The 57,671-nt window shown below is 71.1% G+C and carries 46 protein-coding genes (1 of these 46 running past the window's edge); 16 read left to right on the top strand and 30 right to left on the bottom strand.

Annotated elements, in window-relative coordinates; all coding sequences use genetic code 11:
* The 3 genes from ACWFRJ_RS41705 to ACWFRJ_RS41695 form a co-directional block, all read left to right on the top strand.
* A protein-coding gene (locus ACWFRJ_RS41705) for a type I polyketide synthase (RefSeq protein WP_453543797.1) crosses the window boundary here: on the top strand, positions 1-6,621 show its end. It extends 13,521 nt beyond the left edge of the window; the window shows 6,621 of its 20,142 coding nt (coding positions 13,522-20,142); the start codon falls outside the window, past its left edge; the stop codon is at positions 6,619-6,621.
* 56 nt (positions 6,622-6,677) lie between these two features.
* Positions 6,678-18,026, top strand: coding sequence for an SDR family NAD(P)-dependent oxidoreductase (locus ACWFRJ_RS41700; protein ID WP_453543795.1), 11,349 nt, complete (start codon positions 6,678-6,680; stop codon positions 18,024-18,026).
* A gap of 61 nt (positions 18,027-18,087) precedes the next feature.
* Positions 18,088-18,846, top strand: a complete 759-nt coding sequence (locus ACWFRJ_RS41695) for a thioesterase II family protein (RefSeq protein ID WP_453543793.1) — start codon at positions 18,088-18,090, stop codon at positions 18,844-18,846.
* Positions 18,847-18,921: 75 nt separating this feature from the next.
* Here ACWFRJ_RS41695 and ACWFRJ_RS41690 read toward each other — a convergent pair whose 3' ends face one another.
* On the bottom strand, positions 18,922-19,575 hold the full coding sequence (locus ACWFRJ_RS41690) for a response regulator transcription factor (RefSeq protein WP_453543791.1): 654 nt from the start codon (positions 19,573-19,575) through the stop codon (positions 18,922-18,924).
* A 240-nt stretch (positions 19,576-19,815) separates the two neighbouring features.
* Positions 19,816-20,310: a hypothetical protein gene (locus tag ACWFRJ_RS41685; RefSeq protein WP_453543789.1), complete on the bottom strand. Its 495-nt coding sequence runs from the start codon at positions 20,308-20,310 to the stop codon at positions 19,816-19,818.
* 334 nt (positions 20,311-20,644) lie between these two features.
* Here ACWFRJ_RS41685 and ACWFRJ_RS41680 point away from each other — a divergent pair, with 334 nt between their 5' ends.
* Positions 20,645-21,391, top strand: coding sequence for a DUF1838 family protein (locus ACWFRJ_RS41680; RefSeq protein WP_453543787.1), 747 nt, complete (start codon positions 20,645-20,647; stop codon positions 21,389-21,391).
* A 50-nt stretch (positions 21,392-21,441) separates the two neighbouring features.
* Here the strand turns inward: ACWFRJ_RS41680 and ACWFRJ_RS41675 are convergent, their stop codons facing one another.
* The 10 genes from ACWFRJ_RS41675 to ACWFRJ_RS41630 form a co-directional block, all read right to left on the bottom strand.
* A complete protein-coding gene (locus ACWFRJ_RS41675; RefSeq protein ID WP_453543785.1) occupies positions 21,442-21,810 on the bottom strand; it encodes a hypothetical protein in 369 nt (122 codons plus the stop codon).
* Positions 21,807-22,922: a DNA alkylation repair protein gene (locus ACWFRJ_RS41670; protein ID WP_453543783.1), complete on the bottom strand. Its 1,116-nt coding sequence runs from the start codon at positions 22,920-22,922 to the stop codon at positions 21,807-21,809. The genes ACWFRJ_RS41675 and ACWFRJ_RS41670 overlap by 4 nt, the downstream gene beginning before the upstream one ends.
* Positions 22,923-22,937: 15 nt before the next feature.
* Entirely contained in the window at positions 22,938-23,240 is a 303-nt protein-coding gene (locus tag ACWFRJ_RS41665; RefSeq protein WP_453543781.1) for a hypothetical protein, read from the bottom strand.
* Positions 23,241-23,268: 28 nt separating this feature from the next.
* Positions 23,269-24,324, bottom strand: coding sequence for an aldo/keto reductase (locus tag ACWFRJ_RS41660; RefSeq protein WP_453543779.1), 1,056 nt, complete (start codon positions 24,322-24,324; stop codon positions 23,269-23,271).
* Between the two features lie 148 nt (positions 24,325-24,472).
* Positions 24,473-25,432 (bottom strand): helix-turn-helix transcriptional regulator, encoded by a 960-nt coding sequence (locus ACWFRJ_RS41655; RefSeq protein WP_453543777.1) that lies wholly within the window; start codon positions 25,430-25,432, stop codon positions 24,473-24,475.
* Positions 25,433-25,503: 71 nt separating this feature from the next.
* Positions 25,504-25,968, bottom strand: a complete 465-nt coding sequence (locus tag ACWFRJ_RS41650; protein ID WP_453543775.1) for a nuclear transport factor 2 family protein — start codon at positions 25,966-25,968, stop codon at positions 25,504-25,506.
* A gap of 126 nt (positions 25,969-26,094) precedes the next feature.
* Positions 26,095-27,123: a saccharopine dehydrogenase family protein gene (locus ACWFRJ_RS41645; protein ID WP_453543773.1), complete on the bottom strand. Its 1,029-nt coding sequence runs from the start codon at positions 27,121-27,123 to the stop codon at positions 26,095-26,097.
* Positions 27,124-27,280: 157 nt separating this feature from the next.
* The gene (locus tag ACWFRJ_RS41640) at positions 27,281-28,249 is read right to left on the bottom strand and encodes a helix-turn-helix transcriptional regulator (protein ID WP_453543771.1); all 969 of its coding nucleotides are present in this window, start codon (positions 28,247-28,249) and stop codon (positions 27,281-27,283) included.
* Positions 28,250-28,289: 40 nt separating this feature from the next.
* Positions 28,290-29,189, bottom strand: a complete 900-nt coding sequence (locus ACWFRJ_RS41635; RefSeq protein WP_453543769.1) for a helix-turn-helix transcriptional regulator — start codon at positions 29,187-29,189, stop codon at positions 28,290-28,292.
* Between the two features lie 28 nt (positions 29,190-29,217).
* Positions 29,218-29,694 carry a nuclear transport factor 2 family protein gene (locus tag ACWFRJ_RS41630; protein WP_453543767.1) on the bottom strand — a complete coding sequence of 159 codons (477 nt, stop codon included), beginning with the start codon at positions 29,692-29,694 and terminating at the stop codon, positions 29,218-29,220.
* Between the two features lie 116 nt (positions 29,695-29,810).
* Between ACWFRJ_RS41630 and ACWFRJ_RS41625 the strand changes: the two genes are divergently transcribed.
* On the top strand, positions 29,811-30,422 hold the full coding sequence (locus ACWFRJ_RS41625) for a TetR/AcrR family transcriptional regulator (protein WP_453543765.1): 612 nt from the start codon (positions 29,811-29,813) through the stop codon (positions 30,420-30,422).
* A gap of 95 nt (positions 30,423-30,517) precedes the next feature.
* On the opposite strand, the gene ACWFRJ_RS41620 is transcribed toward ACWFRJ_RS41625, so the two are convergent.
* Complete coding sequence (locus ACWFRJ_RS41620; RefSeq protein ID WP_453543763.1) at positions 30,518-30,856, bottom strand: hypothetical protein; 339 nt, start codon at positions 30,854-30,856, stop codon at positions 30,518-30,520.
* Positions 30,857-31,012: 156 nt separating this feature from the next.
* On the opposite strand from ACWFRJ_RS41620, the gene ACWFRJ_RS41615 reads away from it, so the two are divergent.
* From ACWFRJ_RS41615 to ACWFRJ_RS41590, 6 genes are all read left to right on the top strand, one after another.
* Positions 31,013-31,630, top strand: a complete 618-nt coding sequence (locus tag ACWFRJ_RS41615) for a hypothetical protein (protein ID WP_453543761.1) — start codon at positions 31,013-31,015, stop codon at positions 31,628-31,630.
* Positions 31,627-32,832, top strand: a complete 1,206-nt coding sequence (locus ACWFRJ_RS41610) for a sensor histidine kinase (RefSeq protein WP_453543759.1) — start codon at positions 31,627-31,629, stop codon at positions 32,830-32,832. Before ACWFRJ_RS41615 ends, ACWFRJ_RS41610 begins: the two co-directional genes overlap by 4 nt.
* A gap of 4 nt (positions 32,833-32,836) precedes the next feature.
* The gene (locus tag ACWFRJ_RS41605; protein WP_453543757.1) at positions 32,837-33,523 is read left to right on the top strand and encodes a response regulator; all 687 of its coding nucleotides are present in this window, start codon (positions 32,837-32,839) and stop codon (positions 33,521-33,523) included.
* Positions 33,524-33,991: 468 nt separating this feature from the next.
* Positions 33,992-34,198, top strand: a complete 207-nt coding sequence (locus tag ACWFRJ_RS41600; RefSeq protein ID WP_453543755.1) for a hypothetical protein — start codon at positions 33,992-33,994, stop codon at positions 34,196-34,198.
* Positions 34,195-34,833 (top strand): RNA polymerase sigma factor, encoded by a 639-nt coding sequence (locus ACWFRJ_RS41595; protein ID WP_453543753.1) that lies wholly within the window; start codon positions 34,195-34,197, stop codon positions 34,831-34,833. Before ACWFRJ_RS41600 ends, ACWFRJ_RS41595 begins: the two co-directional genes overlap by 4 nt.
* 4 nt (positions 34,834-34,837) lie before the next feature.
* Positions 34,838-35,566: a hypothetical protein gene (locus tag ACWFRJ_RS41590; protein ID WP_453543751.1), complete on the top strand. Its 729-nt coding sequence runs from the start codon at positions 34,838-34,840 to the stop codon at positions 35,564-35,566.
* A 201-nt stretch (positions 35,567-35,767) separates the two neighbouring features.
* Here ACWFRJ_RS41590 and ACWFRJ_RS41585 read toward each other — a convergent pair whose 3' ends face one another.
* The 8 genes from ACWFRJ_RS41585 to ACWFRJ_RS41550 all read right to left on the bottom strand — a co-directional run bounded on the left by ACWFRJ_RS41585 (position 35,768) and on the right by ACWFRJ_RS41550 (position 44,128).
* Positions 35,768-37,087, bottom strand: a complete 1,320-nt coding sequence (locus ACWFRJ_RS41585; protein ID WP_453543749.1) for an NADase-type glycan-binding domain-containing protein — start codon at positions 37,085-37,087, stop codon at positions 35,768-35,770.
* Positions 37,084-37,641: a phage tail protein gene (locus ACWFRJ_RS41580; RefSeq protein ID WP_453543747.1), complete on the bottom strand. Its 558-nt coding sequence runs from the start codon at positions 37,639-37,641 to the stop codon at positions 37,084-37,086. The genes ACWFRJ_RS41585 and ACWFRJ_RS41580 overlap by 4 nt, the downstream gene beginning before the upstream one ends.
* The gene (locus ACWFRJ_RS41575) at positions 37,638-39,596 is read right to left on the bottom strand and encodes a putative baseplate assembly protein (protein ID WP_453543745.1); all 1,959 of its coding nucleotides are present in this window, start codon (positions 39,594-39,596) and stop codon (positions 37,638-37,640) included. The genes ACWFRJ_RS41580 and ACWFRJ_RS41575 overlap by 4 nt, the downstream gene beginning before the upstream one ends.
* Positions 39,596-40,048 carry a GPW/gp25 family protein gene (locus tag ACWFRJ_RS41570; RefSeq protein WP_453543743.1) on the bottom strand — a complete coding sequence of 151 codons (453 nt, stop codon included), beginning with the start codon at positions 40,046-40,048 and terminating at the stop codon, positions 39,596-39,598. Before ACWFRJ_RS41570 ends, ACWFRJ_RS41575 begins: the two co-directional genes overlap by 1 nt.
* 55 nt (positions 40,049-40,103) lie before the next feature.
* Complete coding sequence (locus ACWFRJ_RS41565; protein WP_453543741.1) at positions 40,104-42,020, bottom strand: VgrG-related protein; 1,917 nt, start codon at positions 42,018-42,020, stop codon at positions 40,104-40,106.
* A complete protein-coding gene (locus ACWFRJ_RS41560; protein ID WP_453543739.1) occupies positions 42,020-42,739 on the bottom strand; it encodes a CIS tube protein in 720 nt (239 codons plus the stop codon). Before ACWFRJ_RS41560 ends, ACWFRJ_RS41565 begins: the two co-directional genes overlap by 1 nt.
* Before the next feature lie 73 nt (positions 42,740-42,812).
* On the bottom strand, positions 42,813-43,235 hold the full coding sequence (locus ACWFRJ_RS41555) for a phage tail protein (protein ID WP_453543737.1): 423 nt from the start codon (positions 43,233-43,235) through the stop codon (positions 42,813-42,815).
* Positions 43,236-43,297: 62 nt separating this feature from the next.
* Positions 43,298-44,128, bottom strand: a complete 831-nt coding sequence (locus ACWFRJ_RS41550) for a hypothetical protein (protein ID WP_453543735.1) — start codon at positions 44,126-44,128, stop codon at positions 43,298-43,300.
* A 130-nt stretch (positions 44,129-44,258) separates the two neighbouring features.
* On the opposite strand from ACWFRJ_RS41550, the gene ACWFRJ_RS41545 reads away from it, so the two are divergent.
* The 3 genes from ACWFRJ_RS41545 (at position 44,259) to ACWFRJ_RS41535 (ending at position 46,907) form a co-directional block, all read left to right on the top strand.
* Positions 44,259-44,408 (top strand): hypothetical protein, encoded by a 150-nt coding sequence (locus tag ACWFRJ_RS41545; protein ID WP_453543733.1) that lies wholly within the window; start codon positions 44,259-44,261, stop codon positions 44,406-44,408.
* Between the two features lie 1,021 nt (positions 44,409-45,429).
* Positions 45,430-45,603 (top strand): hypothetical protein, encoded by a 174-nt coding sequence (locus ACWFRJ_RS41540; protein ID WP_453543731.1) that lies wholly within the window; start codon positions 45,430-45,432, stop codon positions 45,601-45,603.
* A gap of 851 nt (positions 45,604-46,454) precedes the next feature.
* Complete coding sequence (locus ACWFRJ_RS41535) at positions 46,455-46,907, top strand: hypothetical protein (protein ID WP_453543729.1); 453 nt, start codon at positions 46,455-46,457, stop codon at positions 46,905-46,907.
* Here the strand turns inward: ACWFRJ_RS41535 and ACWFRJ_RS41530 are convergent.
* The 4 genes from ACWFRJ_RS41530 to ACWFRJ_RS41515 all read right to left on the bottom strand — a co-directional run bounded on the left by ACWFRJ_RS41530 (position 46,856) and on the right by ACWFRJ_RS41515 (position 49,647).
* Entirely contained in the window at positions 46,856-47,014 is a 159-nt protein-coding gene (locus ACWFRJ_RS41530; RefSeq protein ID WP_389912212.1) for a DUF6760 family protein, read from the bottom strand. The two genes, ACWFRJ_RS41535 and ACWFRJ_RS41530, sit on opposite strands and share 52 nt — an antisense overlap.
* A complete protein-coding gene (locus tag ACWFRJ_RS41525; protein ID WP_453543727.1) occupies positions 47,011-47,517 on the bottom strand; it encodes a hypothetical protein in 507 nt (168 codons plus the stop codon). The genes ACWFRJ_RS41530 and ACWFRJ_RS41525 overlap by 4 nt, the downstream gene beginning before the upstream one ends.
* Entirely contained in the window at positions 47,517-47,960 is a 444-nt protein-coding gene (locus ACWFRJ_RS41520) for a phage tail protein (protein WP_383279946.1), read from the bottom strand. Before ACWFRJ_RS41520 ends, ACWFRJ_RS41525 begins: the two co-directional genes overlap by 1 nt.
* Before the next feature lie 91 nt (positions 47,961-48,051).
* Positions 48,052-49,647 carry a phage tail sheath subtilisin-like domain-containing protein gene (locus ACWFRJ_RS41515; protein WP_453543725.1) on the bottom strand — a complete coding sequence of 532 codons (1,596 nt, stop codon included), beginning with the start codon at positions 49,645-49,647 and terminating at the stop codon, positions 48,052-48,054.
* A 425-nt stretch (positions 49,648-50,072) separates the two neighbouring features.
* Here ACWFRJ_RS41515 and ACWFRJ_RS41510 point away from each other — a divergent pair, with 425 nt between their 5' ends.
* Complete coding sequence (locus ACWFRJ_RS41510) at positions 50,073-51,476, top strand: hydrolase (RefSeq protein ID WP_453543723.1); 1,404 nt, start codon at positions 50,073-50,075, stop codon at positions 51,474-51,476.
* Positions 51,477-51,530: 54 nt separating this feature from the next.
* Here the strand turns inward: ACWFRJ_RS41510 and ACWFRJ_RS41505 are convergent, their stop codons facing one another.
* From ACWFRJ_RS41505 to ACWFRJ_RS41485, 5 genes are all read right to left on the bottom strand, one after another.
* Positions 51,531-53,633, bottom strand: a complete 2,103-nt coding sequence (locus ACWFRJ_RS41505; RefSeq protein ID WP_453543721.1) for an ATP-binding protein — start codon at positions 53,631-53,633, stop codon at positions 51,531-51,533.
* On the bottom strand, positions 53,630-54,307 hold the full coding sequence (locus ACWFRJ_RS41500; RefSeq protein ID WP_453543719.1) for a DUF4255 domain-containing protein: 678 nt from the start codon (positions 54,305-54,307) through the stop codon (positions 53,630-53,632). Before ACWFRJ_RS41500 ends, ACWFRJ_RS41505 begins: the two co-directional genes overlap by 4 nt.
* Positions 54,308-54,509: 202 nt before the next feature.
* Positions 54,510-55,127, bottom strand: a complete 618-nt coding sequence (locus ACWFRJ_RS41495; RefSeq protein WP_453543807.1) for a helix-turn-helix transcriptional regulator — start codon at positions 55,125-55,127, stop codon at positions 54,510-54,512.
* 123 nt (positions 55,128-55,250) lie between these two features.
* Positions 55,251-55,997: an FG-GAP repeat domain-containing protein gene (locus tag ACWFRJ_RS41490; RefSeq protein WP_453543717.1), complete on the bottom strand. Its 747-nt coding sequence runs from the start codon at positions 55,995-55,997 to the stop codon at positions 55,251-55,253.
* Between the two features lie 380 nt (positions 55,998-56,377).
* Positions 56,378-57,031 (bottom strand): GOLPH3/VPS74 family protein, encoded by a 654-nt coding sequence (locus ACWFRJ_RS41485; protein ID WP_453543715.1) that lies wholly within the window; start codon positions 57,029-57,031, stop codon positions 56,378-56,380.
* Positions 57,032-57,246: 215 nt separating this feature from the next.
* On the opposite strand from ACWFRJ_RS41485, the gene ACWFRJ_RS41480 reads away from it, so the two are divergent.
* Positions 57,247-57,671: DUF3159 domain-containing protein (locus ACWFRJ_RS41480; protein ID WP_453543713.1), on the top strand; the 425-nt coding region annotated here is incomplete at its 3' end.

Below are 57,671 nucleotides of genomic sequence, written 5' to 3'. Positions count from 1 at the left end.
TGCCTGGCGTCGCGACTGGTCCTCGTGACACGTGGCGCTGTCGCCGTGGGTGCCGAGGACGACGTGGCGGACCTGGCGTCGGCCGCGGTGTGGGGTCTGGTGCGGTCCGCCCAGTTGGAGGACCCGGATCGCTTCGTCCTCGTAGATGTCGACGACGAGGACGGCTGGCGGCCGGCGCTCGCGACCGGCGAACCCCAGGCCGTCGTGCGGGACGGGCGGGTGTTCGTGGCCCGTCTGGCGCGGGTGCGACCGGAAGTGGCCGAGACCGAACCGGCGTTCGGCCCCGACAGCTCGGTCCTGGTGACCGGCGCGTCGGGCGCGCTCGGCAGTCTCGTCGCCCGGCACCTCGTCGGCAGCCACGGCGTCGGACGTCTGGTACTGGCGAGCAGGCGCGGGGCGACGGCGGAAGGCGCCGATGAACTGCGTGCCGAACTGCTCGCGCAGGGCGCCGACGTGACGTTCGCGGCGTGCGACGTCGCGGACCGGGACGCGCTGGCCGCGCTCCTCGCCGAGCACCCCGTGACCGCCGTCGTGCACACCGCCGGTGTGCTCGACGACGCCACCATCGGCTCGCTGACCCCGGACCAGGTCGACACCGTGTTCCGGCCCAAGGTCGACGCGGCGAACCACCTGCACGAACTGACCCGCGACCTGAACCTGGACCTGACGGCGTTCGTGCTGTTCTCCTCGGTGGCGGGCACCCTGGGCGCGACCGGTCAGGGCAACTACTCGGCGGCCAACGCGTTCCTCGACGGCCTTGCCCGGCGCAGGCGCGCCCAGGGCCTGCCCGCGACCTCCCTCGCCTGGGGCCTGTGGGCCGACGGCATGGGCGCCAAGGTGGCACAGTCCGCCTCGACCGGCCTGTCCGCCGAGGAGGGCGTCGCGCTGTTCGACGCCGCGGTCTTCGGGACCGACCCGGTCGTCGTACCGATGCGGCTCGACCTGCGGGCCGTACGGGAACTACCGGCGATACCACCGGTGTTCAGCGGCCTGGTGCGCACGACGACCCGCAGGGCGGCGGAGAGCGGAGGCGACCCCGCAGCGGCGCTCCGCGACCGCCTCGCGTCGCTGGCCGACGACGAACGCGAGCGGGTGCTCCTCGACCTCGTCCGCACCCAGGCCTCCGCGGTGCTCGGCCACGCCGGTCCCGAGGCGGTCTCGCTCGGCCAGGCATTCACCGAGCTGGGCTTCGACTCGCTGACCGCCGTCGACCTGCGCAACCGGCTCAACCTGGCCACGGGCCTGCGACTGCCCGCCACGCTGGTCTTCGACTACCCGACCCCGGCGGCACTCGCCGGGTTCATCGGCACGGAGTTCGCGGGCGCCCCCGTAGCCGCGGCACCCACCACCATGGTGGTCGCCCCGACCGACGAGCCGATCGCGATCGTCGGAATGAGCTGCCGCTACCCCGGTGGAGTCCGCACGCCGGAAGACCTGTGGCGACTGGTCTTCGACGGCGCCGACGGCATCACGCCTTTCCCGACCGAGCGCGGCTGGGACATGGAGGCCCTCTACGATCCGTCCGGCGAAAGGGACGGCAGCTCCTACACGCGTGAGGGCGGCTTCCTGCACGACGCCGACCTGTTCGACCCGACGTTCTTCGGGATCTCGCCCCGCGAGGCGCTTGCCATGGACCCGCAGCAGCGGTTGCTCCTGGAGACCTCCTGGGAGGCCTTCGAGCGCGCCGGCATCGACCCCAGGTCGCTGCGTGGCAGCTCGACCGGCGTGTTCGCGGGCATCATGTACCACGACTACGCCTCCCAGCTGCACGGCGTGTCGAAGAGCAGCGAGGGCTTCCTCGGTACGGGCAACGCGGGCAGCGTGGCATCCGGCCGCGTGTCCTACACGTTCGGCCTCGAAGGCCCCGCGATGACCGTGGACACGGCGTGCTCGTCGTCGCTCGTCGCGCTGCACCTGGCGGCGCAGGCACTGCGGTCGGGGGAGTGCTCGCTCGCGCTCGCGGGCGGCGCCACCGTCATGGCGACGCCCGGCGCGTTCGTCGACTTCAGCCGCCAGCAGGGCCTGTCCGCCGACGGCCGGTGCAAGTCGTTCTCCGCCGATGCCGACGGCACCGGCTGGGGCGAGGGCGTCGGCATGCTCGTACTGGAACGTCTCTCGGACGCCCGGAGCAACGGCCACCCGGTGCTCGCGGTGGTCAGTGGCTCGGCGATCAACCAGGACGGCGCGTCCAACGGACTCACCGCTCCGAACGGTCCTTCGCAGCAGCGGGTCATCCGCCAGGCGCTTGCGAGCGCGGGCCTGAACCCGTCCGACGTGGACGCGGTCGAGGCACACGGCACCGGCACCACCCTCGGCGACCCGATCGAGGCACAGGCGCTGCTCGCCACCTACGGGCGGGACCGTGTCGGTGAGCCCCTCCGGCTGGGCTCGCTGAAGTCCAACATCGGCCACACCCAGGCCGCCGCGGGCGTGGGCGGCGTCATCAAGACGGTGATGTCGCTGCGGCACGGCGTACTGCCGAAGACGCTGCACGTCGGCGAGCCCTCGCCGCACATCGACTGGTCCGCGGGCGCCGTGGAACTGCTGACCGAGGCCATGCCGTGGCCTGAGGCGGACAGGCCCCGACGGGCGGGAGTGTCCTCCTTCGGCTTCAGCGGCACCAACGCGCACGTCATCATCGAGTCCCCGTCGGACGTCGACATGCCGCAGGCCTCCGAGACCCCCGAGGCACCGGCCGGTCCGTGGCTCCTTTCAGGCCGCACCGAGAGCGCCCTGCGCGACCAAGTGGCCCGACTGCGCGACCACTTGACCGCGAGGCCCGACGCCGACCCGACGGAGGTCGCCCGCGCGCTCGCGACCTCGCGGTCCGGGTTCGAGCACCGACTCGCCGTCGTCGGCCGTGACGTGGCCGACCTGACGGCCGGGCTCACCGACGCCGTCGAGGGGCGGCCTGGCAGCGGAGTCGTACAGGGTGTCACCGATGAGCACCGGGTCGGTTTCCTGTTCTCGGGTCAGGGTTCGCAGCGGCTCGGCATGGGGCGCGAACTCGCTGCCCGTTTCCCGGTGTTCGCCGCGGCCCTGGACGAGGTCCTTGGCGCGTTTGACCCGCGGGTGCGTGAGGTGTTGTTCGGTGAGGATGCCGACGCACTGAACGAGACCGGGGTGACCCAGCCCGCGCTGTTCGCGGTCGAGGTCGCGCTGTTCCGCCTCCTCGAGTCGTGGAACATCCGGCCGGACGTGCTGGCAGGCCACTCGATCGGCGAGTTGGCCGCCGCGCACCTCTCCGGTGTCTGGTCGCTGGCCGACGCCGTGAAGGTGGTGTCGGCGCGCGGTGCGCTGATGCAGGCGCTCCCCGAGGGCGGCGCCATGGTGGCGATCCAGGCGACCGAAGACGAGGTCGCCGCGGATCTCCCGGAGAGCGTCGGTGTCGCCGCGGTCAACGGCCCCACCTCGGTGGTCGTCTCAGGGATCACCGCTGATGTCGAGGCGGTCGCCGAGCGGTGGCGCGAGGCGGGCCGGAAGGTGTCTCGCCTGAAGGTCAGCCACGCGTTCCACTCGCCGCTCATGGAGCCGATGCTCGACGACTTCCGCCGGGTACTGGACGAGGTGTCCTACGCGGCACCCACCATCCCGATCGTGTCCACACTGACGGGCAGTTCCGCCTCCGCCCAGGAGCTGGGTTCGGCCGAGTACTGGGTGCGGCACGTGCGCGAGTCCGTGCGGTTCGCCGACGCCGTGGCCGACATGGGCGCGGACGTCCTCGTCGAGATCGGCCCCGGTGGCGTCCTTTCGGCCCTCGGGCAGGAGTCCCTGCCGGACGCGGCCTTCGTACCGGTGCTGCGCGGCGACCGTGCGGAGGGCGGCGCCGTCATGACGGCGCTCGCCGAACTCCACGTGCGAGGCGTGCACGTCGACTGGGCCGCGTACTTCGAGGGCAGCGGCTACGGCGTCGAGCTGCCGACGTACGCCTTCCAGTACCAGCGGTTCTGGCCCGACACGAGCGTGCGGCCCGCCACCGACGCGAGCGGCCTCGGGCTCGGATCCGCCGACCACCCGCTGCTCGGCACCGCGGTCGCGCTGGCGGACGAGGACACCGTCCTGTTCACGGGCAGGCTGTCGCTGCGGACGCATCCGTGGCTCGCCGAGCACGAGATCATGGGGTCGGTCCTGCTGCCCGGCACGGCGTTCGTCGAGCTTGCGGTACGCGCTGGTGACCAGGTCGGTTGCACCTCGGTGGAGGAGCTGACCCTTGAGACGCCGCTGGTGCTTCCCGAGCACGGCGGTGTGCAGGTCCAGGTACGGGTCGGCGCGCCGGACGCGTCAGGACGGCGCCCGGTCGCGGTCCACGCCAGGGACGAGCGCGGCGACCTGCCGTGGGCCCGGCACGCGAGCGGTTTCCTCGCCGGTGACGGCGGTGCTCCCGCCGACCTCGGCGAATGGCCGCCGACGGGCGCGGAGACCGTGGACCTCGACGGTTTCTACGACGGAATGGCTGACGGCGGCTTCGCCTACGGTCCGGTGTTCCAGGGCCTGAGGTCGGTGTGGCGCAAGGGCGACGAGGTGTTCGCCGAGGTCGCACTGCCGCAGGACACCGCTGTCGCCGGGTTCGGCGTGCACCCGGCACTCCTCGACGCGGTGCTGCACACGGTGGCGTTCGGCGTGCTGCCCCCGGTCGAGCACGGACGGCTGCCGTTCGCGTGGACGGGGGTACGTCTGCACGCCGAGGGCGCGACGACGCTGCGGGTGCGGGTGAGCGCGGTCGGACCTGACGCGGTGGCCCTGGCCGTCGCCGACGGCTCCGGCGCCCCGGTCGCGACCGTGGACTCGCTGGTCCTTCGCGCGGTGTCGCCGGGTTCGCTGGAGACGGCACGCGGGCACGAGTCGCTGTTCCGGCTCGACTGGGTGGCCGCTGCGGTGGCGTCCGGAAGTGCCGGTTCGGTGGCGGAGTTCGCGGACTGGGGCGCCGTGCGATCGGCGCTCGACGCGGGCGAGTCGCTGCCGGAGAACGTGGTGGTGAGGTGCGCGCGGTCCGGTGACGCGGACACGGACGCGGGCGTGGTGCGCCGTCAGGTGCACACCGCGCTCGAACTGGTGCAGGGCTGGCTGGCCGACGACCGCTGCGAGGCGTCGCGTCTCGTGCTCGTGACCAGCGGCGCCGTGGCGGTGGGCGCCGAGGGCGATGTCGAGGACCTGGCATCGGCCGCGGTGTGGGGTCTGCTGCGGACGGCGCAGGCGGAGAACCCGGACCGCTTCGTCCTGGTGGACGTCGACGACGAGGACAGCTGGAAGCCGGCTGTCGTGGGCGCGGAACCCGAGCTGGCCGTACGCGCCGGCGAGACGTTCGTGCCGAGGCTCGTACGGGCCCGTCCCGCAGTGGAGGAGGGGGCGGGCTTCGGTTCTGGTCCTGTCCTCGTGACCGGTGCGAGCGGGATGCTCGGCGGCCTCGTGGCGCGGCAACTGGTCGTACGACACGGGGTGCGACAGCTGGTGCTCGCCAGCAGGCGCGGGCAAGTAGGCTCATTGCGCGGTGAGTTGGAGGCGCTGGGCGCTGAAGTCGTCCCCGCCGCTTGTGACGTGGCGGACCGCGACGCGGTGGCGGCGCTGCTCGCCGAGCACCCCGTGACGGCCGTCGTGCACGTGGCGGGTGTCCTGGACGACGGTGTGATCGGGTCGCAGACGCCTGAGCGGATCGACACGGTGTTCCGGCCGAAGGTCGACGCTGCGCTGAATCTGCACGAGCTCACCCGGGACCTGGACCTCTCCGCGTTCGTGCTGTTCTCGTCCGCGGCGGGCACGCTGGGCAACCCCGGCCAGGCCAACTACTCCGCGGCCAACGCGTTCCTCGACGCGCTCGCCCAGCACCGGCGAGCGCAGGGCCTGCCCGCGACCTCGCTGGCGTGGGGCCTGTGGGCCGGGGACGACGGCATGGGCGCCCGGATGGCCGAGGGCGGCGCCGCGGGCCTGTCCGCCGATGAGGGCATGGAGCTGTTCGACGCGGCGGCACTGGGCGATGCCCCCGTCGTCGTACCGATGCGGCTCGACCTGCGGGCCGTACGGGAACTCCCGGTGATACCGCCGGTGTTCAGCGGCCTTGTGCGCACGACGGCTCGCAGGGCGGCGGACACCGGGGTCGACCCCGCCGCCGCGCTGCGGGACCGGCTCGCGGCGCTGCCGCCGTCCGAGCGGACGTCCGCCCTGATGGACGTGGTGTGCACGCACGTCGCGGCCGTCCTCGCGCTCCCCGGCGCCGGAGCGGTCGACGAGCGGCGCGCGTTCACCGAGCTCGGCTTCGACTCGCTGACCGCGGTCGAGCTGCGCAACCGCCTCGGCGCCGCCACCGGCCTGCGCCTGCCCGCCACCGCGATCTTCGACTACCCGACCGCGCTCGACCTGGTCGGCCACATCGAGGACGCGCTCGTCATCGACGAACCCGACGGGGTGGCACCGCTGCTCGCCGAGCTGAGCCGCATCGAGGCGGGCCTCGCCTCGATCAAGCCCGGCGACGACGAGGGCGACCGGGTCGGCGCCCGTCTTTCGGCGCTCCTCGCCGTGTGGCGCGACAGCCGTGCCGACGCCGCCGCGCAGGAGTCCGACGACCTGGAAGCCGCAACGGACGACGAGGTGTTCGACCTGCTCGGCAAGGAGTTCGGCATCTCCTGACCCGCCCGCTCCCCCCGGCCACCGACTTGCACGAACACTCCCTGGAGTTGAGAACGATGGACAACGAGGACAAGCTCCGCTATTTCCTGAAGCGGGTCACCGCCGACCTGCGTGACACCCGCAGGCGCCTGCGCGAGGTCGAGGAGGGCGAGCAGGAGCCGGTCGCGATCATCGGTATGAGCTGCCGCTACCCCGGTGACGTACGTTCCCCCGAGGATCTGTGGGAGCTGGTCTCGAACGGCCGCGACGGCGTGACGGCGTTCCCCGCCGACCGTGGCTGGGGCGACGTCGAGCTTTCCGACCCCGAGGACCCCGACCGCGCGTTCCTCACCGAGGGCGGGTTCCTGCACGACGCGGCCGAGTTCGACCCCGGCCTGTTCGGGATATCGCCGCGCGAGGCCCTTGCGATGGACCCGCAGCAGCGACTGCTCCTCGAAACCTCCTGGGAGGCGTTCGAGCGGGCCGGGATCGACGCGTCCTCGCTGCGCGGCAGCAGGACGGGCGTGTTCGCCGGGTTGATGTACCACGACTACACGTCGCGGCTGCGGTCGGTTCCGGAGGGAGTCGAAGGCTTCCTCGGCACCGGCAGCTTCGGCAGCGTCGCCTCCGGCCGTGTGTCGTACACGTTCGCGCTCGAGGGGCCCGCCGTCACGGTGGACACCGCCTGCTCGTCCTCCCTGGTCACGCTGCACCTGGCGGCCCAGGCGCTGCGCTCCGGCGAGTGCACGCTCGCCCTCGCGGGCGGTGTCACCGTGATGGCGACCCCGGACACGTTCATCGGCTTCAGCAAGCAGCGGGGCCTCGCCGCGGACGGCAGGTGCAAGTCCTTCTCCGAGGACGCCGACGGCACCGGCTGGGGCGAGGGCGCCGGCATGCTGCTCCTCGAGCGGCTCTCCGACGCCCGGCGCAACGGCCACACCGTCCTCGGGGTCGTGCGCGGTTCGGCGGTGAACCAGGACGGTGCGTCGAACGGCCTCACCGCGCCCAACGGTCCCTCGCAGCAGCGGGTGATCCGGCAGGCGCTCGACAGCGCCGGACTGACCGCCGACCAGGTCGACGCGGTCGAGGCGCACGGCACCGGCACCACGCTCGGTGACCCGATCGAGGCCCAGGCGCTCCTGGCCACCTACGGCCGGGACCGCCGCGCCGACCGGCCGCTGTGGCTCGGCTCGGTGAAGTCCAACATCGGTCACACACAGGCCGCCGCAGGCGTCGCGGGCGTGATCAAGACGGTCATGGCGATGCGGCACGGCGTACTGCCGCAGACCCTGCACGTCGGCGAGCGCTCCCGGCACGTCGACTGGTCGGCGGGCGCCGTGGAACTGCTCACCGAGGCGCGACCGTGGCCTCAGACGGGCCAGCCGCGCAGAACGGCGGTGTCGTCCTTCGGCATCAGCGGAACCAACGCCCATGTCGTCCTCGAACAGGCCCCGGCCGAGGACGCCGAGCAGGACGACGAGCAGGACGACCAGCTCGGCGGGCCCGCCGAGCTTGCCGACCCCGTCCTCGCCGACGCCGTGCCGTGGGTACTCTCCGGCAACGACCCCGCCGCCCTGCGCGAGCGTGCCGCCACCCTCATCTCCCACCTGGAGGGCCTGGACCGCCGGGACGAGACGCCGGTGGACATCGGCTACTCGCTCGCCGTGAGCAGGACCGCCCTCGAACACCGGGCGGCCGTCGTCGGCGCGGACCGCGCGGAACTCCTGCGCGGCCTCGAGGCCCTGGCCGACGGAGGCGAGGCACCGAACCTGGTGCGCGGCACGGTCGGTACGCGCGGCAAGCTCGCGTTCCTGTTCAGTGGGCAGGGCAGTCAACGGGTGGGCATGGGCCGCGAGTTGTACGCGGAATTCCCCCTGTTCGCGCAGGCCCTCGACGAGGTCTGCGCGGGCCTGGACCCGCACCTGGACCGGCCGTTGCGGGAGGTGCTCTTCGCCGAACCCGGCACCGAGGCCGCCGCCCTGCTCGACCTGACCACCTACACGCAGCCCGCGCTGTTCGCGATCGAGGTGGCGCTGTTCCGCCTCGTCACCGCGTGGGGCCTGACCCCCCAGTTCCTCGCGGGCCACTCCATCGGGGAACTCGCGGCGGCGCACGTCTCGGGCGTGTTCTCCCTCGCCGACGCGTGCAAGCTCGTCGCCGCGCGCGGCAGGCTGATGGGGGCGCTGCCCGAGGGCGGGGCCATGCTGTCGCTGCGCGCCGACGAGGACACCGTCCGCCGCCTCGTCGCCGAGCACGGCGGCACGGTGGACATCGCGGCGGTCAACGGCCCCGAGTCCACGGTGATCGCGGGCGACGCCGACGCCGTGGCCGCGATCGACGGCGCGTGGCGGGAGCGCGGCGGCAAGACCCGGTACCTGCGGGTCAGTCACGCGTTCCACTCACCGCACGTGGACGCCGTACTCGACGACTTCCGCGCCGTCGCAAGGACCATCACCTACGGCACCCCGGCGATCCCGATCGTCTCCACCCTGACGGGCACCCTGCTGACCCCGGAGCAGGCGCGCGACCCGGAGCACTGGGTACGCCATGTCCGCGAGGCCGTCCGGTTCCTCGACGGCGTACGGAGCCTGGGCGAGCAGGGCGTCACCAACTTCCTGGAGCTCGGCCCCGACGCGGTCCTTACCGCGGCGGGCCGCGACTGCGCCGACGAGGGCGCACTCCTTGTCGCCGTGGCGCGCGCGAACAGGCCCGAGGGCGCCACGCTCACCTCGGCGGTCGCGGCACTGCACGTGCGGGGCGTCGCCCTCGACTGGCAGGCGGTGTTCGCGGGCCGCGGCGCACGGCGGACCGACCTGCCCACCTACCCGTTTCAGCGCACCAGGTACTGGCTCGACGTCGGCGCGCACGTCGGCGACGTGGCATCGGTGGGCCTGCGGCCCGCCGACCACCCGCTCCTCGGCGCCGCGGTCACGCTGGCCGACGAGGAGGGCGCCCTGCTCACCGGCAGGCTCTCCCTGGTCACTCACCCGTGGCTGGCGGACCACACGGTCGGAGGTGTGGTCCTCGTACCCGGCGCCGCGCTGGTGGAGCTCGCGATCAGGGCGGGCGACCAGGTCGGGCTCGACCACGTCGAGGAGCTGACGCTGGCGGCGCCGCTGGTCCTGCCCGCGGACGGCGCGGTACGGCTCCAGGTGTCCGTCGGGGCCCCGGACGATTCGGGGCGCCGCGCGCTGAGCGTCTACTCACGGGCCGACGACGCGGCCGACGACCAGCCGTGGACGCGGCACGCCATCGGCACACTGGCGGCGGGAGCGCCGGCCCCGGCCGCCGACACGGGCGCCTGGCCGCCCGCCGGAGCCGAGCGCATCGACACCGAGGGCCACTACGACGACCTCGCCGATTCGGGCCTCGGCTACGGCCCGGCGTTCCGCGGGCTGCGTGCGGCATGGCGCCGCGGCGACGAGGTGTTCGTCGAGCTCGAGCTGCCCGACCACGACAGTGCGGGCTCCTTCGGACTGCACCCCGCGCTGCTCGACTCCGCACTGCACGCCATCGGCCTCGGCGACTTCGTCACCGACACGGAGCAGTTGCACCTGCCGTACTCCTGGCGCGGTGTGCGGCTGCACAGCAGCGGCGCGTCGGAGCTGCGGGGGCGGCTGTCCCCGGCGGGCGCCTCGGGCGTCGCGATCGCCCTGACCGACGGCACCGGCGCCCCCGTCGCCTCGGTCGAGGAACTTTCGCTGCGCCCCCTGACGGCGGACGCCCTCACCGGCGACCGTCTCGACTCGCTGTTCCGGGTCGACTGGACGAAGGTGCGGCCCGCCGACTCGCCCTCGTCCCGCTGGGCGGTCCTGGAGGACGAGGACCAGGGTGACGCGGGCCTGGCCGCACTGGCGGAGAACGGGGTGCCGGACCTCGTGTTCGCCCCCGTGCCCCCGGCCGCCAATCCCGCTGAGGCGACGCACAGGGCGCTGGCCCTGGTGCGCGCCTGGCTCGCCGACGACCGGTTCGGCTCGGCGCGGCTGGTGTTCGTCACCGGCGGCGCGGTGGCGGCAGGGCCTGACGAGGATGTCCTCGACCTGCCCAACGCCCCGGTGTGGGGCCTCGTACGGGCGGCGCAGTCCGAGCACCCCGGCAGGTTCGTGCTCATCGACACCGACACCGACACCGACTGGTCGGCTGGCACGGCCCGGACGCTGTCGGGCGCCGTCGCGACCGGCGAGCCCCAACTGGCCCTGCGCGCGGGTGAACTGCTCGCGCCGAGGCTCGTACGCGCTCGTCCCACAGCGGAGGAAGAGGGAGCGGGCTTCGGCACAGGGCCGGTTCTCGTGACCGGTGCGAGCGGGATGCTCGGCGGCCTCGTGGCGCGGCACCTGGTCGTACAGCATGGGGTGCGACAGCTGGTGCTCGCCAGCAGGCGCGGGCAAGTAGGCCCGCTGCGAGGTGAGTTGGATGCACTGGGCGCCGAAGTCAACGCCTTGGCCTGCGATGTGGCGGACCGCGACGCGGTGGCGGCGCTGCTCGCCGAGCACCCCGTGACGGCCGTCGTGCACGCGGCAGGTGTCCTGGACGACGGGGTGATCGAGTCGCTGACCCCGGAGCGGATCGACACGGTGTTCCGGCCCAAGGTCGACGCGGCATTGAATCTGCACGAGCTGACCCGCGACCTGAACCTGTCGGCGTTCGTCCTCTTCTCCTCCGCCGCGGGCACGTTCGGCAACGCGGGGCAGGCCAACTACTCCGCTGCCAACGCGTTCCTCGACGCGCTCGCCCAGCACCGGCGAGCACAGGGCCTGCCCGCGACCTCGCTCGCCTGGGGCCTGTGGGCCGACGCGAGCGGCATGACCGACGATCTCGCCGAGACCGACCGCGGCCGCCTCGCACGGGCCGGCGTCACCGCGCTGTCCGCCGATGAGGGGCTGCGCCTCTTCGACGCCGCCCTCGCGCTGCCGTCCGCCGTGGCCGTGCCCATGCGCCTCGACCTGGCGCCGCTGCGGGCCCGCCCCGAGACCGTCCCCCCGCTGCTCCGCGCGCTGGTGCGCACGGCGCGCCCCGAGGCCGTCAAGGCCGACGGGGGCCTGGCGGCGCGCATCTCCGCGCTGCCGGGGGACGAGCGACTTCCGGCACTGCTCGACCTCGTACGCACCTGTGTTGCCGCCGTGCTCGGCCACGGTTCCGCCGCCGCGGTGGAGGCGGAGCGTGCCTTCGACGAGCTCGGGTTCGACTCGCTCACCGCGGTCGAACTGCGCAACCGGCTCGACGCGGCCACCGGCCTGCGCCTGCCCGCCACGCTGGTCTTCGACTACCCGACACCCCTGGCCCTCGCGAAGCACCTGCGCGCCACGCTGCTCGGCGACGACGAGACGCGCACGCCGATCATCCGCACGGCCGCCGCCGACGACGAGCCGATCGCCATCGTCGGCATGAGCTGCCGCTACCCCGGCGGAGTGCGCTCGTCGGAGGACCTGTGGCGCCTCGTCGCCGAGGGCCGTGACGCGGTGTCCGACTTCCCGGACAACCGGGGCTGGGACGTGGAGTCGCTCTACGACCCGGACCCCGAGAACACCGGCACAAGCACCGTCAAGTCGGGTGGCTTCCTCCATGACGCCGCCGAGTTCGACCCGGCGTTCTTCGGCATGTCACCGCGCGAGGCGCTCGCGGTCGACCCGCAGCAGCGACTGCTCCTGGAAACCTCCTGGGAGGCGTTCGAGCGGGCCGGTATCGACCCGAAGTCGCTGCGCGGCAGCGCTACCGGCGTGTTCGCGGGCGTGATGTACAACGACTACGCCGCCAGGCTCGGGCGCTCTCCGGAAGGTTTCGAGGGCCAGCTCGGCGTCGGCAGCTCGGGCAGTGTCGCGTCCGGCCGCGTCTCGTACGTGTTCGGCCTCGAAGGCCCCGCGGTGACCGTGGACACGGCGTGCTCGTCGTCGCTGGTGTCGATGCACCTTGCCGCCCAGGCGCTGCGCTCCGGTGAGTGCACGCTGGCCCTCGCGGGCGGCGTGACGGTGATGGCGAGCCCGGCGACCTTCGTGGAGTTCAGCAGGCAGCGCGGCCTGGCCCCGGACGGCCGCTGCAAGGCGTTCTCCGACAGCGCCGACGGCACCGGCTGGGGCGAAGGGGTCGGCATGCTGGTTCTGGAGCGTCTCTCGGACGCCCGGCGCAACGGCCACCAAGTCCTCGCGGTCGTACGAGGATCCGCCGTGAACCAGGACGGCGCGTCCAACGGCCTCACCGCGCCGAACGGTCCTTCGCAGCAGCGGGTCATCCGCCAGGCGCTCGCGAGCGCGGGCCTGACCCCGTCCGACGTGGACGCGGTCGAGGCACACGGCACCGGCACCACCCTCGGCGACCCCATCGAGGCCCAGGCCCTCCTTGCCACCTACGGCCAGGACCGCGCCGGAGAGCCCCTCTGGCTGGGCTCGCTGAAGTCCAACATCGGCCACACCCAGGCCGCCGCCGGTGTCGGTGGCGTGATCAAGATGGTGATGGCGCTGCGGCACGGCGAACTCCCGAAGACGCTGCACATCACCGAACGCTCCCCGCACGTCGACTGGTCGGCGGGCGAGGTCGACCTGCTGACGGAGACCCGGCCGTGGCCGGCACTCGGCCGTCCGCGCCGGGCCGCCGTGTCGTCGTTCGGCGTGAGCGGGACGAACGCGCACACCATTCTTGAGCAGGCGCCCGATGAGGCGCCTGATGAGACCCCCGCTGACTTGCCCTCGACGTCCGGGCCGGTTCCGCTGGTGTTCTCCGCGCGCACGGAGGGCGCTCTGCGGGCCTACGCTGCCCAACTCGCATCGGTAGGGAATGAATTGGCATCGGCGGACGTGGCGGACGCCTTGCTGTCGCGGTCGGTGTTCGATCACCGGGCCGTGGTGGTCGCGGGCGGTGCCGACGCGCTGACGGCGGTGGCCGGAGGCGCCGAGTCCGCCCGCGTGGCGATCGGCGTGGCGCGGCCCGTCGGCAAGGTGGCGTTCGTCTTCCCAGGTCAGGGTTCGCAGTGGCTGGGGATGGGTGCGGAGTTGGCGGAGTCGTCGCCGGTGTTCCGTGCCTCTCTGGATGCGTGTGCTGAGGCGCTTGCTCCGTATGTGGACTGGTCGTTGCATGACGTCCTTGGTGATGCCGCTGAGTTGGAGCGGGTGGATGTGGTGCAGCCCGCGTTGTTCGCGGTGATGGTGTCGCTTGCTGCGCTGTGGCGTTCGTATGGTGTGGAGCCGGATGCGGTGGTGGGGCACAGTCAGGGTGAGATCGCGGCTGCTCACGTCGCGGGGGCGCTTTCTCTGGACGATGCCGCCAAGGTGGTGGCGTTGCGGAGTAAGGCGATTCTGGCGCTCTCGGGTCAGGGCGGCATGGTGTCGCTTGCGGTGTCGATCGAGCAGGCGCGGGAGCGGATCGCGCGGTGGGACGGCCGGATTTCGGTCGCTGCCGTGAACGGTCCGCGTTCGGTGGTGGTGGCGGGTGACGCCGACGCGCTGGACGAGTTGATGGAGTCGTGCGCGGCCGATGAGGTGCGCGCCCGCCGGGTCCCGGTCGACTACGCGTCGCACTCGCCGCATGTGGAACGTATCCAGGAGGAGTTGGCGGGCGTCCTTGCCGGGGTCGCGCCGAGGTCCGCGAGTGTGCCGATGCTGTCCACGGTCACGGGGGAGTGGCTGACCGGGACCGAGGTCGGCGCGGACTACTGGTATCAGAACCTGCGCAACACCGTGCGGTTCGAAGAGGCCACGCGCGGCCTGCTCGACCATGGCGTCGGTGCGTTCGTGGAGTGCAGCCCGCACCCCGTACTCACCATCGGCGTGTCCGAGACGGTGGAGGCCACCGGCGGTGACGCCGTCATGGTGGGCACGCTGCGCCGGGACGAGGGCGGCCTCGACCGGTTCCTGCTCTCCGCCGCAGAGGCGTACGTAGGAGGCCTGCCGTTCGAGTGGCGGCAGACGGTGCCCGCCGGACGGCACGTGGACCTGCCCACCTACCCCTTCCAGCGCAGGCACTACTGGCTGGACGCTCCCCGTGATCTGCGATTCGTCGAAGCGGCCGGTGGTCTCGGCCTGGCGGACGCAGACCACCCGCTGCTCGGCGCCGCCGTGGAACTCGCCGACGAGCAGGGCCTGGTGTGCACCGGCAGGCTCGGCACGGACACCCACCCGTGGCTCGCCGACCACGCCGTCGCACAGACGACGCTCCTGCCCGGCACCGCCTTCGCGGAGATCGCGCTGGCGGCGGGCGGCAGGCTCGGCCTCGACGAGGTGGAAGAACTGGCGCTCGCCGCGCCCCTGGTACTGCCCGAACGCGGCGGAGTGCGACTGCGCGTGACGGTCGGCGGCGACGACGGCTCAGACCGCCGGGCGCTGAACATCGACTCCTGCCCGGACGATCCTGCCACCGTGGCGGACTGGACCCGGAACGCCACCGGCTTCCTCACCACCGGAGCCCCCGCCGAGCCGGCCACCGTCACGCCGTGGCCGCCCGCCGGAGCCGAGCCCGTCGACGTCGACGGCCTCTACGACAGCCTGGAAGGAGCCGGGTTCGCCTACGGACCCGCCTTCCAGGGCCTCAGGGCGGCATGGCGCGACGAGGGCGCCGTGTACGCCGAAATCAGTCTTGACGAGGACCAGCACCGGGACGCCGCGTCGTTCGGGCTCCACCCGGCGCTGCTCGACGCCGCGCTGCACGCCTGCATGCTCGGCGGCCTCGTCGAAGACGCCGGTCGACCCCGGCTCCCGTTCTCCTGGAGCGGGATCCGGTGGCACGCGACCGGTGCCACGGCGGCACGGGTACGGCTCACGCCTGCCGGACCCGACGCCGTCTCCCTGGAACTGACCGACGTACAGGGGAACCCCCTGGCGACGGTCGCATCCCTGGTCCTGCGGCCGATCGCCGCGGACCAATGGGGTGCGCGCCACCGCGATTCACTGTTCCGGCTGGAGTGGGTGGCCGCACCGACCCGTGCGGCCACCCCCGCTCCCGTCCGCGGTTGCGCAGTCGTCGGCCCGGACGACCTGAAGGTCGGCGCGGGCCTCGCCGCCGCCGGTATCGTCGTCGAGGAGCACGAAGACCTCGCTGCCCTCGCCGAGACCGGAGTACCGGGCCTTGTCGTCGTCCCGTGCGTCGAGGACGACGCCGATCCTGTCGCCGCCTCCCGCACCGCCGCCCTGCGCGCGCTGCGCCTCGCCCAGGAGTGGCTCGCCGACGACAGGTTCCTCGAATCCCGCCTCGTCTTCGTGACCCGAGGGGCCGTCGCGACCGGCCTTGACGAGGACGTGCCCGACCTCGCCGACGCGACGGTGTGGGGTCTGATCCGGTCGGCGCAGTCCGAGAACCCCGACCGGTTCACGCTGGTCGACGTGGACGGGGACGGCACCTCCTGGCCGGTACTGCCCGCCGCCCTCACCGCATCCGAGCCGCAACTTGCTCTGCGTACCGGCGACTTGCTCGTCCCGCGCATCGCAAGGACCCGGCCGTCCGACCACGACGCGGACTCCGGAATCGGGTTCGCGTCCGGCGGCACCGTCCTGGTGACCGGCGCCACCGGCATGATCGGCGGCCTCGTCACCCGGCACCTCGTGACCGAGCACGGCGTCCGGCACCTCGTCCTCGCGAGCCGCAGCGGCGCAACCGCGCCCGGCGCCGACGAACTCCGCTCCGAACTGACCGACCTCGGCGCGCACGTGACGCTCGCCGCCTGCGACGTCACCGACCCCGTCGCGCTGGCCGGACTCCTCGCCGCGGTGCCCTCGGACCACCCGCTGACCGGCGTGGTGCACTCGGCGGGCGTCCTGGACGACAGCACGATCAGGACGCTGACCCCGGACCAGGTCGACAGGGTGTTCCGGCCCAAGGTCGACGCGGCCTGGCACCTGCACGAGCTGACCCGGGACCTGGACCTGTCCGCGTTCGTCCTGTTCTCCTCGGCGGCAGGCATCCTCGGTGGCCCCGGACAGGGCAACTATGCGGCGGCCAACGCGTTCGTCGACGCGCTCACCCACCACCGCAGGGCCGCAGGACTCCCTGCGACGTCACTGGCGTGGGGCCTGTGGGAGACGGCAAGCGCGATGACCGGCGACATGGAGGAGGCCGACGTGGCGCGGCTCTCCCGCTCCGGGGTCGCGGGCCTGACCGAGGAGCAGGGTCTCGCGCTGTTCGACCTCGGATGCGCGGCGGACGACGCGGTCGTGGTGCCGATGCGGCTCGACATCGCCTCCTTGCGCGGCGGGCCCGACGATGTGCCCCCGCTGCTGCGCGGCCTCGTGCGCCCGCGGGCCACCAAGGCGGCCGCCGTGAGCGAGGAGCCGTTGGCACAGCGGCTCGCCGGTCTCACGGAGGAGGAACAGGGGCAGGAACTCCTGCTGCTCGTCCGGGACCAGACGGCGGCCGTGCTCGGCTACGCGCCACAGGAGCTCGATGTCTCCGGCGCCCTGACCCAGCTCGGCCTCGACTCCCTGACCGCGCTGCAACTGCGCAACCGGCTCGCGGGCGCGACCGGGCTCCGTCTGCCCACCACCGTCGTGTTCGACCAGCCGACAGGACCGGCGCTCGCCGGGTACCTCCGGCGTGAACTCGCGTCGGGGGCCGCGACGGATGCCGGGGGCGAGGCTCCCGCCACGACCGCCGCCCTTGCGGTGGAGGACACGCTCACCGGCCTGTACCGGCAGGCCTGCGACCTCGGCCTGTACGAGGAGGGATGGCAGATGGTGAACGCCGCCGCGCGGGTGCGGCCGGTGTTCGAGACGCCGGACGAGGTGCCCGCACTGCCGCCGGTCACCCTTGCGACAGGACCCGGAACCCCGCTGCTGTGCCTCCCGCCGACGATGGCGCCCTCAGGGCCGCACTACTTCGGCCGGTTCGCCCCCGTGTTCGCGGGCGAGCGGGACGTGACCGTGCTGCCCAACCCCGGCTTCGCCGCGGGGGAGGCGCTGCCCGCGACCAGGGAGGCGGTCGTACGCTTCCAGGCCGAGGCCGTCATGAGGCAGGCGGGCGACCGCCCGTTCGTGCTCGTCGGATACTCGTCGGGCGGGTGGCTGGCCAACGCGGTCGCCGCGCTGCTCGAAAGGGAAGGCGGCACACCGGTGGCGGTGGTCCTCGTCGACACCTACACCGCGACGACCTCGTTCGAGGGCCGACTGGAGGAGGCACTGCGGCAGCGCGCGGCCACCAGCGAGGCGTTCGAGCTGATGTCGGGCGCCCAACTCACCGGACAGGGAGGATACTTGCGCGTGTTCGGAGACTGGGAGCCCGAACCGATCGACACGCCGACACTGTACGTGCACGCCACCTTCCCGCCCGGGGAGTCGCAGGCACTGGAGACCGAGGACGACTGGCGTCCCCAGTGGCCCCTGCCGCACGAGGACGCCGACGTCCCCGGCGACCACTTCACGATCATGGACGACCACTCGGAGTCGACGGCCCTCGCCGTACGGACCTGGCTGGCCGACGACCGGCACAGCGCCGACACCAGCTCCCGCTGAGCGCGACAGAGCCGGCGGAACGCCGAGTACGACAACCACCACAGCAGAACGGACGATCAACATGACTGTTACCGACGGCAGCGACCTCTGGCTCCGCCGGTTCCACCCCGCACCGGACGCCCCGGTACGGCTGGTGTGCTTCCCGCACGCGGGCGGCTCGGCGAGCTTCTACTTCCCCGTATCGGCCGCGCTCGCGAGCGACAGCGACGTGGCGGCCCTCCAGTACCCCGGCCGCCAGGACAGGCGGATGGAACCGAACGTGGACGACATCGGCGTCCTTGCCGACCGCATAGCTCCCGTGGTGGCGCCGCTGTTCGACCGGCCCGTCGTGTTCTTCGGGCACAGCATGGGCGCGATCCTCGCCTTCGAGGTCGCGCGCAGGCTCGAGGAACAGGGCCACACGCCCGCGATGCTGTTCGCCTCCGGCAGGCGCGCACCGTCGACGCGGCGCGAGGAGAACGTCCACCAGCGGGACGACGACGGGATCGTGGCCGAGATGAAGGCCATGAGCGGCACCGACGCCCAAGTACTCGGTGACGAGGAGCTGCTGCGGATGGTGCTGCCCGCGATCCGCAGCGACTACCGGGCCATCGAGACGTACGGTCCGGTGGACGCGACCGTCGGCTGCCCGATCACCGCGCTGGTGGGCGACGACGACCCGAAGACGACGGTGGCGGAAGCGGACGTGTGGCGCTCCCACACGACAGGCGCGTTCCGCATCCAGACGTTCCGCGGGGGCCACTTCTACCTCAGCCCGCGCGCGGCGGAGGTGATCGCGCTGACGCGTGAGGCGCTGCGCGGTGCCGTAGCCGTCGGATAGGCGCAAGCGGGAACGGGGGTTGGGCGAGCAGGTGGTCCAGCCCCCGTCGTGCTCGGTGGTGGTCCGCGTACGACCTCAGATGTAGCCGGCACGCACCGCGTAGGCCACCACATGGGTGCGGTTGCGCAGTTGGAGACGGGAGGTCAGATTCTGCAGGACGTTCTTCACCGTCCGTTCGGAGTACGCGAGCTTGACCGCTATCTGCCCGGTGTCATGACCTTCGGCCACTAACTGGAGGACTTCGACCTCCCGCGCCGTCATTCCCATCGGGGGGAGTCCGGCCGGACCCGGTGTGCTGCTCTTGAGCTGTCCCATCCGGGTGAGGAATGTGCCCAACAGATCAGCGGGCAGGTCCCCTTCACCTCGGTGAGCTGCGAGTATGGCCCGAAGCAGCCGGGCAGGCGTCGCCTCTCGTCGCCATACGATCGAGGTGACGCCGCACCCGGCGACATCGAACAGGTCGGCCTCCCGCATCCGGTCCACCACCAGGACCGCCCGGACGCCCTTGACGTCGACGAGCGTGCGCAGTTTCAGCAGAGTCGTCTCGTCCACGGAGCCGACGACCAGCAGGGCGACTTGGCCGCAGTCCTGCTGGGCGGTGTCCACCAACTCGATCTCCGGGTACTGACGGAGCTGGGTGAGCACTCCGGCCCGGGAAATCGGGTCCGATGTGTGAACGGACAGCTGCACCCGCTCAGTCGTAGGGATGCTCGCGAGGGTCTGCTGCACGGGCTAGAGCTCCTTCTGCTTCCACGAAGACCAGGGGCTCGAGCGCTGCAGACACGAGTTGCGGCGCTACCCCCTCGTCGACCAGGTCACCAGATATTGCGTTTGTGCCCTAAGAGGCTCCACGCGATCAACAGGTTGTGTGCTGACGCTCACGTCCTGCTGATGTTCTGCTGACGTCCACTCCTGTGCCATCCGTTTCCACCGCTCCTCCGACGCCGCGGCACTCGTGCTTTCTGGCCTTCATCGTCCGAGCTGATCCCGGCACAACTCCACCGTGGCCGGGTCGACCACACCGTCCGCCATCCGGCACACCACCTTGCCGTCGTACGTCTGCCGCGGCAGGACGGGACGCGGTGCCACGTGTTCGGGGCGCTGCACCGTGGACCGGGCAGGCGCCGGCGCCCGGTGCACGGGGGCACGCGGAGGGGCAGGCGCCGGACGCTTGTGGCCGACGCCGGCGGTCGCCTCGCGGCGGGGGGCCACCTCCTTGGCGTCCGCAGCCGTATGCGCCTTCCTACCCTGGGGCTTGCTGGTGCCGCTCTCGACCAACGCGTCCCGGGCCGAGGGCTGCACGGCGGGGGAGCGGGACTCGATCGGCGACGGCACCTTGCCGCCCGTGGGCGCGAGCGACTGGCGGGGCGGTAGCCGATCCGGATCGGCGCCCGGCGTCACGGAGGCGCACCCGGCAGTACTCAGCAGGGCGAGGGCTACGAAGGCGATGATCCGGCGATGCACGCGGCCACTCTCCCTCAGCGCGGAGCCCGAAGACGTGCGCAGAGCAGCCGGTCCACCGGACCGAGTGACGGCGCGACGCGTGATGACCGGGACTGCCTACTGCAGAGAAAGGGGGAGACCCTGCCACTCACCGCGCCGAGCAGCGCCGGGTGGCCCATGTCAACGGTCGGCCACCCACCGCGTGTCCGGGGGCCAGGATCCCGCCCTTGTCTTCCGCACATCCTGGTCAGCGTCCCCGAAGGCCGCCGACCGTGCACCGTCCCGGCGGCTCGAACCCTGAGCGGCCTCGGTGTTTTCCGCCCGGCTGGGGCGGGAGTCGCGCAGAGTGGTCCCTATGACGACACCCGCAGAGCTGCTCCGTTCCTTCGCCCGCACCCGGGCCTCGCTCGATGGCGAGGAGGTCACCTACTGGTGGTCCGGCGACGTGTACTCCTGGGCCCCCGATGAGCCCTACCAGCGACTCTTCGGCTTCGAAGGGCTCAACGTCGCCCGCCTCGTCCAGGACGCCGAAGACGGCCCCGACTCCTACCAACTGCTCACCCGCGAGGCCGCCTTCTACCTTGACCCCGTCACCCGCGAGATCCTGGAGACCTGGCAGGACCTGCCGGTGGTGCACGTCTGGAACGACCCGGCGAACCAGAAGTGGCGCCCCTTCCCGATCCCGACGACCGATCTCGGCGACCAGGTCTGCTTCAGCCTGGAGATCCCGCTCGCCTACCCCTCACCGCTGCCGGTGGCCGAGTACCCGGTCCACTCGGCCGGCGACACGTACAAGGCCCTTGAGCTCTTCCAGTTCTTCGCCGACCGCACCGATCTGACAGGGCAGGCGCCCAGCGTCCCGGCCACCATGTCGTGGACCCGGATGTCGCCGTGGCTCCCGTGGATGGCCCGCGGCCAGCGCCCCGGCGGCCTCACCTACCACTGCCGGGGTCGCAAGCTCGGCTCGTACACCGAGGTCCCCGAGCGCACCCGCGCCTACATCGCCGACCACCACCCCGAGTTCGCCCAGGCCCCGGAGAAGTGGAGCGAGCCGAACGAGACCAGCTGGACGTACTTCCGCAAGCTCCACCCGCCGCAGTAGCCGCTGGCCGCAGCAGCCTCCGGGCCGATCCCGCCGACCCGGGGTCACCTTCAGGCGTCCATGCCGCGCAGGGTCTGCTGCAGACCGCCGTCGATGCGATCCATCGTGGCTGCGTAGGCCTCCGGCATGTCGACATCGAGCCGGTCGGCGAGCACGAAGACCCACCACAGGCATTCGGCCAGCTTGTGCCGCAGCTCCGCGTCCACGTCACCGTCGATGCCCCAGGTCCGCTCGGCGGCGAGCACCAGGCGTCCGACGTAGGCGGCATCGTTGGTGAAGCCGACCGCCAGCTCCGGCAGTGTCCAGGTCCTGCCCAGTACGCGCTGTTCGATCTGCTCGTACTGGGCCCGGACCTTCAGCGCCCTGTCGTCGGCCTCGACGAGTCCGGCCTTGTCGTCGTGCGTGGGTGTCTCGTTCATCCGGGATTCCTTTCGGACAGTTCGAAGTCGGCCCGGTCGGACTCGACTCCATTGATCTGGAGAGAGATCGTGTGCCGCCCCGGGTAGTACCGGCGTGTCGTGATCGGCCGGAACGAGTGCTCCCGCGTGACATGGATCTGTTCGTCGGGTGCGAGGGTGCGGGTGGTGAGTTTGAAGGTCTTGGCGGTCAGGCTTCCGTTGGCCTTGCGGTGGTGCACGATGTAGTCGATCGCGAGCCGGGCCCGGCTTTCACCGGTGTTGCGGATCGAGGCGGTGAACCGGACGCTGCCGCCGAACGGGACGCTCTCCTGGTCCAGATGAGGTCCGTCGACCTCCAGGGCCGCGGGAGCGAAGCCGAGTAGTTCCAGGGCACCGGGGTCGCCGCGCTTGACGAGCGTGCGCAGCCCGTGCCGTACGAGGCGTTCGGTGGTGGCGTCGGGGTGCTCAAGCCAGCGGCGGGCCGTGTCGAGGACGACCTCGGGATGGTCGCGGCTGAGGTCGTTGAGATGGTTGGCGACCGAGCGGCGTACGTACTCGCTCTCGTCCTGGTGGAGGGCGTCAAGGATGGGCACGGTCGCTCCGGGGCGGGCCATGATGTCCGGCACCCGTACCGACCAGGGCAGGTAGGGGCGCGTGCCTTCGGAAGCGAGCCTGCGCACATCGGCGTCAGCCGAGCCGGTCCAGCCGCCGACGATGATGCCGAGTGCCCGGTCGAGGTCGTGCCGCAGCAGGATCCTGATGGCGAATTCCGAGGAGAGGCGCCCGGTGAGGCTCGCGAGGAGTGCCATCGCGTCGTCGAAGGGCGCCGCCCCGCCTTCCTGGACGGCGCGGGTGGCGATGGCGCTGGTGACCGGCCAGATCATCCATCCGGTGAAATGTGGCGAGTCATCGCGGGCCTTGCGTACTGTCCGGGCCAGTGCCGCGTAGTCGCCCGGAAGATCCGCGAGCAGTGCGTCGCGCAGCAGATCGGAGCGCTCCCGCAGGGACAAGGAGTCGATCTGCCCGGGCGCCGCACGCAGTGCGGTGAGGTCGGCGTCCGGGGCGGCGGCCCGGACGGCGCGGGTGAGGCTCTGCACGGTGTGGCGGCCGATGAGTTCGTCGGCGAAGGGCATGGAGGTCTCCCCCGGTCACGCGAGGGACTGCAGCGCGGTGGTGAGCTGCCAGTCCACGCTGTCGTGGTCGATCGTGGCGTGCACGGGAGAGTCCGCCATCTCACCGGTGATGCCGGCCGCACCGGCACGCGCGTGCGGCAGGCTGTCGTAGGCGACGATGTCGATGACGCGTCCGTCGTCGGTCTCGACGATGCGTCGCCACAGGAAGCCGGGCTGTCGCTCGAGGTAGGTGTTGATGTCGGCGTTCGCCTCGACGAAGTCGTTGACAGTGTGGCCCGGGGCGGGGCGCAAGGTGGTGATTTCCAGTGTCTCGGCCATGGCGTGTCCTTATCTCGGCAAGTGTGTGTCAGCGGACGAAGGCCTGAGCGGCCAGGCCGTTGACGGTGGTGTCGCCCTGCTGGAAGCCGACCATGGACTCGATCATGTTGTGCGGGTAGTCCAGGACGGGCTTCGTGAGGCTGTCGAGTGCGGTGATCTGCTCGTCGGTGAGCGTGACGTCGAGTGAGGCGAGGTTGGCGGCCAGCTGTTCCTGCGTGCGTGCGCCGATGAGTGTCGACGTCACCTCGGAACGCTGACGGACCCAGGTGAGCGCCACCGCGGCCACGGTCGTGCCGAGGCTGTGGGCGATCTCCTCAAGGGCGTCGAGGAGGGTGAAGGTGGATTCGTTCAGGTAGGCGGCGGCGTACGCGGTGCGCCCGGACCCGGCTACCTCGGTGGCGGTACGCGAGTACTTGCCGGACAGGGTGCCGCTGGCCAGCGGGCTCCAGGGCGTGATGCCGAGCCCGAAGCGGCGGGCGGCGCCGAAGGTCTCCCCCTCCACGCTGCGGGCGAGCAGGGAGTACTCCACCTGGAGCGCGGCGATGGTCTCCCAGTCGCGAAGCCGGGCGGTCGTGGCGGCCTCCGCGACCCACCAGGCAGGCACGTTGGACAGACCGATGGCGTGGATCTTTCCGGCGCGCACCAGGTCGGTGAGGGTGGACAGGGTCTCTTCCATGGGGGTGTGCCGGTCCCACTGGTGCATCCAGTACAGGTCGACGTAGTCGGTGTTCAACCGGCGCAGCGAGGCGTCCAGTTGGGCCCGGATCGCCTTGCGTCCCGCTCCGCCGGAGTTCGGGTCGTCGGCCGCCATGTTGCCGCCGAACTTCGTCGCGAGGACCACGCGGTCACGGGCTCCGGGGCGCTTGTCGAAGTAGCGGCCCAGAGTCTCCTCGGAGGCGCCCTTGTTGTACATGTTGGCGGTGTCCACGAAGTTGCCGCCGGCCTCGAGATAGTGGTCGAGCAGCCCGAACGAGGTTTCGGGGGCGGAGCCCCAGCTGCCGTCGTCGAAGTTCATCGCGCCGAAGGCGAGCGGGCTCACGCGCAGACCGGAGCGGCCCAGGGTGCGATACGAAGTGAGAGACATGATGTTCCTTCTTGGATCGTGGGTTCTCGGGCGGCGGCGGGGTGTGCACACCACATTCGCTGACCGGGCGGTGAAGAGGGAGGTTGTGTGAGGGTGGGTGTCCCGCACCCAGGCAGACCTGGGCGTCCCGCACCCGGGCAGGCGCGGTTCAGGGCTGTCGCCCGCCCATGGCGGTGAGATAGGTGAGGGCCTCGGCACTGCGGCCTCCTGGGGCAGTGCCGATCAGCAGATGCTGTCCCGGGGCCTCCGGCACGCTGAAGACGCGGTACGTGAGCTCGATGCGCCCGACCGCGGGGTGAACGATGGCCCCGAACAGGCGACGGCGATCCAGGCCGCCTGCCGCACCGGCCTCCCACTTCCTTCTGAAGTCGGCCGACTCGGCGGACATGTCGGCGACGAGGTCGACGATCTCGGTGTCCCCCGGAAGCCGGGCGGAATGGAGACGCAGCGCGTGCAGGGAGACGGCCACGGCCGACGGCCACTGGGCGAAGTAGCTCCTGGCTTGCGGATGTGTGAAGAGGATCCGGATCAGATTCAGTTCGCTGCCCGTACTTTCGGCGCGGTCAACGCTGCCAACGCTGCCAACGCGGTCAGCGACGCTGTCGGCACTGCCGAAAGGAGACAGCAGCGCCTGCGCGGGCGCATTGGCCGCCAGGATGTCGAGGCAAGGGCTCAGCACGCAGGCCGCCGCCGTGTGGGACGACTCCAGCAAGTACAGAAGTTCCGGGTGCGCATGGCTTCGGGTGGTGTCGGGGCGCAGACTCGGGTTGAGTCCGGCGAGACGGAAGAGGTGACCTCGTGCGTCCGGGTCCAGATGGAAGGCCCGGCCGAGGGCTTCGACGATCCGGGGCGAGGGGTACCGCTTCCGTCCTTGCTCCAGGCGTGCGTAGTAGTCGGCGCTGACTCCGGTCAGGACGGACACCTCCTGTCGGCGCAGTCCCGCGACCCGGCGATGACGGACGTCGGCTCGCAGACCGACGTCCGAGGGAGCCAGCCGGGACCGGCAGGTCCGGAGGAACTCGCCGAATGTGTTGTCCCGTGGCTCCTGACCGTTCCCACCGGCTCGGTCGGAGCCCATGGGCGGCACGGCAGGCACGTACATGCGCATCTGCGCTCCTTCCAGGGGCGGCGCACCGCATCGCACCGCATCGCACGAGGACGTGTCCCGGCAGCGGGCTGTCAGACGCTCCGCTGTTCCACGAGGTGGTAACGGGTGTCGCCGGTGAAATCGATGGTGACCTCGCGCCGGGCGAAGTACCACGTGCCGCCACGCCGTTCGAAGCGGTCGCGGTACCGGCCGCCCGCCACCGTCTGCGGCGGAAGGAGGCCGGGCACTGCCTGGAGGATGTTGTAGTACGACCGTGCCACGGCACTGTCGTCGGCCTCGTCCACCTCGATGAGGATGTTCGTCGTGACGTGCCGGGTACGCGGCGTTCCGTCGTCGTGGACGATGAGTGTCGATCTGATCAGGCCCTCGATGGCCTTGTGTCCACGGAGCGTCAGATCACCGAACACGAAGTCCGCTTCGTCGAAGAGCGCGCCGAATTCCGCGAAGTCGCCCTCGTCGACGAGGTGTGAGTACCGGACGATGAGGTTCTCGATCTGACGGGCGCTCGAGAGGGAATTCAAGAGGGAAGAAGACATGGCAGCGGCCTTTCGACGGAGATCACGCCTGCCCTGTCCGGGCGGGCACCCTGAGTCTGTCTCCGCGCCGCCGGGCCAGGAAGGACGTGTCGGCCTAGGTGCGCCACACCCATGCTCATGACCGGCCTAGAGGTCCTTGATCCAGGAATCGCCGACAGCGAGGGCCAGTTCGGGGCCGTAGGCGGAGGAGGGCGACTGGAAGCCCGGAGTGAAGGAGCCGGCCAGCACGCGGCGGGCGATCTCCACGGACGACAGCTGTGTGAACCGGTAGCCGGTAGGCGTGTCGATCATGGACAGGGCCGTGCTGCCGTCCCGCCCTGTCACCTCGGCGACGACCTTGCTGCGCCCCACCTCCCGCTCCCGCGCGGTCGGTCCGTCGGGCAGCGCCGAGAGGTCCAGGTCGACGGGGAGCGGCTGCCCGGTCTGCACGTACACCTCGATGGACGGGATGCCGGTGGAGAGATGGCTGGTGATCAGGTCGCCCATGGAGGCGGACACGCATTCCTCCGGGCCGCCGTCGCCGAAGTCGAACGACGCGATTCTGGGCTCGGGCAGAGTGACGATGTCGCCGTCGGTGCGGACCAGCACGCCCAGGTCGCCGATGCCTTCGGTCGCGCTGACGATGGACCCGCGGGAGAAGAGGTTCAGGCCCGCCGCCTCCTCGGGGGTGGCGCTGAGCAGCTTGAGGGCGATGCGCAGGCCGACGGGATCGGCGACGCGCGCCGCGACGTGGGCAGCGACGCAGTCACTGGGTACGACGTCCCAGCCGACGCCGGACATGACCATCACGCCCGCGGCCGCGGCCTCCGCCTGCCGGGATTGCGCGCCGGCGAAGACGTCGTACTCGGCGGAGGTGTCCAGGTAGTGCACACCCTTGTCGATGCAGGCGTCCATCAGCGGGCGTGCGGTGCGATGGAAGGGGCCCGCGACGTTCAGGACCACCGTGATGTCGGCGAGTGCGTTCCGCAGGAGTTCCGGGTCGTCGAGCGTGAAGGCGCGGCTCTCGACGCCGAGTTCCTCGCCGAGCGCGGCAACGCGCTCCCGGTTCCGGCCCGCCACGACGACGTCGAGGCCCGACTGCTCGGCGTGCTCCGCGACCAGCTTCCCGGTGTAACCGGTGGCTCCGTAGACCAGCAGGCGAGGGGGGACTGACATGACGCGCTCCCGTTGAAAGGTGAGATCGGATGGTGAGAATCGAAGAGGTCAGGGCGCATCCGGAGCGGTGACGCGCTCGGCGGCGTGTGCCTCGTATTCAGGCTAGGAGCAGATCCGGACACCTTCGGTCCTGGTCTCTCCTGGTCTTTCTGGTCTTTCACCGGCCTGTTTCTGGTGCCCGGTTACCGCGGTAAAGGGCGTCGAGACGGGCCAGCAGCGCCTCGCGGACGGAGTCCGGCGACAGGACATCCAGCGGTGTTCGCAGGCTGAGGAGGTAGCCCGCGAGTTCGTCGGGGTCGGATCCGCCGATGGTGATGACCGTCTGCTCCGGTCCGTCGGATTCGTGGGTGGCGACGATGGGTGCCACAAGGCGTCGGGCGTCGTCGTAGGGCAGCGGAAGGCGGACACGGGCATAGAAGGGGTACCCGGTGCGGGTGATCGTGTCGGCGACCAGCTGCGCGGCGTCCGGAGCGTCGGCCAGGTCGACCGCTTCTCCGGTGGAGTGTGCTGCGACCACTCTGTCGGCACGGAACGTTCGCCAGGCGTCGCGCTCGACGTCGCGGGCCACGAAGTACCAGTGGACGCCGGTGTGCACCAGGCGGTGCGGATCGACGTTCCGGACCGTGGTGGTGCCGTGCGTGTCGCGGTAGGTGAGCGTGGTGCGCTCGGACGCCCTGCAGACGGAGGCAAGCAGCAACAGCACGTCCGCGGACACCTGAGGAGTCTCGCAGCGCGGGGTGTGTTCGACGATGGCGTCCAGGCTCGCCAGGCGCTTCGCCATACGGGCGGGCAGGATCTGTCGCAGTTTCAGCAGCGCCGAGAGTGCTGCCGGGTCGGCGCCAAGGGCCGCGCCGTGTGCGGCTTCCCTGAGTGCCACGGCCACGGCGAAGACCTCGTCGTCGTCCAGGTTCAACGGTGGCATGCGGTTGCCCGTGCCGAAGCGGTAGCCACCGCCGGGACCCGGCACCGACTCCACGCCGTATCCGAGCTCACGCAGCCGGTCGATGTCCCGGCGTACCGTGCGCTCGGTGACCTCCAGTTGCCGTGCCAGCTCCGTGTTCGACCAGGTCGGCCTGGACGACAGCAAGGACACCAACCGCAACAGCCGGGCAGAGGTAGTGATCACGGAACGAACCGCGCTGTCCCGTCGCCGCGCTGACGGGACTTCACGTGGTGACCGCACCCTGTCCGGAAGCGCCCCGCCCGGAAGCACCCGGCTCGCCCGCACCCCGCTCGGCCGACACCGACACCGCGAGGGAGGCGATCGCCGCGGCGCTCGCGCTGCCGGGTTCGGGGATGCCGACCAGGAGCTGCTGCCCGGGAGCGTCATGGACGTCGAAGGTCTGGTACGTCAGCTCGATGCGGCCGGTCTCGGGAAGGACGAACACCTTGAACGCGCGCGCCATGTTCTCCACGTCGTTCTCCTGCCACAGACGCCGGAAGTCCGGTGACGCCTGCGACATCTCAGCGACGAGATCGTTGATGCCCGGGTCGTCGGGGAACCGGCCGGCGTGCAGCCGCAGGGCGTGCACGGTGGCGCGCGCGACCACGGGCCACTCGACGAAGACCTCGCGCGCACGCGGGTGCTGGAAGAGCACGCGAACCATGTTCGATGTGCCTTCGAAGGGCGAGAGGAGCGCGGTGGCGACGGCGTTCTTCGCCAGCACGTCGAAGGCGGGACTCAGTACGTAGGCGGCGCCCGCGGGGAAGGCGTCAAGCAGGTGCAGCAGAGAGGGGTGGACCACGTCGCGGCCCGCGGCCGACGTGAGGGCGGGATGCAGACCGGCCAGCCGGAAGAGGTGGGTCCGCGCGTCCGGCGTCAGCCGCATCGCCCGCCCCACGGCATCGACGACCTGGGGTGAGGGGTGGCGCTCACGCCCCTGCTCGAGGCGCGCGTAGTAGTCGGCGCTCACACCGGCCAGGACAGCCACTTCTTCCCGCCGCAGCCCCTTCACTCTGCGGCTGCCGCCGCCGGCGGGCAGACCCACGTCGGCCGGCTCGGTGCGGGCGCGGTTCGCGCGAAGGAAGGCACCGAGTTCGTTCTGTGTCTTCTGTGACTGCTGCATTTTCCGACCTATTGGCTGGTGGGTGTCCTCAGATGCCGGACAGGACGGTGGGGTCGCCCTCGGTCCAGGCGTTGTCGACCGTGACGCGCTCGATGAGCCAGACCTCGCCCTTCCTCACCAGCTCGACGTCGTACCGGTTCGTCATGAGGACGTGGCGCGAGTGGTCGTCTCGGGGCAGGTGCTGGCACGCCATGATCGCTTCCAGACGCGCCTTGTCGCCGTCAAGACTCACCCGCGGGTTGCTCAAGGAATGAGTCGTGTCCAGGTGACTGAGGGAGTCCGACAGGGCTGAGGCGATGGTCTCCCCGCCTTCCACCGGAGGGTACTCATGGCCGGCCTTCTTCGTGGCAGGACCGAAATCGGCTACCGCGTCGTCTGTGAACGCGGATGCGAGAAGGGCTCTGTCGCGCAGATCAAGGCCGGCGGCATATCGGTAGAGGGTCTCCACCACCGCGAGCTTGTCCGCGGTGGCCGTAGGAGGGGTGTTGCTGTCGGTTCGCGACATGGCGCTTCCTTGCCTGGCGATTCGATGGGTCCCTCACCATAGATCGCTGATCGACAGGTGTCGAATAGTGGTGACGCGAAGAGTGCCGGGCGACGGCGTCGGAGTAGTGTGCGGGGATGGTGAGTGATCAGCCCCCGGCAGTCGGAGCGGACCCGCGCTTCACCCGCTCGCGGCGGGCGATCGCGGACGCACTGGCCGACCTCATGCTGCGGACACAGTCGTGCCCTTCGATTTCCGCCTTGGCGACAGCCGCGGGCATCCACCGTGCGACCTTCTACAACCACTTCGACTCGCTCGAGGAAGCCGCGGTGTACGTGATCGCCGAAGACTTCCGTGCCCTTCGGACCCTGGACCTCAGTGACCGACAGCTGGGTGCGGATCCGACCGCCGTGGCGCTGGCCACGCTCAACAGCATGCTCGACAGTCTTCGGCAGCGCAGGAGCCTCTTTCTGCTGGCTTCGACCTGGCAGTCACCGAGCGGACTGCCGGGTATCGGCGATCTCCTCGTGGATCAGGTGCGCAGTCTTCGGCGGGACTTCGGCGGCGGCGAGCGGGAGTCCGAAGCGCGCGACTGGGTCGAGGACGTCTACACGGCCTCCGGGGTGAACGGAGTCTTCTCGGCCGCCGTCGGCGGGAGCCTTGGTGTCGAGCCGGAGGAGATCGCCGTCCGTCTGTACGCCGTCCTGCCCGACTGGATTCGTCAGCCGCCGGAGACGTTGGCGACCTGAGCGATTGAACCTGTCCTGGTCCGAGGCCCAGGCAGCGTCCGGGATCGCCGCGGCGATCCCGGGCGCCCGGTGTGAGGTGAGCACCTGGGAACGGCCTACCAGTTGTCCGGCCGTACCTCGTACGTGAGGGTGTAGTGGGCGCCGTCGCCCCGGAACTCGGCGACCTGCTCGCCGCGGCCCGAGACAGCGGCACTGATGAGGAAGTCGCCCAGGTGGTCGTCCGGGTCCAAGTCGTCCTGGTCCCAGATGGAGACGACGTCGGCGTCGCTGTTGACCAGCCTGAACGGCCCGTTGTTGACGTTGATGACATCGCCGTTGTTGATGTCGCCACGACCCCAGACACGCTGGCCGCGGAAGTCCACCCACGCCTCGTCCTCGCCGTCGTCCTCGGTCTCGATGCACCGCAGTTGGTAGAACATGACCTGGTATCCCATGACTGTCTCCCGGGTCCTTCCGGCCGTCGGACGTGTTTCCGACATCCATCAGAATGCGCGCTTCGAGGCCGCCATCGCGTCCACTCTGGAGTGGATTAGAGGTGTACGACCGAGGGTGTACGTTTCTGCGTGCCGCCGAGGCAGTTTCATGGAGCCATGAGCGACTCGCGCGACCCCATGGATGAGACAACCGTGCTGGTCACGGCCGCGGATGTCACCCTTGAACCGATCGGCGCCAAAGCCCTCCTCGTGGACGGGGACGCGCTCCTGGTCCCTGACCCGCCGCCCCTGCTCGTCGAACCGCGGGGGGAGCTGGTCGCCGTGATCACGCCGGTGCCCGCCGGCAGCGGTCCTGTGGAGCGGATCGCTGTGACCGGTGTGGAGCAGCTCGGCTCCGACGAGCCCATGCCGGGTGTGACGGCGAGCGTGGTCCGGCTCGCCGGACGCTCCCGCTACGTGGTGCGCGCCGAGTCCTTCTCGCAGCGCCGGCTCACCGAGGCGCTGCTCGCCGATGACGGCGATCTGTGGGCGGCGATGCGCGAGCTCGGCTACGAATCGCCGGTGCCTGCCCGGCCCCGGAAGGCGGGCCTGACCGGGGTGAGCGAGGATCAGCTCGACGCGTTCGCGGCCGGACCGTGCCGGGTCATCCGCACCTGCTTCCCACACCCGCCACACCCACCGCACCCCGACGACCCGCGCCCACCGCACTCCGACGACGACCCGCGTCCGCCGCACTCCGACGACAGTGACCCGCACCCGCCGACCGGGCCATGACGGTCAGACCCAGAGCCGCCATCGGCGGGCTCTATCGTGCGGCCCCCGCCGCCCAGGACACGGTCCTCGCCACTGCCCTGCTGCTGCCCGACTTGTTCCTCTTCTCGGACTTCGCCCTCCCGAATGTCGGCCTGGCCGACCGCCTTGCCACGGTGGGGTACGCCGTCATCGGCTATGCGGCGCTCGCGGCCCGGCGGCGAGCGCCCCGTACGGTGTTCGGCTACCTGTGGGCGCACGCCCTCGGCGGTGAACTCCTCACCGCCGCCGGGGTGTTCGACTACAGCCCGACTCTGGCCCTGCTCGCCGCGCTCTACACCGTTGCCGCTCTCCAGAGCGCTCGCCTCGCCGTGCTCGCGCTGGGCTCCGTGATGGTGCCTGTGGCGCTCTCGGTGCGGGCGGCGCTCGCTGACGTACCCGCCGCGGAACGACTCACCACCCTGATCGGGGTGGCCTGCTTCTACGGGCTGCTCAACCTGGAAGTGTGGGCCGTCGGCCGATGGGTGTGGGCGGGGCGGGCGGCGGCCGCCAGGGACCGGCTCGCGTTGCAGCGCGCCGAGGAGGCGATCCTGACTGAACGGGCCAGTACCGCACGCGAGTTGCACGACATCGTCGCCAACGCGGTCACCGTGATGGTGCTCCAGGCCGGGGGCGCCCGCCATGTGCTGCGGGCCGATCCGGACCGCGTCGAGCACGCGCTCGACCAGATCGAGTCGAGCGGCAAGACCGCCGTCGCCGAGCTGCGCCACATGCTCCTCGTGCTGCGCACCGACGGTGAGCGGCTCGCGGCCGACGGTCCTGGCTTCGGGCTCGCCGACCTGGACCCTCTTCTGAACGGGGCGCGCCAGGCTGGCCTGGAAGCCCGCTTGGAGGTGAGCGGTGTCCCCGCCGTGCTCGCCAGGAGCGTGGACCTGACCGCGTACCGCCTTGTGCAGGAGGCGTTGACCAACGCGACCAAGCACGCGGGTCCCGGATCCGCCACGGTCGTACGTCTCGACTGGTCCCGGGCCGACGGCCGGCTGCGGATCGAGGTCGGGGACGACGGACGGGGCACCCCGGCGGCGGCCCGCTCCGAACTGTCCACCGGACACGGCCTGATCGGACTCCGTGAGCGAGTGGCCGTCTGCGGCGGCACGTTCGACGCCGGTCCCACCAGGAACGGTGGATTCCGGACCGCCGCCACCCTTCCGGCAGGGGAGTGGTGAGGAAGTGGTGATCCGGGTGTTGCTCGCGGACGACCAGGCCATGGTGCGTTCCGCGCTTGCCATGCTGCTCACCGGCGAGGACGGCATCGAGGTGGTGGGCGAGGCCGCCGACGGCAACGAAGCTGTGGCCCTCACGGCTGAACTGCGCCCCACCGTCGTCGTCATGGATGTGCGGATGCCCGGCATGGACGGAGTCGACGCGACCCGGCGGATCACCGCCGACGCCTTCCCCGGTGAGGCCCGGGTGCTGGTGCTGACGACGTACAACGTCAGCGAGGCCGTCTACCGGGCGCTGCGGGCCGGGGCCTCCGGCTTTCTGCTCAAGGACGCGGCACCCGGCGAGCTGGCCGGGGCGGTACGGGCGCTCGCCGACGGGGACGGCTGGCTGGACCCCGCGGTGACCGCTGACCTCCTTGCCGAGTTCGCCGCAAGGCCGGAGAGGATCAGGCCGGCCCCCGAGGAGCTTGCGGCGCTCACCCACCGGGAGCGCGAGGTCCTCGTCCTGGTCGCGCACGGGCTCTCCAACGCCGAGATCGCCACCCATCTGTTCATCGGTGAGGCGACGGTCAAGACCCACCTCGGGCGGATTCTCCTGAAGCTCGGCATGCGGGACCGGGCCCAAGTGGTCGCAGCGGCCTACCAGAGCGGTCTTGTCGCGCCGGGCTCGTCCCCGCCGCCGCCCGCATGGTGAAGGAGGGGCTTGGAGGCTTGGAGGCCTGGGGGGGGGGGGTAAATGCCAACCCGCCCTGGAGTGAACTGAGTTGGCCTGCCGCATATATCAGCGGCCTTGCTGCTGACCGGAGTTGGACAACAGGAGGTGACTTCTGTCACATGGATGGATACTTCTGAGTGTCACCGACCGGCGCACGCAGGGGTTTCGGTGGGAACGGGCGTGCGCTTCCGTGGCGGCGAGCGAGCGGATTTCCGCTGGCCAGGCGTCTGCACGTAGAGTGAGAGTTCGTTACCGATCGTTCACTCTCGAACGCTCATTCTGCCCTACGGTTACTAGTCAGTCACTTTGTGTCGAAAATTGATTGCCTCTGGCATACGCGTTTGCCCCCTCCGATCCGAAATCCTGCGGTTGAGGACATTGTCGTTCTCCGGCAGTCCGCACATGGTGCGGGACGGGCCGCAGCCAGCAGGACAAAGGACAGAATCAGTGGCCTTCACCCTCGACGACGTGCTCGTCGCGACCGTGGTCATCACCGCGCTACGGGTCTTCGCCCCCGACGCCCGGCATCTGGCGCGCCGCCTGCTGCGCGCCGGTGTGCGCGTGGGCGCCAACGAACTGCTCAAGGGCGGCCACCTCGCCGACGCCGCCCCCTCGTTGACCGCCGCATCCACCGACGAGGGGGCCCAGCGATGAGTGAACACCCGAGATCGCTGCCGCCCGAGGACGCGGACGAGCCGGAAGGAGCCCCCGATGCGCTGGCCGGCTACCCCAATCTGGACAACCTCACCGGACTGTCCTACGAGATGCCTCCAGACCTGGAAGCGTTCTTCGCTGTCTGCGCAAGGCCCCACCTGCGCTATGCCCACCGGATGCTCGGGGACAAGCAGGCCGCCAAGACCGTGGTGCGCCGTTGCTTCGGCCACCTTGCCCTGAACTGGCCGAACGTCGCCAAAGAAGAGAGCCCCGAGGCGTATGCGTGGAAGCTGCTCAAGCATCGGGTGGGGATGCAGCTGCGGCTTTCGGGGCAGCCCGCCCCGCCGCCGTCCGTGCAGGAGGCCGCCGTCCAGGACACCGCGCGCGCCACGCTGGAGGCCGCGCGCCGCACGTTCGCGGCGATGGAATCCACCCTGGGGCTCTACGCCGCGATAGCCGGACTCCCGGAGCGCCAGTACGACGTCTTCGTGCTCTATTACGTGCTGGGCTACACCTCCCCGCACATAGCCAAGATCATGGGCATCAAGCCCGACACCGTCCGGTACCACCGCCGGCTGGCGTATCAGCGCATCGCCATCAAGCTCGGCCTGTCGATCACCAACGAGACGGAGTAGCACTGTGCCAAGCCACATCGACGACGTCCTCGCCCAAGTCGCAGTGGATGACGACGTGTTCACCGACGCCGACCTGGACGACCTTCGGCAGGAAGTCGTCCGTGACGTCACCGAGATCCTCATGTTCGGTGCCGTCCCCGCCCCGGCCGGGTATTCGCCCACCGTCCACGGAGACGCGGCCACCCGGCTCGATGCGCTGTCCACCCAGGTCCTGCACGATCGCGACGCCGCCGGGCGTCTTGCCCGGTTCGTCACCGACGGGCCCGATCCGGAGGGGACGCTGCACTTCGCCTGCCTGCTCAGCCTGGCCGGCTGCCATGACGGCGCCCAGTTCTGGTGGCAGTTCTCCGCCGGCGCGGGCAACGCCGTCGCCGCCCAGTGCCTGCACCTCTACCACCTCAGTCGCGGTGAACTCCGCGACGCCGAATTCTGGGAAGAGCAGGCGATCACCCTCGCGGGCCCGCCCGCCCCACACACTCCCTGGGCGCGGCGTCAGGCCACGGCATCTCGCGAAACCCGCCTGCCCAAGCAGCTGCATGACGCCGTACGCCGTCTGAAGGTCGACACCGTGGAGGAGTTCGGCATGGGGCGCGTACCTCACCCCGACCCCCACCTCGCCGACCAGGTCGAGGAGCTCGCCGACGCCCTGCCGCTGCCGACGCCCTGCAGACGCCGATGCCCTGTGGACATGGGAAAGCCCCGGCTGGACGGGGGAGACCAGCCGGGGCCGTAAAGCGTGACACGCGGAGGGCGGTCGCCTCTCGGCGAAAGGCTCCATGGGGCTTCAGCCGAACGATCTTCCCCATGGGCTATAGGTGGGCCCGGGGACACTGTCCCCTCCGCAGCCACATCTAGAAGAACGACGACCCGTATCCGAATGTTCCGGACCAACGACGTCTGCGGGGTGAACTACGACACATCGGAGAAGTCGCCCTCAGGCCCGGCTGCCGTCGGACGGGCCGAAGAGCTCGACCTCGGCGATGGCCACCTGCTTCTTGGCGGACGCCGCGTGGGACGACTCGACGGTGAAGCGGACGCGGGTGGCGTCGCCGATGCGGAAGGACCGGCGCTGGCCGCCCGGGCCCGGGTCCAAGGAGAGTTCCCGGGTCGTGGTCGTACCGTCCTTCTTGGTGATCGTGGCCTTGACGCGGTGGGGCAGGGCGGACTTGGAGAGCTGGTCGGCCTGGACCGACACGCCCGGCGTGATGATGACGTCGAGCAGGCGGGTCGGCCGGATGAAACGTACTTCGATCCACTCGCCCTGGCCCGATTCCGCGACTCCGGGACCCCACCAGGTGTTGTTGAGCTTGTCGAAGGCCAGCTTCGCAGGATGGCCCTCGTACGACTTCGAGGCGCGGATCTCGTCCGGCTCGACCGGGACGCGCTTGGCGAAATGGTCGCGCGTGGCCTGGATGCCGTCGGGGAGGTATACCGCGGTGAAGATGAGCGCGGTCACGACGAGGGCCGCGGTGATCCAGCCGCCGATGTTGTCGAACACGCGGCGCAGCCTGGGGCGTTCACCCGCCCAGGGCGTCTGGTTGCGGCCGGGGCCCATGAGGCGGCGCCACCACGGCAGCGGCGCCTGCGTCTGATCCGCGGTCTCGGCGAGCGGCATCGCGCAGCGGGCGCAGAAGTGCCGGTCAGGGCGGTTCGGGGTGGCGCACCAGTGGCACGGCGGGCCGTTTCCGGTCTGAGGCTGCGCGCTGGGCACGCGCACGTGCGGGCGCTGGGTGTCGGGCCGTCCGGGCAGGACGGGACTCACGCCCGGGGGCGGCGGGGCGCCCTCGGGGTCCGAGACGGGGACCAGGAGGGAACGGACGGTGTCAGGTCCTGGGGTGTACGCGGGCACCGGATCGTTGGGTGCCGTGTCCGTCAAGTCCGGTGACTGGTAAGGAGGGTGGGGTGTGGCGGCGGCCGGGGGCTCCGAAGGCGCCGCCGTGTGGGGGCGAAGGGGCAGGCCGGAATCGGCGCGCAGATCGGTGGCCGGGGGCGGCACAGGACCGGATGCGGGGGCACCCGCCGGGCCGGACGCGGCGGGCGCCGTACGGTCCGGACGCGCGAAGCCGTCCCAGCCGGGGCCGGGGTCGGACTGTGCCCCGGCCCCGGAGTTGGCGCGGGCGCCGGAGTCGGCGGCCGACGCCGCCCCCGAGCGCGCCCCGGCCGGATCCCAGCTGAGGACGGCGCCGCAGGCGTCGCAGAACGACTGGCCCGGTTCCACGCGGGCGTCGCACTCGGTGCAGTTCTGCCTGGTCATGACTCCAGAGTCCTTTCAGCGGCCGTGACGGTCACGGTGTAGGGCATGTGGGCGGGGCGGGCGGCGGCCACGAGCGTGTCCAGGCGGTGGGTGTCCGCCGGGGTCGGCTCTGCCAGTTGGAGCACCACGTGGAGGTGGGGGCGGGGACTGCCGGGGACCGGGCCGCGGGGGCGGGCGCTCCACGTCGCGCCGCCGCTCTCGGTGATCTCCGGTGCGGTGCCGAACGCGAGGCGCACCGCCTCCGACAGGCCCTGTCGCGTACCCCGCACCCGGTGCAGCGCCGCCGCGGCGGCGACGGCGGCGCGCAGCCGTGCCTCCGACTCGATGCCGTCCGTCTCCGCGCCCACCCAGGTGCTGAGCCACTCGGCGAAGTCGACCGGGGTGAGCGCGGGGTCGAAGTACGTGTCCAGGCAGTCGAGGACGTTCAGGATCGGCGCCAGGACGTCGTCGAGGCCCGCGACGAACCGCTGGGCCAGGTCGTCGTCCGCGAAGACGGCCGGGAGCATCATCCCGATGGGCGCGGAGGAGCCGAGGCCGTCGACGGAGCCCCTCACGTGGCGTCCCCGATGACCCGTACGCGGTGGTCGAAGGAGAACACCAGGGCGGACGGCTCCAGGTCGATGCGGTCGGTGCGGTCGCCGCGCTTGCCGGTCAGCGGGTCGGCCTGGTGCAGGAAGACCTCGTCCACCAGTTCCACGCCGGGCACCCGCTGAAGGACCGCGAAGATCTCGCCCGCCTGGACGGGGCGGCCGAAGGGCCAGCCCCTGCCGTCCGCGCCGCCGGTGAGCGGGTCGAGGTGGCGGTAGAGGGCGTCGTGGGTGGCACGCCGCACCCGGTCGGTCTCCACACCGCGGAACGCGTGCACCGTGGCCACCACCGTGATGCCCTGGTAGTACGGCGGGCCGACGGCGAGACGGGTGCCGATGAGACGGCGTTCGTCGAGATGGCGGGTGATGCGAGCGAGCAGAGCGTCGCCGGGGACGAGTTGCTCGAACCGCAGCCGCCCGCCGGGGTCGGGCACCGCCTGCGGCACGACCAGGACGCGCACCGCGTGCGCCCCGTAGTCGTCGAGCTTGCCCTCCAGGCACATGATGCGGGCGGTCTCCGGCGCGGCTCGGCGGGCGAGTTCCTCGTAGTCGCGCAGGGTCACGGCACGCTCCTGGGCGCGCAGCGTGATGGGGGCGCGGACCTTCGCCTCCTGGACCGTCTCGCCGTCGACCCCGCTGTGCGCGGCTTCCCGGTTGACGACTTCGGTGACGTACGGGATGGAGGTGCGCAGCACGCTCAGGGCGCCGCGGGCCACGTTGCCGGCCCGGCCGCCGCCGGTGCGGTAGCGGCGGGCGCGGATGACGGCGCCCTTGGGAGCGACCCTGCCGTACTGGCGCAGGGAGCCGTCGGCCTCGCGGACGGACGGGCCGAACGCGATGTCGCCGGTGGCCGCGTCCAGGGTGATGTGCCGGTCGTCTGAGCGGGACTCGGCGAAGTGCCGCACCACCTGCCAGTCCTCCCAGCCGTTGTGCTCGGCGGTCTGAAGAAGGACCGGCGGGTCGTCGCCGACGATGGGCGCGTGGGCGAGACGCAGCCGCTGACCGGGAAGCCCGGTGGCCTCACCGAGTGCCTCGTCGTACACCGTGTCCGCGTGTATGACACCGGTGGTGCCGCCGATCGTGCAGGCGTCGCTGGAGCGCACCGTCGGCGACGTGGTGTAGAAGGGCTGGTCGGCCAGCGGTTCGGTGACGCGGCAGCGCAGCCAGCCCGCCTCGTGGCCGCCGTTGCGGGACAGGACGTGACCGCCGGGCACATGCAGGACCACGTCGCCGGGCCGGTTGAGGCCGCCGGTGCCGTCACGGTGCACCTCGCACGGCTGCCAGCCGTCCGCCGTCCACGCCTCCCAGACAAGCGGGGGCTGGCGGGGGTCGACGCCGACGCCGTCGACACGGCTGTCGAGTTCGATGGCGACCGCGCAGTGCGGCACCGCGGCGGTCAGGCCGAACAGCAGGCAGTCGCCGGCGGCCGGGGCCTCGGCGAAGCACAGCACGTCGGTGCCCTCGGCGAGATCTGCGGTGCGGTCGGTGACGGGCTCGCCGCGGCGCTGCACCATCAGGTGCCGCAGCATGCACGGGACGATGCGCAGGTCGTGCTCGGCGGCGAAGACAACGGCGTCCTCGGTCTCCGTGCGCAGCGTCGTCACCTCGGTGCCGACCGGCACGGCCACCACCTCTTCGCGGGGAGCCGACAGCCAGAAGGTGACGTCGGTGCGCGCGGCTGACGGCGGGAACAGGGTGATGCCGACCAGGTCGAGGAAGGCCAGGTGGTTCTTCTCCGGGACGCGGTTGAGGCGGTAGACGATCTGGTCCGCCATGTGCGCGACCGTCTCGACAAGGGTGACGCCGGGGTCGGAGACGTTGTGGTCGGTCCACTCCGGGGCGCGCTGCTGTATGTAGCGCTTGGCGTCGTCGACGAACTGCTGGAAGCGGCGGTCGTCGAGGTTGGGGCTCTGCAGGGACATCAGCGGTCGCTTTCGGGGAAGGCACCGGGGCCGTCGGACGTCTCCGCGGCTCCCGGCTCCTCGTGGGAGGGAATGACGTAGAAGGGGAAGACGAGGCTGCGTGGGTTGTTCGTGCCGCGGATCCCGTAGCGCACGTCGATGTACAGCACGGATTGGTCGTCGCCCGCGGTGACCTCGACCTCGTGCACCTCGATGCGCGGCTCCCAGCGGTCCAGGCTCAGATAGACCTCGTGCTGGATGCGGCCCGCGGTCTGCTCGTTGACCGGCGCGAACACCAGGTCGTGGATGGCGCAGCCGAACCCCGGGCGCATCGGCCGCTCGCCGGGGGCGGTCGCGAGGACGAGCCGGATGGCCTCCTCGACCTCGCGCTCCCCACTGACCAGGGCGATGCCCCCGGTGGGGCCGATGCGCATCGGGAACGCCCAGCCGGAGCCGACGAACTGTTCGGCCATCAGGAAGAGCACCTGTCCTTTCTCGGGATGCGGGGATACGGGGATGCGTGGGTCATCAGAAGGGCAGGGGTTTCCGGTTGACCAGGACCACACCGTTCAGCCCGATGTTGGTCGAGTTCAGGGCCATCGTGGCGCCGGAGGTGAGCGCCATCGCCCCGACGGTGTTCAACGTGACGCCGCCCGTCGCGACGAGGGACGCCATGCCGGCCGCCCTCACGTTGAAGAACGACGTGTTGACGCTGAACCCGCCGCCGCCCGCGTTCACGTTCACGGCGCTCCCGGCCCGGAGGCTGAGCATCCCGCCGCTCTGGATGGACACGTTGCGTTTGGCGCTCAAGGTGAGGTCCGTCCCCGCCCGGACGGACACGGAACGGCCGCCCTTGATGGTGACCGAGCCCTTGCTGTCCACGGTGATCTCGGTCTTGGCGCGGTCCAGGTTCACGGTCAGCTTGTCGTCGCCCGTGGAGACCCGCACGCCCCGGTGGCTGCCCACGCGCTGACTGAGCAGGTCGACGCGGTTGCCGGTGCGGTCGGAGATGGTGTGGCGGCTTGCCTGGTTACGCGCCCCGGAGTACAGAGGGGCCTTGTTCCGGGTCGGACTGGCCTTGCCGTTGTAGAGCCCGCCGATCACGAAGGGATGGTCGAGCGCGCCCCGGTCGAAGCCGACAAGAACCTCGTCGCCCACGTCCATCGGGAAGATGCCGCCGCCGCGCTTCCCGCCGAGCTGCACACAGCGCGTCCAGTCGCTGACGTACGTGTCGTCCAGCCACGGGAACTTCAGCTTCACGCGGGCCTGGTCGTCCTTCTTGTCGACGTCCGTGACGACGGCGTTGGCCACACCGGGCAGCCGCGGCTCGCTCTCCGTACCGCCCGACGTGAGCCCGTACAGGGAGCGCCACTGGCGGCCGCTGACGGTCACCCAGGACTCGTAGCGCTGCCCGTTGCCGAACACGTGCCGCACGGAGGTCGTCGTGTACTTGCCCTGGAAGGGCCAGCCGACGTCGGCGAGCGCCACGGGCACGCCAGGACGCAGCTTGGGGTTGCCGTGGACGATCACCTCAAGTTCGGAGAACGAGGAGGACACGTCGTCGAAGAGCGCGTCGGCGGCGTGCTTGGCCTCGGGCCCTTTGTCGTAGGGCATCGAGGTCTGCACGAGCTTGGTCTTCTTGAAGGCGGCCGCGGCCTTCTTCGGCGAGGTGCCGATGGAGAAGACGGGGTTCTCGGCGCTGCGCGAAGTCTCCACGATGTCCCGCGCGTTGGCGACGTCGTAGCCGCGCACCTCCACCTCGGCCACCTGGTCGGCGGCGGTCACGGAGGTACGCAGGCGCAGGATGTCGGTCCCCGACTTCAGGACGAGGGGGTTCTTCGCGCTCCGGCCGCCGCTCGGCGACGGCGCACCCGACGAGGGCTTCGGCGAGACGAAGTTGAACTTGCCCTTGGCGTCGAGGGACATCACCATGTTGTTCTCGTCCGCGAGGCGGGCGATGAAGTCCCAGTCGGTGACGTTGGCCTGGCTGATGAACTCGTAGGTGCCGCGGGTGGATTCGATCTTTCCGACGGGCACGCCCGCGAGCCCGGCCAGCTTCCTGACGATCGAGGACGCGGTCTCGTTCGTGTACGCGACCACGCGGCGCCTGCGCATGAAGCGGTGCCCGAGATCGTAGCCACGGATGACGGTGAAGGATCCCGTGCCGTCGTAGTCGGCCTCCAGGGCGGTGACCTCGCCGGTGAGGAGCGGTTCGGCCGAGCCCTGGCCGTCGGCCACCGGGGTCAGCACCACCGGGGTGCCGAACTTCACGCCCAGCTCCTTGAGGAGCAGGCGGTGCGGGTCGCGGAAGGTGAGCCGGAACGCGGCGGGCACCCCGGCGCCCTGGTCGACCCAGCCGTCGACGAACATCCGGGAGTACTCGTCGGGGATCTTGGCCCCGCCGAGCTTCACCTTCATGACACTGGAAAAGGCGATGTTGGCCATCAGCGACGCACCTCCTGCGCTGCGGGCAGCACCAGTTCGGTGCCGGAGGTGAGGGTGGACGGGTCGTCGATCCCGTTGGCCTCGGCGATGGCCCGCCACACCGTGGCGTCGCCGTACTCGCGCCAGGCGAGCGACTGCAGGGAGTCACCGGCGACGACCCGGTGCACGCTCTGCGCGGTGAGCGCGCCGGAGGTCGGGTTCTGCCCCAGAGCCTCGCTCGGGATCTCGTGCAACCGCAGCTGACAGGTGGCCCGGATGGGCACGCCCGAGGTGCCGAAGAGGGTGTACGAGGCGTCGACGGAGGCGACGTAGGCGACGAACCGTGCCGTTTTGAACGACCCCCACTGGAAGATCACCCAAGGCGGCGACGGCTGGTCGGCCTTCTTGCTCTTGGGGGTCACTCCACAGCAGTCGAGGAGCGACTGCACCTTCTTCAGGACCACGTTGCTCGTCGGCCGGTCGGAGGAGTCGAGGAAGATCTCCAGGCTCATCTCGCGCTGCTCCGAGCCCATGAACTCCGGCATCGCGCCGTCCCGGTTGTCCGCCGTCGGCGTCACCGTCCAGTTGGCGCGGCGGCCGATGGTCAGCTGCGCCGGGTTGAAGTCGAATTTGAACGTCCTCATGAGCCCGCCCGGCGATGTGCTGGTGCCGATGGGGGGCTCATGGATGGCGAGGCTGGCGCGCACGAGGCTCTTGCCTGCGCCCTTGCTCTGGGGCATGTGGGTGTCTCCCGCTACTCTCTCCGGACTCCCGGGTCACTCGGACCCCGGGCCCCTTGCTCTTTGAGGCCGCTCAGTCCGTGAACCCGTGGTGGGCGATCTCCAGGACCTCCGTGGCGACGGCCGGGCTGCTGGGGTCGAGCCGGGGGCCCTGCCAGCTGACGGGAAGCACATCGACAAGCCCCCACCGAGCGACCTCAGACCCGTCCGCGCGCAGCGCCGCGATCTCGGCGGTGGGCCGTTTGATCCCCGTCTGCACGGAGGAGATCCACTTGGCGACCTTCGTGGTGTCCGGGGTGAGGGGACGGGTGAGCCGGATGGTGGAGAAGGTGACGCGGGACGGCAGCTGCCAGACGAAGCCGTTGTTGCCGCCCTCCTGGCGATGCTCGACCTCCACCTGCGTCGAAAGCCCCTCGCATCCGTTGAAGTAGCCGAGGCTCTGGCCGTCGATGGAGAGGCTGAACCAGATCGTGGAACCCGGGTCCTGGCGGGGCATCGCGGGTGGACCTTTCTGTCGTTACTGCTGCTCTTGCTGTTGCTGTCGCTGCTGCGCACGGGTCAGCGGCGGTCGTCGCGGAGCCTGCCGATCCGTTCGCGGTCCATGCGGAGTTCGGTGCGGACGAGGCGCGTGATGCGGCCGATCATGCGGTGCACGAGTTCGTCGATCTGGAAGTCCGTGAGGTCCTTCGGGTCGAAGGTCCCCTCGGGCACCCGCGAGTACTCGGGTGGTGGTGGCGCGCTGCTGGTGGAGGTCGCCGAGGCCGTGTTCCTGTCGGGCGGGAAGGGCAGCGGGTCGTCCTCGATGCTTTGCTGCTTCTGCTCTTGCTGGCTCTGGCCGCTCGGCAGGATCCGACCCAGGGTGGATGCGACGGTGGAGGCGGCCGCGGCGGCGAATGTCTGGGTCGCCGAGCGGAAATCCCGCTGCACAGTGGGGCCGCCGCCGGGTGGTGGGGCAACAGGCCTGGATGAGGGCGGAATTACTCGGGTCGGCGTCGAGGGGGCGACGAGGCGGGCCACGGGGAGGGGCGAAGAGGCGGCGGGGGTGGTGCTGGTGCTGGGGGAGGTGAGGCGGCGTACGGGTTTGGCGGGGGCGGCGGCCGGGGTGAACGCGGTGAACGTGGTGGATTCGGGGGCTCGTTGGATCGGCAGGATCGGCAGGACCGGTTGGGCGATCGGCCGGGGAGCCTCCGGCGCCTGCGGCAGGGCGCTCGCGTACGGTGCTGCTTCGCGGGGCGGGGTGGCCAGTTGGACCGGCGGGGGAGTGGCGGCGTTGGGGCGTGACGTGCGGGGGGCCTGGGTCGGGGCAGCCTCGGGAGGCGTCGCTGTGCTCTGCGCCGGGGCGAACGCGGCCGGAGAGTCGGGTATGGCGGCGCGCTGAACGGGCGGCACTGCGGGGGTGCTGGTGCGAGGAGCTACGGGGGCCTGCTTCGAGGGGGCGACAGGCGAGCTGGGTACAGCCCTCTGTACTGGCGGCGCTACCCGGCCGGTGGGCGGGCCGGAAGCGGTGGGCGGAGCCGACGTGGTGGTTCGCCGGACCGTCGGCACCGTCGGCACCGTCGGACCGGTGGGCCCGGAGGACTCGGGAGTCCGCTTCGGAGCATCTACGGGCGGCACGGGCTTCGACGACGGCGCGGACTCGGAGGCCCATGGTGCTGACGACGGGACGTGAGGCTGTGACGCGCCGGCCGACGCGGAGGGTGAGTCGGTAGAGGCGGTCCGCTGAACCGGGGACGGAGCCGTGCGGTCGATGGGGCGCGACGCGGCAGCAGGCCCCCGCTGCCGGGAGTTCGTGAGCGGTACGGCTTCCGGAGGCGGGGCGATGAGCGGAGCGCCGAGCGGGCTGCGTCCGCGTGACGCGGGCTTGGTGACGGGAGTTGTGGAGCGCTGGACCTTGTGTGCGGGCTGCTGGGAAGCAGGCGGCGGCTCGGCAGGAGTGGCGGGCGCGTTGGGGGTGGTGACGGGAGCGCCGAGGGGATTGGTGACGGGGGCTGTGGAGCGCTGGACCTCGTGCGTGGGCTGTGTGGAAGCAGGCTGCACGGTAGGAACAGCGGAAGCCGTGATGGGAGCGCCGAGTGGGGTGTGGCTGTGTGGCGCGGGGTTGGTGACGGGAGCCGTTGAGCGCTGTACCTCGTGTGCGGGCTGCGTGGCGGCCGGGTTCGCACGCGGTCCGGTCGGAGCGGCGGGCGCGGCGGGCGCTGCGGGGGTGGACGTCGGGCTCGGGTGCGCCGAGGTGACCGGGGCGCCGAGACCCGCACGGGGTGCCTTGCGGGTGGCGCTGCGCTGCACTGCCGGACGCTGGGGGTTCATGGGTGTCTGGGGTGTGGCCGAACCCGGCAGGCTTGTAGGGGAGTTCTGAGTATCCGTGCGGGGTGCGCTCGCCGTGGCACGTGAGTTCGACGCGGCCGGGGACGAGTTACTTGCAGCCGTGGGCGAAACACCGCTGTCCGTACGGGGCTTGCTCACCGTCGTACGAGACTCGGGTGCCACGGCAGGTGTGGCGGACGGAGAGGGGCGTGAAGCGGATGGCGCGGGGCTGTGCGCACTCCGAGTCGCTCGCTGTGCCACTGGCCGCGCATCGGACGGTCCGTTCCGGTCAGTCGGCTTCGCGGCAACCGGTGTCGCGGTATCCGACAGAGCGGCAGCCGTTGATGAGGCACCCGACAGAGCGGCACCCGACGAGGCGGCAGTCGGTGACGCAGTACCCGACGAGGCGGCAGCCGGTGACGCAGTACTCGACGAGGTGGCAGCCGGTGAAGCGGCACCCGGCGAAGAGGCAGGCGAAGTCGGAGCACCCGACGAAGCGGCAGGCGCTGTTGCGGGAGCCGATGAAGTACCCGGCTCAGGCGTGGACGAAGAGCTCGTGAACGGGCTCGAAGGGGAGGCCGGTTCGCCTCCCCCTCGTTCCCCGCCGCCCCCGCCCGGAGGCGCCGCCCCCGCCCGGGCCCCGTCACTCGCGGCAGCCCGCGCGGGTGCAGGCTCCCGACGGGCCACAGGCAGGACGCGGCGCTGCACGGCCGTAGGTGCGAGAGGCGCCTTGGTCAGGGCAGGGGGCCGCGTGGCCGCCAGGGGCGCGGCGGCGGGGGCCGGCGTCACGCGTACCCCATGGGCCGGTGTGGGCGACGGCGTGGCAGCGCTCGGCACACGGGGCGGCGTGGCTGCCGACGCTCCGTTCCCCTCCTGCGCGGCGTGCGAGCGCTGCACGGTCCGGGAGGCGGGACGCTGCCGACCGGAGCGCTGCTCTCCAGGAATCCGTGCCAGTGGCTGTGCGACAGGTACCGGCACCCCGGGTGCTCCGGAGCGCCGTACGCCGGAGACCGCAGCACGCTGCACCGCTACGGGGACGGGCGCCGTCAGCGGAGTCTGCCCGATACCTCCAACGTCCTTTGCGGGTACGGAAGATGCCGTGGGCCCCGGCCGCCTACCGGGACCCACGGGGGCGGTGCGCCCGGCGGTCGACCCCGCCGTTCCCGCCGACCCCGCCGATCCCACGGTCCCCACCGATCGACGGGATGAGGCAGTCCCCTTCGGGCCGCCGGACGCACCTGATCTCGGCGCCTGAGCTCCGGACACCTCCGGAGCGGCAGGCGATGCGGGCGCGGCGTACGTCGACTGCGTCCGCTGCACCTCACGCAGCGGCGCCACCGGTAGACGGTGCGCCGACGCGGGCGGCGACACGGGTGTCCAGGGCGCCGCGCTCGCGGCACCCTCGAGCCCCGTGACCGGCCGCGCCGTCTCGCTCAGCGCCGCGGACGACGAGGAGAAGGTGGAGGAGAGCAGGCTGCTCGACGACGCCCCGTCCAGGACGCCGATGCGGGTCGAGGTCGCAGTGAACGAGGGGTTCTGCCACGTGGGCAGCCGGTTCCCGAACGCGGAGTCCGCGACACCGGACCCGCCGTCGCGCACGGACCGCTGGATCGGCGGCAGCCCGGACCACGCACCCGCGGCACGTCCGGAGCCGTCGGACGCGCCGTGGGACGTACCACCGGACACGGCGTCGCCTGCCGACGGAACCGCGACGGCACCGCCGTCACCACCCCCGCCACCGACATCGGCAGCGTCAGCGAGCACGCCCCCGTCCTCGCCCCGGCTCCGCAGCCTGTCGAAGAATCCCACCGCTCAGCCCTCCGCCCCGGCGAGCGTCACGAAGGACGCGATCTGGTCCGCGTAGAGGCGGCGGTCATGGTGCTCCAGATCCAGGATCGTCTCCAGGTTCCAGTGGAAGTGATAGGCGACGTACGCGATCTCCTCGTGCAGTCGGTCGGTCGCGTACGTCACGATTCCCCCAGGCGGCTCCCGCCGAGTTCCACCTCGAACGGCTCGGAGCAGTGCGGGCACTCCACGGCGGCGCGGGTGTGCCCCTCGGCGTTGATCTGTCGGTAGAAGTCCTGGAGGAACGCCAGGTCGGAGGCGAACAGGTTCTCCACCGTCCCGTCGTGCACCGACGGCAGCGTGCCCAGGCGCGTGATGACCCGGCCAAGGAGCACCACCGACAGGTAGGCCGGGTTCTCCTGGACGCGGACGTCACGCAGCGGGATCAGTTCGTCCCGCGCCGTCGACAGGCGCATCACGCCGTCCCGGTGCACGGTCCCCGCCTCGTCCACGTATCCACGTGGCAGCTGGAAGGGAAACTCCGTGCGCAGGACCCGTGGTGCGGTGTCGGGTTGAGCGGCGGGGGGAGCCTGAGCGGGGGACTCCGCTCCCCCCGCCGCGGTCTGGGTGGCCGGGGGCGCCGCGACGACCGTGCCCGCGTCCGGCGCACCAACAGCCTTGCGCCGCATTACTCGATGACCAGTTCTTCGAAGACGATGGTCACGGTCTCGGTGAGTACGGCGGCCTCGCCGGCCTTCAGGCTGCTGGCGTCGATCTTGTTGCACCAGGCGTTGCGCAGGTTGTACCGCTTCACCGGGTTGTCCTGGTAATCCATCATGATGATGGAGGCGTTCTTGCGGGCCGTGCTCATCTGACCGTTGATCGAGTCGTTGATCCACTGGGTGAACGCGGACGACTGGGTCATGCCGCGCACCACGGTGCACTGCCCGTTCTTCTTCACACCCGGCAGGATGTTGATGTCGATCTTTCCCTGCGCGGTGTTCTGCTGGCTGACGATGATGTCCTGTTCGAGGGTCAGACCGCTGACCTCCTGGAGGTACTCGACCATCACGCCGTCGATCTGCAGACCGAAGTTGTGTGAAGTGAGGGAGTCACCCTGCATGAGACTCATGGAATCGCTGTCCTTCTAAGGCTGGCTTCGTGGCGATGGCGTACGAGGGCGGGGGCGGGACGGGGAGGGGGACGGTGGCGCGGACGGCGGACTACTCGTCCAACTCCCCGCTGCCGCTGGAGAACTGGGACAACCGGAAGATCACGAACTCCGCGGGCTTGACCGGCGCGACGCCGATCTCGCACACGACCCGGCCCAGGTCGACCGACTCCGGGGGGTTGGTCTCCTCGTCGCACTTGACGTAGAACGCGTCCTCGGGCCGCTGGCCGAAGAGCGCGCCGTTGCGCCACTCCGTGATCAGGAACGCCGAGATGTTGCGCCGGATCCGGGCCCACAGCGCGTGGTCGTTCGGCTCGAACACCACCCACTGGGTGCCGATCAGGACCGACTCCTCCAGGTAGTTGAAGTACCGGCGGATGTTCAGGTAGCGCCACTCGGGGTCCGAGGAGAGGGTGCGCGCGCCCCAGACGCGGATGCCGCGGCCGGGGAAGGAGCGGATGCAGTTGACGCCGATGGGGTTGAGCAGGTCCTGCTCGCCGCGGGTGATCTGCAGCTCCAGGTCGACGGCGCCGCGCACGACCTCGTTGGCGGGGGCCTTGTGCACGCCGCGCTCGGAGTCGTTGCGGGCCCAGATGCCGGCGATGTGGCCGCTCGGCGGCATCATGCGGGCCTTGCCCGACGCCGGGTCGAAGGTCTTCAGCCAGGGGTAGTACAGGGCCGCGTACTTGGAGTCGTAACCGGCCGTCTCCTGGCGCCACCCGCGTATCTGCTGGGCGTTCAGGCTCGGCGGCGGGTCGATGACCGCGACCCGGTCGCCCATCAGCTCGCAGTGGGCGATCAGCCCGAGCTGCACGGCCTTGACGGACTCCAGGTCGATCGCGCCCTGCTGGTAGGCGGCCATGAGGTCGGGGACGGCCACCATGGAGATCTCGTCGATGGCCTCGAGGCCGCCGAAGCCGGTGCGGTCGGCGGAGTCGCCGAGGTACTTGGCCGGGCCGGGGTGCGAGGGCGTGTCCTGCTCCACGGGCGCGGGTACGGGGGCCGTGGCGGGAGGCGCGGGCAGTGCGACGGTCTGGTTCTCCGGGCGTACGAGCTGCGCGCCGGAGGCGTTCTCCGTCACGGTGATGAGCTTGGAGCGCTCCTTGACCTGGGTGACGACGTACGACCGGTTGCCCTTCTTGGCACTCACGTCGAAGGTCTCGACCGGCTTGTCACCGCTCTTGACGATCAACTTGAAGCGCTCCGCGGGGCCTTCGCCCTCGGGGTCGGCGACCTCGACGGACAGCTGGCCGTTCGCGCCGGGGGCCGTGGCCGCCACGGAGAACGCGCCGAGCTGCTTCGGCTCGGCGGCGGGCAGTGCTGCCGCAGGTGCCCCGCCGGTCACCGCGGAGGGAGCGTTGCCGTCCGAGGACGAGCCGTCCGCGGAGCCGCCCACACGGATCACGTACGCGGCGGATCCGCCGTTGTTGAAGAAGCCGTAGACGGAGTGCGCGAGGTAGTACCCGTCGGTGAAGTCGCCGAAGGCGGCGACGTACTGGGTCCAGTTGGTCACCAGCGTGGGCTCGTTCAGGGACCCGGTCGGCGCGAGTCCGACGAAGGCCGCCACGGAGGTGCCCACCCCCTCGATCGGACGCGAACCGCTGGCGACCTCCTCGACGTAGACGCCGGGCGACAAGTAGGACGGCATGCTCTGCTCTCCTCGGGGTACGAAACGGGACCTGTTCAGCCTGGCCGGTGCGGGCCGTCGCCGAAATGGCCTCCGGTGCCGGTTGCCGGGCAACGCTGATGCCCGCAAGGGCACTTCGGCGTGGCCGGAACTCGCACCCCGGGCACCCCGCCCGCGTCGGTGCCCCTACGGCTGCCCCTGTGGCCCTGTCCGGGTGGGAGGCGGCCGGGTAGGGGTGGTGGGTCGGCCCCTCGTTCCACCAGCGGTGGGGCCACTTGGGCGGAGGCGGGCGGGGCCGGCCGGCGGCCGTCATGAACTGGGCGTGAAGTTCGCTCCGCGGGACGGGAGTCCGGCGGGCCGGGCAGCACATGCCGCTGCCCCTCCAGGCAACAAGGTCTGCCCGGCGGACTCCTGACGTGCCGTGCGGTCTCTCCTAGCGTCGTGGCGTGAGCCTTTGGACTTCCCTAGAACCCGCCTCCGCAACCGTCGATCCCGGCAGCAGTACGACGGTGCGGCTGAAAGTGCGCAACACCGGTGACATCGTCGACGAGTACCGCTTTGAACCGGTCGGTGACCTCACCCCCTGGACCAGAGTGGAGCCGCCGTCGCTGCGGCTGTACCCGGGGACGACGGGCACGGTGGAGCTGACGTTCGCGCCGCCACGCACGCCGGACGCGACCGCAGGGCCCAATCCGTACGCGGTGCGGATCACTCCGACAGAACATCCCGACGCCGTCACCGTCCCCGAGGGCAACCTCACCATCACCCCCTTCACCGAGGTGCGCGCCGAGCTGGTGCCGCTGACGGTGAAGGGGCGTTTCCGGGGGCGGCCGCGGCTTGCGGTGGACAACCTCGGCAACACCAAGGTCACCGCATCGCTCAGCGGCAGCGACAGCGGGGACAAGCTGTCGTACGACCTTCAGCCGAGCAACGTCCAGATCGAGCCGGGCCGGGCCGCGTTCGTGAAGACGACGCTGCGGCCCCGGCAGATCACCTGGTTCGGTTCCAAGCAGGAGCAGCCCTACTCGCTGGCCGTACGGCGCTCCGGCACCGAGCCGATGGACGTGAACGGCACCTTCGTACAGCGCGGGATCCTGCCGGGCTGGCTGGCCACCGCCTTCGCCCTGCTCCTCGCCCTGACGATCGCCTTCGTGGTGATCTGGCTGTCGTACCGGCCGCAACTGCAGAGCGCAGCGAAGGAGAAGCCACAGGAAGCCGGGAACATCGCGCCGTCCAGTTCACCTCCTCCGATCAGCAGCCCGCCGCCCGAGCCCGAGGACAAGCCGTCCGACTCCGCTGAGAAGCCCGGCGGTGGTTCGGACGACGAGAAGGGCGGCGGCGGAGGCGGTGGTGGCGGGGGGGACAAGCCCGCGAAGCCCAAGAAGGAGACCGCGGCCGACGCGGTGCGCAAGCTCTCCGAACGCAGCGAGGGCCGCCACATCTGCTACCGCGCGCTCGTCAAGGGTGACGGCTGGCAGGACCCGGTGTGTGACGGCGTCGAGGCCGGCACGGTCGGCAAGGGGAAGGCCATCAAGGCGCTGAACATCGCGGTGATCGGCACCAAGGGCGTCACCGGCACCGGAGCCTGGGTGGGCGAAGGGTGGCGGAAGGAGATCCCGTGGGCGGAGAAGGAGGACGGGAAGAACATGTACTTCGGCAGCTCCAAGGCCGAAGACCCCCCGCTGGAGGGGTACACCTTCAAGGTCTTCGACGGCTCCGTGTGCAGTGACGCCTATGTGAAGGACAGGAACTGGATGGGGCCCGTCTGCACCGACCCCGGCGGGTGGAAGTACCACGGGAGCCCGATCGAGCAGTACCAACAGCTGGAAGCGGTCCGCTTCAAGGTGTGACGGCTTCACCCCTCACCGTATGACGGCCTTGGCCGTCATACGGTGTCGTCGTGGTCACCAGCTCGCTTCGCCCGGGACGAGGCGGCCGGCCTTGCGGTACTCGCGGCGGGCGCCCTCCACCAGGTCGCCCGCCGCGACCGGCTCGTCCCGTCCGGCCGCGAGGTAGGCGGCGGTGACCACCGCGCTGCGGATGGCGCCGCCCGACAGCTCGAAGTCCCGTGCGAGGCCGTCGACTTCGATGCCATCGGCGCGCGGGACGTGCGAAAGGCCGTGCCGCCACAGGGCAAGGCGCTGCCCGGGGTCGGGGAAGGGAAAGTCGACCACCAGGTCGAGACGGCGGGTGAACGCGTCGTCGATGTTGGCCCGCAGGTTGGTCGTCAGCAGGGCGATGCCGTCGAAGGACTCCAGGCGCTGGAGCAGGTAGGCGCTCTCCATGTTGGCGTACCTGTCGTGGGAGTCCTTGACCTCCGAGCGCTTGCCGAAGACGGCATCGGCCTCGTCGAAGAGGAGCACCGCGTCGGTGCGGTCGGCCTCGGTGAAGATCCGCTCGAGGTTCTTCTCGGTCTCGCCGACGTACTTGTCCACGATCGAGGAGAGCTGGACCACGTAGAGGTCCACACCCAGATCGGCGGCGACCACTTCGGCGGACAGCGTTTTTCCGGTGCCGGACTCTCCCGCGAACAGACCGACGACCCCGCGTCCGCGTCCGCCGCCAGCGCTGAGCCGCCAGTCGCCCAGGACCCGGTCGCGGTGGCGGGCGCGCAGGGCGAGCTCCCGCAGCTGGGTGAGAGGGGCGCCGGGCAGAACCAGGTCCTGCCAGGTCACCGCGGGCCGGATCCGGCGAGCGTGCTGTTCGAGGCCCGATGCCGACTGCTGCCGGGCGGCGAGACGGACATGGGCGGCGGTGACCGCGGTCCCGTCGAAGGCGGCGAGCGTGGCGGCGGCCTGCGCGGCGCGCCCGATGCGCTCGGCACCGAGGTGGTAGGGGGCCACGGTGCCTGCCAGGTCGAAGGCGTCGGCGGCCGGACCGAGCGCGGTCCGCCACGCGGCCGTTCCCCCGGCGGGGAGCCGGGGAGCCTGGAGCACCAGCGGGTCGTGCGTGGACCACTGCGGGTCGTAGGGACGCGGATCGGCCAGGAGTACGGTCACGTCCTTGGCCGCGGCCAGCTCGGCCACCATCGGGCCCGGTTGTTCGGGCAGGCCGGACACGACGACGGCCCGGCCGCTGAGGCGTGCCTCGCGAAGCAGCTGGGGGACGTGGTCGGCGGGACCGGAGAACCGCAGGGCGTCGAGACCGGCCGCGTGCAGGGCTGACGCGAGGGCGGCCAGGGCATCGCCCTCGCGGTGTTCACGCAGATATGCGGTGATCGGCCCTTCGCCGAGCCGGGCGGCCAACTGTCCTACGAAGCCGTCGTCGTGCTCCGCGTGGGGCTGCGGGACCGGCATCGGACGCAGCAGACCCAGGAGCGCGGCATCCGAGGAGGCGTCATCACCCAGCAGGTGGGCGGTGAGCCGGTCGGGCACGCGCAAGGAGCGGGTGAGAAGCGGCCGTTCGTCCTCCTCGACCGTCAGCAGCCCCAGGGCACGCAGCGGCGCCGCGAGGTGGAAGCGGGCGCGGGCGTCCGGCAGGTGCGCGGGCACCCCGCACAGGTCGAGGGCGAGCCCCACGGTGGCGCGGCGCCGGCTCACATCGTCGTTGAGGTAGCCGTACAGCGGCTCGAAGGTGCGGTCCAGGTCGGGGGCGAGGGCGATGAGCAGGACGGCCGCGTCCAACTCGGTCAGGCGCAGCCGGGCGGCCGTCCGGGCAAGGCGGTCGTCGGGGTCGCCGGTGTCCTCGGGCCACGGCGCCCACACCTCCGGCGGGGCGTCCGCATCCGGCTCCGCACGTGGCCAGGCCCGCAGCAGATGACGTACGGACTCCTCGGACATGTACAGACCGCGCAACGGGTCGCTCGCGGTGGGATCCCCGGCGGAGCGGTGTTCGACCAGGGCGCTCGCCGTCTGCCGCAGTCCGGCAAGGCGGTCGAGCAGGCAGCGGGCCGGCCCCGCGGCCACGAGGTCCGGTGGACGGGCAGCCGTGAGGGAGGGATCTTGCAGAGACGGCGACGACGGCGACGGCGACGACGGCGACGGCGAAGACAGAGACGAGGTGCTCATGACTGCTCCGTACGGCGGACCGTCGCCTGCTCGCGGGCGGAGCGCGCGGCCGCCACTTGGTGGGGCCGGTGAGCGCGTTCCGTCGACCGGGGCGGGCCGCCGTCGACACCGCCGACCCGGACCGTGGCGCCCTCGGTGACCGGCGGCCCCGCGTCGTAGTCGGGGTATGCCGGGAACGGCACGGTCACCGTGACGTCCAGAGACGGCTTGAGCTCGCCGCCGAGGGCCGCCCAGATGTCGGCGAGTGAGCGGGCCTCCGACTGGTTGGCGGAGACCGTCAGCGGCACCGAAAGACCGAGATCCCCCAGTGCGCCCGGGAGTTCCTGGGCGGACAGGAGCTCGTGCGGCAGCAGTGTCGCCAACACGGCGGACAGCAGCCGGTGTTCGTCCTGCGGTGTCTTCGTCCAGGAGGTCACCAGGTAGGAGAGCCGGAACCAGCGCGGGGGACGGCGGCGGCGTACGACTACGTCACGGTCGTCGCGCAGCCCGGTGTGGCCGCGCTGCCGCAGGCTCACGTCCTCCCGGATGTCGTACAAGTACGCGTTGACTACGGGCGCGTTGCGCCGGGCCGCCCAGTCACGGGTGGGCACGTCGAAGGACACGTCGATCCCGGACCCGGCCAGTGCCCCGCCGCCGATGAGGCCCTTGAGGACCTCGTCCACCTCATGGATCACTCTCAGGCTCCCACCTGCCGTTGGCTTCCCCGCCGAACGATGTGATGGCGGCCCTGCCGTCGATCGTGCTCCCCGGAGCGGCCGGAGGACAGGGACGTCAGGGATGACGGCGGGGCAGTGCTCTCTGCCTCAATGGGCCGCCCGGGAGCCCGCCCGGTCAGATTCCGGGTAGCCCGTCCGGTACTCCGGGGAGCCCGTCCCCTCAGATGTAGCCCTCACGCAGGGCGTGGGCCACCACGTGCGCACGGTTGCGCAGGTTCAGGCGTGTGGTGAGGCCGTGCATCACGTTCTTGACGGTTCGTTCGGAGTACGACAGCTTCATGGCGATCTCCGAAGTGTCGAACCCCTCCGCCACGAGGCGCACGACGTCCACCTCGCGCTTGGTGAAGCTCAGGAAGGACACCGGCAGATCGGCGCCGCCACGGTGGAGGCGCCGCACCTGGCCGATGAGCTGGCCCAGCAGGTCCGACGGCAGATCGCCGCCACCTCGGGCGGTGGTCAGCACCGCCTGGACCAGGCGCTGGGCGGTCGCTTCGTGGCGCCACACTATGGCTCCCACACCGCACTCGATGACCTCGAGGAGTTCGTGCTCGCGGACCGTGCCCGCGACGAGCACGGCACGCGCGCCCTCGCTGCGCACGACGCGCCTCAGCCGGGTCAGCGCGGCCTCGTCGAGAGTGTCCTCGATGAGCAGCGCGACCGTGGTGGGGCCGGACTCCGCTTCCAGCTCGACCTCCGGGTGACGGCGTAACTGGCTGAGGACGCCCTCGCGGCTTATCGGGTCGGAGGCGGTGACGGCGACCCGTACCCGGTTCGTCATCGGTAGGGCGGCCGAGGGGGCCGGGGGCGAGCTGGACAAGCGGACTTCCTCAATTCTGGGACTGCGGCAACGGGGGCCCGGGTGTGGCAAGGAGCCGGGCCTGCGTCAGGAGCGGGGCTTTTATCAGGAGCAGGACTTGTAGAAGTGCTTCCAACCGCTGGTGGGCATGGCGGGCAGCTCGGCCGGGGTCCCGGTCTCGCCGTACTTCTGCTGCAGCTCGTAGTCGTAGGCGCGGGGGCCGCCGCCCGGCTTGGTCAGGCGCACGGACCGCTCGATCACTCCGTCGCCGGCGTTGTTGAGGACGGCGAGGTCCGGGTACGTGTCGTCGCCGTAGTTGGCGATGCGGAGCTGCTTGGCCTCGCCGAGGTCGCCGACGTCGGAGTGCCGGGCGGCGGCGGAGGACAGGTTCGAGCGCTTGAGCGGGCCGGGGCGGAATTCGGCGACGCGTGCCTTGTTGGGGTCGTCCCCGCCGGCGGGCGTCACGAGGTTGACGACCATGTCCAGGGTGCCGTCCTTCTGGAAGTCGGCGACCGCGGCGGTGGCGACCTCACCCGTCTTCGCGCCGAGGAGCTTGGTGACCGTCTTCTTGCTGCCGAACGAGCCGTCCGCGGCGCCCCACTGGACCGTCATCTTGGTGCCGGTGTGCCCGGGGTTGACGACCTTGTCCGGACGGCCGTCGCCGTCCAGATCGCCGACCAGCGTCGTGGCGCCGGACAGACACGGGGCCGCCGCGGCGGCGGCCTTGCCGGACCGTGCCGCGCCGCCCGATTCCGACGACCCTGCCGCGCTTGCCTGGTACCCGGCAGCGGTCAGGGTCAGGGCGAGCGCCGCCACCGGGGCGGCGATCAGGCGTGAGCGCTTGCGAAGCATCTGCGAACTCCTCATGTCGTTGCTGTGGGGACGTGCCTGTCGGGACTCGCGGGTCTCTCGGGTCTCCCGTAAGGGCACGGCTTGAGCTTGCGGGGTGATCCCCTCCTACCGCCACGAAAGCCGGGCAGTTGGGGACGCTGGAACGAGAAATACGCCTTTGACCAGCTGAAACGTAAGCGGCCTGGAACGCTGAGATGGGACGCGCGGGGCTCATCGGGCAAGCGGAGGGGCAGTGTCAGGTGTCATTTGGGGAAGCAATCGAGGAAACAACGAGCAGGCGCCGCGCTCTTCGTCGCCGCGAACGACGTTAGTGAGGCGGCGGAGTATTTGGCAGTGTCAGATTTTCTTCACATCACGTGACTTCTGCGTCGGCCGCGCGTTCAGGCGCTCCAGCCGCCGCCGACCGCCCTGCTCGACAGGTACGAGTCGCGCAGCGCCCTGCGCAGGCCGGGAACGATCTCGTCGAACTGCGCGGCGAGCGCCTTGAGCGCCTGCTTGTGGGTGCGGAGGTCTCCGCGGCTCCACACGCAGGTCACCTCGAGCTCCGCCGCGAACACGGCCATGGCCAGCTCCTCCAACGGGATCGTCACCGGGGCGAACCCTTTGAGTACGGTGTCGCGGACCCGCTCCTGGAGGGCGCGCACCTCCTCCGGGTGGGCGACGGTGACACGGTCGGCCGGGATGAGCCCCATCACCCTGCCCCGCGAGACGGAGACCTCTCCGGCGGCGGCGAGCTGGTCGCGGACCGGTGTCTCCGCGGTGTGGGCCTTGTTGTGCACGAACGACAGCCAGCCCTTGGGCTTGCTGTCGGGCAGGTCGCTCCACACCGCGGCATTGAAGGAGTTGTCCGGCGTCTTCCCGAGCATGCGGACCACTTTGCCTCCCTTCGCGTCGAGCAGTCCGTCGCGAGCAAGCTCGGTCAGGGCGCCGGCACGCAGCAACTGGCCGCGGCCCTGCAGGTTGTCGAGCTGGAACTTGCCCTTGTCCACGGAGTAGCAGAGCAGGTAGAGCCGCTGCGGCAGTGTCTGGGTCATGTCGTCTCCCATGCAGAGGATGCGGGGCGCCGGGGTGGTCGTGCGGTGGGCGCGGCCTGTCACTTAGTGACACTGTCACTAAGTGACAGATTGCGCAAGCGTCCGACCCTGTCGAGCGTGAGGGGGTAGCCAGACGCGTCACTTAGTGACACGATGTCATCAAGTGATGCAGCGGCATCGCCTCGCCCTCAGACGAATCGGGAGAAGTGACCACCATGGAGAGCAACAGCTTCCTGGAGACAAAGTCCGCCGCGCAGGCCCAGCAGACGGGGCAGGCAGGGGAGGCGGCGCCGCGGCCTTCGGCCCTGGACCAGGCGGGCGGCACCAAGGGCGTCATCTACTCGGCGCTGCCCGCGCTGGCCTTCGTCGTCGCCCACAACTTCCTCGGGCTCACGGCGTCGATCGTGGCCGCCTTCGCGGTCGCGGTGGCCATCGGCGTGGCCCGGCTGATGGGAGGGGAGTCGCTGCAGCCCGCGGTCGGCGGCGTGTTCGGCGTCGCGATCGCCGCCGGGGTGGTCTGGTTCACCGGCTCCGCCAAGGACTATTTCCTCATCGGCATCTGGGCCAGCCTGGCCGGCGCGATCCTCTTCCTGGCCTCCGTCCTGGTGCGCTGGCCGCTGGCCGGCGTGATCTGGAACGT

This window comes from Streptomyces sp. NPDC055239 (genome assembly GCF_053606205.1).
The sequence above is the reverse complement of the archived record's forward strand: the minus strand, read 5'-3'. Positions and strand labels throughout refer to the sequence as shown.

Excerpts from the sequence above, each read along its gene's own strand:
- ACWFRJ_RS41700 (WP_453543795.1), top strand. The coding sequence starts at position 6,678 with ATGGACAACGAGGACAAGCTCCGCTATTTCCTGAAGCGGGTCACCGCC.
- ACWFRJ_RS41695 (WP_453543793.1), top strand. The coding sequence starts at position 18,088 with ATGACTGTTACCGACGGCAGCGACCTCTGGCTCCGCCGGTTCCACCCC.
- ACWFRJ_RS41680 (WP_453543787.1), top strand. The coding sequence starts at position 20,645 with ATGACGACACCCGCAGAGCTGCTCCGTTCCTTCGCCCGCACCCGGGCC.
- ACWFRJ_RS41675 (WP_453543785.1), bottom strand. The coding sequence starts at position 21,810 with ATGAACGAGACACCCACGCACGACGACAAGGCCGGACTCGTCGAGGCC.
- ACWFRJ_RS41670 (WP_453543783.1), bottom strand. The coding sequence starts at position 22,922 with ATGCCCTTCGCCGACGAACTCATCGGCCGCCACACCGTGCAGAGCCTC.
- ACWFRJ_RS41665 (WP_453543781.1), bottom strand. The coding sequence starts at position 23,240 with ATGGCCGAGACACTGGAAATCACCACCTTGCGCCCCGCCCCGGGCCAC.
- ACWFRJ_RS41660 (WP_453543779.1), bottom strand. The coding sequence starts at position 24,324 with ATGTCTCTCACTTCGTATCGCACCCTGGGCCGCTCCGGTCTGCGCGTG.
- ACWFRJ_RS41655 (WP_453543777.1), bottom strand. The coding sequence starts at position 25,432 with ATGCGCATGTACGTGCCTGCCGTGCCGCCCATGGGCTCCGACCGAGCC.
- ACWFRJ_RS41650 (WP_453543775.1), bottom strand. The coding sequence starts at position 25,968 with ATGTCTTCTTCCCTCTTGAATTCCCTCTCGAGCGCCCGTCAGATCGAG.
- ACWFRJ_RS41645 (WP_453543773.1), bottom strand. The coding sequence starts at position 27,123 with ATGTCAGTCCCCCCTCGCCTGCTGGTCTACGGAGCCACCGGTTACACC.
- ACWFRJ_RS41635 (WP_453543769.1), bottom strand. The coding sequence starts at position 29,189 with ATGCAGCAGTCACAGAAGACACAGAACGAACTCGGTGCCTTCCTTCGC.
- ACWFRJ_RS41630 (WP_453543767.1), bottom strand. The coding sequence starts at position 29,694 with ATGTCGCGAACCGACAGCAACACCCCTCCTACGGCCACCGCGGACAAG.
- ACWFRJ_RS41625 (WP_453543765.1), top strand. The coding sequence starts at position 29,811 with ATGGTGAGTGATCAGCCCCCGGCAGTCGGAGCGGACCCGCGCTTCACC.
- ACWFRJ_RS41620 (WP_453543763.1), bottom strand. The coding sequence starts at position 30,856 with ATGGGATACCAGGTCATGTTCTACCAACTGCGGTGCATCGAGACCGAG.
- ACWFRJ_RS41615 (WP_453543761.1), top strand. The coding sequence starts at position 31,013 with ATGAGCGACTCGCGCGACCCCATGGATGAGACAACCGTGCTGGTCACG.
- ACWFRJ_RS41610 (WP_453543759.1), top strand. The coding sequence starts at position 31,627 with ATGACGGTCAGACCCAGAGCCGCCATCGGCGGGCTCTATCGTGCGGCC.
- ACWFRJ_RS41595 (WP_453543753.1), top strand. The coding sequence starts at position 34,195 with ATGAGTGAACACCCGAGATCGCTGCCGCCCGAGGACGCGGACGAGCCG.
- ACWFRJ_RS41585 (WP_453543749.1), bottom strand. The coding sequence starts at position 37,087 with ATGACCAGGCAGAACTGCACCGAGTGCGACGCCCGCGTGGAACCGGGC.
- ACWFRJ_RS41575 (WP_453543745.1), bottom strand. The coding sequence starts at position 39,596 with ATGTCCCTGCAGAGCCCCAACCTCGACGACCGCCGCTTCCAGCAGTTC.
- ACWFRJ_RS41570 (WP_453543743.1), bottom strand. The coding sequence starts at position 40,048 with ATGGCCGAACAGTTCGTCGGCTCCGGCTGGGCGTTCCCGATGCGCATC.
- ACWFRJ_RS41565 (WP_453543741.1), bottom strand. The coding sequence starts at position 42,020 with ATGGCCAACATCGCCTTTTCCAGTGTCATGAAGGTGAAGCTCGGCGGG.
- ACWFRJ_RS41560 (WP_453543739.1), bottom strand. The coding sequence starts at position 42,739 with ATGCCCCAGAGCAAGGGCGCAGGCAAGAGCCTCGTGCGCGCCAGCCTC.
- ACWFRJ_RS41555 (WP_453543737.1), bottom strand. The coding sequence starts at position 43,235 with ATGCCCCGCCAGGACCCGGGTTCCACGATCTGGTTCAGCCTCTCCATC.
- ACWFRJ_RS41525 (WP_453543727.1), bottom strand. The coding sequence starts at position 47,517 with ATGCGGCGCAAGGCTGTTGGTGCGCCGGACGCGGGCACGGTCGTCGCG.
- ACWFRJ_RS41520 (WP_383279946.1), bottom strand. The coding sequence starts at position 47,960 with ATGAGTCTCATGCAGGGTGACTCCCTCACTTCACACAACTTCGGTCTG.
- ACWFRJ_RS41515 (WP_453543725.1), bottom strand. The coding sequence starts at position 49,647 with ATGCCGTCCTACTTGTCGCCCGGCGTCTACGTCGAGGAGGTCGCCAGC.
- ACWFRJ_RS41505 (WP_453543721.1), bottom strand. The coding sequence starts at position 53,633 with ATGAGCACCTCGTCTCTGTCTTCGCCGTCGCCGTCGTCGCCGTCGCCG.
- ACWFRJ_RS41495 (WP_453543807.1), bottom strand. The coding sequence starts at position 55,127 with ATGACGAACCGGGTACGGGTCGCCGTCACCGCCTCCGACCCGATAAGC.
- ACWFRJ_RS41490 (WP_453543717.1), bottom strand. The coding sequence starts at position 55,997 with ATGCTTCGCAAGCGCTCACGCCTGATCGCCGCCCCGGTGGCGGCGCTC.
- ACWFRJ_RS41485 (WP_453543715.1), bottom strand. The coding sequence starts at position 57,031 with ATGACCCAGACACTGCCGCAGCGGCTCTACCTGCTCTGCTACTCCGTG.